This window comes from Pelagibacterium xiamenense (assembly GCF_021166475.1).
Taxonomy (GTDB): domain Bacteria; phylum Pseudomonadota; class Alphaproteobacteria; order Rhizobiales; family Devosiaceae; genus Pelagibacterium; species Pelagibacterium xiamenense.
This window is the reverse complement of sequence record NZ_JAJOYS010000003.1, coordinates 454,529-500,847: the sequence shown is the minus strand read 5'-3', so window position 1 is coordinate 500,847 and position 46,319 is coordinate 454,529. Positions and strand designations below refer to the sequence as shown.

Sequence of the window (46,319 nt, the reverse complement as noted above, 5' to 3'; positions counted from 1 at the left end):
CGAAGGACCAGCCGTTCCTGATGCCGGTTGAAGACGTGTTCTCGATCTCGGGCCGCGGTACGGTTGTGACCGGGCGCGTGGAGCGCGGGATCGTCAAGGTCGGCGACGAAGTCGAGATCGTCGGCATCAAGGCGACGCAGAAGACGACGGTGACCGGTGTGGAGATGTTCCGCAAGCTGCTCGACAGCGGCGAAGCGGGCGACAACATCGGCGCGCTGATCCGCGGTATCGACCGCACGCAGGTGGAACGCGGGCAGGTGCTGTGCAAGCCCGGCTCTGTGACGCCGCACACCAAGTTCGTTGCCGAAGCCTACATCCTGACCAAGGACGAAGGCGGTCGTCATACGCCGTTCTTCACCAACTACCGTCCGCAGTTCTACTTCCGGACGACGGACGTGACCGGTGTTGTGACGCTGAAGGAAGGCGTCGAGATGGTTATGCCGGGCGACAATGTGGAGATGAACGTGGAGCTGATCGTGCCGATCGCGATGGAAGAGAAGCTCCGCTTCGCCATCCGCGAAGGCGGCCGTACCGTCGGCGCAGGCGTCGTCTCTAAGATTGTCGAGTAAGTTCAAGCCAATAGCGAGTGCGGTGCGCCGCCAAAACAGCGCACCGCGCTCCTTTTTTCGGGATAGAACAAAATGAACGGTCAGAACATTCGCATTCGGCTCAAGGCGTTCGACCACCGGGTTCTGGACAACTCGACGCGTGAAATCGTCAACACGGCGAAGCGCACCGGTGCCCAGGTCCGTGGCCCGATCCCGCTGCCGACGCGAATTGACAAGTACACTGTCAACCGGTCGCCCCACGTCGACAAGAAGAGCCGCGAGCAGTTCGAAATCCGGACTCACAAGCGTCTTCTGGACATCGTGGATCCGACCCCCCAGACGGTGGACGCCCTGATGAAGCTCGATCTGGCGGCCGGTGTGGACGTCGAGATCAAGCTCTAAAGACCAAGAAGGTTTTCGCGTATTCCGCTTAATTCGGGTCCTCTTGGACAAAACAATGACCCGGGAATACGCCTAAGAGAAAAGGTAACAACCGATGCGTTCTGGAGTGATCGCACAGAAGCTGGGAATGACCCGCATCTTCACCGATGACGGCGCGCATGTCCCCGTCACGGTTCTGGCGCTGCAAGGCTGCCAGGTGGTGGGCCAGCGGACGCAGGAAAAAGACGGCTATGTCGCGCTGCAGCTTGGCGCCGGCTCGGTCAAGGTCAAGAATGTCAACAAGGCCCAGCGCGGCCAGTTCGCCTCTGCCAAGGTCGAGCCCAAGCGCAAGGTCGTCGAGTTCCGCGTGAGCGAGGACAACCTCATCGACGTTGGCGCCGAACTCCTGGCCGACCACTTCGCCGAAGGGCAGTTGGTCGATGTGACCGGCACCTCGATCGGCAAGGGCTTTGCCGGTGCGATGAAGCGCCACAATTTCGGTGGTCTGCGGGCTTCGCACGGTGTCTCGATTTCGCACCGCTCGCACGGTTCGACCGGTAACAGCCAGGACCCCGGCAAGGTGTTCAAGGGCAAGAAGATGGCCGGCCATATGGGTGACGCGCGCGTCACGACGCAGAACGTCAAGGTCGTCAAGACCGACGTCGAGCGCGGGCTGATCATGGTTCAGGGTTCGGTTCCGGGCGCCAAGGGCGGCTGGATCCAGATCCGCGACGCCGTCAAGAAGCCCGCACCGGAAGGCGTTGCTCGCCCCGGTTCGTTCAAGGTTGCTGCCGCCGCGAATGGGGAGAGTGCATAATGGAACTCCAGGTCACAACCCTCGAGGGTAAGTCGGCCGGCAAGGTGACGCTCGACGATGCCGTATTCGGCCTCGAGCCGCGCGCGGATCTCATCCAGCGCATGGTGCGTTACCAGCAGCTCAAGAAGATGGCCGGCACGCATGCGGTCAAGAACCGCGCCGACGTCTCGATGACGGGCAAGAAGTTCGTGCGTCAGAAGGGTTCGGGCGGCGCCCGTCACGGTTCGCGGCGCACCAACATCTTCCGTGGCGGCGGCAGGGCATTCGGCCCCACGCCGCGCAGCCACGCGATCGAGCTGCCCAAGAAGGTCCGCGCGCTTGCGCTCAAGCATGCGCTTTCGGCCAAGGCGAAGGCGGGCGAATTGATCATTCTCGACAAGGCCGTTGCCGATGCACCCAAGACCGGTGCGCTTCGCGAGGTCTTTGGCAAGCTCGGGCTTTCGAACGCGCTGATTATCGGCGGCGCCGAACTGGATACGAATTTCGCGCTCGCTGCGCGCAACATTCCCCAGATCGACGTGCTGCCGGCTCAGGGCATCAATGTTTACGACATTCTGCGCCGCAAAAAGCTGGTCCTGACCAAGGACGCGCTGGCTGCGCTGGAGGGCCGGTTCCAATGAGCGCTGTCAAGCATTACGACATTATCCGCAACCCGGTCGTTACTGAAAAGTCGACGCTGGCTTCGGAAAACGGCCAGGTCGTGTTCGACGTGGCGATCGATGCCACCAAGCCTGAAATCAAGGCAGCGGTCGAAGCGCTGTTCGAGGTGAAGGTCAAGGCGGTGAACACCATCGTGCGCAAAGGCAAGAGCAAGCGGTTCCGCGGGTTCGCCGGTAAGCGCAAAGACGTCAAGAAGGCCGTTGTGACCCTCGTTGACGGCCAGACCATCGATATTTCGACCGGTCTGTAAGCAAGGCGAAGGAAGAGAGAAATGGCTCTTAAGAACTACAATCCGACCTCGCCGGGCCGCCGTCAGCTTGTCGGTGTCAACCGCAGCGAGCTCTGGAATGGCGCTCCGGTCAAGAAGCTGACCGAAGGTCTGACGAAGTCGGGCGGCCGCAATAATAACGGCCGCGTGACCTCGTTCCACCGTGGCGGCGGGCACAAGCGGCGTTACCGCATGGTCGATTTCAAGCGCACCAAGTTCGACGTCGTCGGCACTGTGGAGCGGCTGGAATACGATCCGAACCGGACAGCGTTCATCGCGCTGGTCAACTACGAAGACGGTGAACAGGCCTATATCCTCGCCCCGCAGCGCCTTGCTGCCGGCGACAAGGTCGTGTCCTCGCTCTCGGCGGTTGACGTCAAGCCGGGCAACACCATGCCGCTCGAGCGCATGCCGGTTGGCACGATCGTTCATAATATCGAGCTGAAGCCCAAAAAGGGCGGTCAGATCGCGCGTTCGGCCGGTGCTTATGCACAGTATGTCGGCCGTGACGCGGGCTGGGCGATCCTCCGGCTCAACTCGGGTGAGCAGCGCCTGGTGCACGGTTCGTGCCTTGCGACCGTGGGCTCGGTTTCGAACCCCGATCACTCGAACACGAGCCTGGGCAAGGCCGGCCGCAGCCGCTGGCTGGGCAAGCGTCCGAACGTTCGCGGTGTCGCGATGAACCCGGTCGACCACCCGCACGGTGGTGGTGAAGGCCGCACCTCGGGCGGCCGTAACCCGGTCACCCCGTGGGGCAAGCCGACCAAGGGCAAGCGCACCCGCACCAATAAGGCGACGGACAAGTTCATCGTTCGCTCGCGCCACAATAGGAAGGGCAAGTAAGAGCCATGGCACGTTCCGTCTGGAAAGGGCCGTTTGTTGACGGTTACCTCTTGAAGAAGGCCGACAAGGTTCGCGAGTCCGGCCGCAACGAGGTCATCAAGATCTGGAGCCGGCGCTCCACGATCCTCCCGCAGTTCGTGGGGCTGACCTTCGGTGTCTATAACGGCCAGAAGCATGTTCCGGTGAACGTCACCGAAGACATGATCGGCCATAAGTTCGGTGAGTTTTCGCCCTCGCGCACCTATTACGGGCACGCGGCCGACAAGAAGGCGAAGAGGAAGTAACAATGGGCAAGCTAAAGCGTGAGCGCGTGCTCAAGGACAACGAGGCGAAAGCCGTCCTGCGCATGGTGCGGACCAGCCCCCAGAAGCTGAACCTCGTTGCCGCGATGATCCGCGGCAAGAAGGTCGAGAAGGCTCTTGCCGACCTGCAGTTTTCGCACAAGCGGATTGCCGGGCCGGTCAAGAAGACGCTCGAAAGCGCCATCGCCAATGCAGAGAACAATCATGGTCTCGACACCGACGCGCTCGTCGTCTCGGAAGCCTTCGTGGGCAAGGCGCTGGTGATGAAGCGGTTCCATGCCCGTGCACGTGGCCGGGGCGCGCGGATCCAGAAGCCGTTCTCGCACCTGACCATTGTCGTCCGTGAAGTCGAGGAGGCCGTCTGATGGGCCAGAAAGTCAATCCGATCGGGCTTCGGCTCGGTATCAACCGGACCTGGGATTCGCGCTGGTTCGCCAATAAGGGCGAGTATGGCTCGCTCCTTCAGGAAGACCTCAAGATCCGCGAAATGCTCGAAGCCGAGCTCAAGCAGGCTGCGGTTTCCAAGATCGTCATCGAGCGTCCGCACCGCAAGTGCCGGATTTCGATCCACTCGGCCCGTCCGGGGATCGTGATCGGCAAGAAGGGCGCGGATATCGAGAAGATCCGTAACAAGGTCAAGAAGTTCACCAATTCGGAAGTGCACATCAACATCGTTGAAGTGCGCAAGCCGGAAACCGATGCGACACTGGTCGCCCAGGGCATCGCCCAGCAGCTCGAACGCCGCGTGGCGTTCCGCCGGGCCATGAAGCGTGCGGTGCAGACCGCAATGCGCATGGGCGCCCAGGGTATCCGGGTCAATGTCGGTGGCCGCCTCGGCGGCGCGGACATCGCGCGTACCGAATGGTACCGCGAGGGCCGGGTTCCGCTTCACACGCTGCGTGCGGATGTCGACTATGGCGTTGCGGAAGCTGCCACGACCTACGGCATCATCGGGATCAAGGTGTGGATCTTCAAGGGCGAGATCATGGAGCATGATCCGATGGCCCATGAGCGCCGCGCAACCGAAGGTGGTGACGGCGGCGGGCAGGGCCGTCGCGCTCCGGCTGCTGATAGGACGTAAGAACAATGTTGCAACCGAAACGTACAAAGTTCCGCAAGGCCCACAAGGGCCGGATCCATGGCGTCGCCAAAGGCGGCACCAACCTCAATTTTGGCGAATATGGCTTGAAGGCTCAGGAACCTGAGCGTATAACCGCCCGCCAGATCGAGGCCGCGCGCCGTGCCATGACCCGCTATATGAAGCGTGCCGGCCGCGTATGGATCCGGGTTTTCCCGGATGTGCCTGTGTCGTCCAAGCCGACTGAAGTCCGTATGGGTAAGGGCAAGGGTTCGCCTGAATATTGGGCCGCCCGCGTCAAGCCCGGCCGGATCATGTTCGAGATCGACGGCGTAAGTGAAGAAGTTGCGCGTGAAGCGTTGCGTCTTGCGGCCATGAAGCTGCCGATCAAGACGCGGTTCGTTTCCCGTATTGCAGACTAAGGACGAGTGAAGCGATGAAGCCGAGCGACGTTAGGGCCAAAACGGTCGACGAACTCAACGACGAGCTCGTCAACCTCAAGAAAGAGCAGTTCAATCTGCGTTTCCAGCGCGCAACCCAGCAGCTGGAGAACACCGCGCAGGTGCGCAAGGTCCGCCGCGACATCGCGCGGGTTCAGACCGTGCTGCGCGAAAAGCGCGCGGAAGCGAAGTAAGGAGACACCAATGCCCAAGCGTATCCTGCAGGGGACCGTGGTCTCCGACAAGAACGAGAAGACGGTGGTGGTTAGCGTCGAGCGGCGCTTTACCCACCCGATTCTGAAAAAGACGGTGCGCCGTTCCAAGAAGTATCATGCCCATGACGAGGCCGGTTCGGCCAAGATCGGGGATGTGGTGCAGATCGAGGAATGCGCTCCGATCTCCAAGACCAAGCGCTGGACAGTCGTAGCGACCGCTTAGCGCCACGCACAATCAAGACGTCTGGGTCGAGCCGGCATGACGGCGGACCCTAAGATAAAAGAAGGCAACCAGTCATGATTCAGATGCAAACAAATCTCGACGTCGCCGATAATTCCGGCGCCCGTCGTGTTATGTGCATCAAGGTGCTGGGCGGTTCGCATCGCAAGTATGCGTCGGTTGGCGACATCATCGTGGTGTCGGTCAAGGACGCGATCCCGCGCGGCCGCGTCAAGAAGGGCCAGGTGATGAAGGCCGTGGTGGTTCGTACCGCGTCCGATATCCGCCGCCCCGACGGCACCGTGATCCGTTTCGACCGTAATGCGGCAGTGATCATCAACAACAACAAGGAACCTGTCGGGACCCGTATTTTCGGCCCGGTTCCGCGTGAGTTGCGTGCCAAGAACCACATGAAGATCATCTCGCTCGCCCCGGAGGTGCTGTAATGGCCGCCAAGATCAAAAAGGGTGACAAGGTCATCGTGCTGGCCGGCAAGGACAAAGGCAAGACCGGCGAAGTGCTGCAGGTCATCCCGTCCGAAACCCGCGCGGTCGTCCAGGGTATCAACCTCGTCAAGCGCCACCAGCGCCAGACGCAGACCCAGGATGCCGGGATCATCACCAAGGAAGCGCCGATCCATCTGAGCAATATCGCTCTTTTGGACGCCAAGGAAAACAAGCCGACCCGAGTTGGCTTCAAGATCGAAGACGGCGTCAAGAAGCGCGTCGCTAAGCGTTCTGGAGAAGTGATCGATGGCTGAGACTTACATTCCGCGCCTGCGCACGCATTATGAAGATGTGGTGCGCGCCGGTCTCACCGAGACCTTCAACTATACGAACCCCATGCAGGTGCCCAAGCTCGAGAAAGTGGTTCTCAACATGGGCGTCGGCGAGGCCGTCGGTGATAGCAAGAAGGTGAAGGCCGCGCTGGCCGATCTGGAAAAGATTGCCGGCCAGAAGCCCGTCATCACGTACGCCCGCAAGTCGATCGCCGGCTTCAAGGTGCGTGAAGGCATGCCGCTGGGCGTCAAGGTCACGCTGCGCCGTGCCCAGATGTACGAGTTCATCGACCGCCTTGTGAACGTGGCGCTGCCGCGTGTCCGCGACTTCCGCGGACTGAACCCCAAGAGCTTCGATGGCCGCGGCAACTACGCCATGGGCATCAAGGAACACATCGTGTTCCCCGAGATCAACTATGACCAGATCGAGCAGGTCTGGGGCATGGATGTGATCATCACGACCACGGCGAAGACCGACGACGAAGCGCGTGCGCTTCTCAGGGCTTTCAATTTCCCGTTCCGGCAGTAGTCCGGGGCAGGGAAGAGAGACGAAAGAGAGACTGAAATGGCTAAAGTAAGCGCCATCGAGAAGAACAAGCGCCGCGCCAAGCTCGCCAAGCAGTACGCCGGTAAGCGTGCCGCCCTCAAGGCGAAGGCGAAGGACGAGTCGCTGTCGTTCGAAGAGCGTTTTGCTGCGCAGCTCAAACTGGCCGAACTGCCGCGCAACGCGTCGCCTGTGCGCGTCCGCAACCGCTGCGAAGTGTCGGGCCGTCCGCGCGGATATTACCGCAAGCTCAAGCTGAGCCGTGTTGCGCTGCGCGAGCTGGGCAACATGGGTAAGATCCCCGGCCTGGTCAAGTCGAGCTGGTAAGGAAGAAAGAACATGACACTTATCGATCCGCTTGGCGATATGCTGACCCGCATCCGCAATGCGCAGATGCGCCGTCGCGACGTTGTGCGCACGCCGGCTTCCAAGCTCCGCGCCCACGTTCTGGACGTTCTCAAGTCCGAGGGCTTCATTCGCGGCTATACCGAACAGACCAGCGATAACGGTCTTCCCGAGTTCAGCATCGAGTTGAAGTATTCGGAAAACCAGCCGGTCATCCGTGAGCTGCAGAGGGTGTCCAAGCCTGGCCGCCGGGTTTACGCATCGGTCAAGAACATTCCCGTTGTCGGCAACGGTCTCGGTGTTTCGATCCTTTCCACCCCCAAGGGTGTTCTGGCCGATCACCAGGCGCGTGCTGAAAATGTTGGCGGTGAGGTGCTCTGCCGCGTCTTCTAAGACGGCAGGGCGGGCACCACACACCAAAGAGAAGACGAAAAGGCGAAGAAAATGTCGCGTATTGGCAAAAAGCCGGTTGCTCCGGTCGGCGGCGTGACGGTCTCGGTTGATGGCCAGACGGTCACCGCCAAGGGGCCGAAGGGCGAGCTGAGCGTCGAGCTCATCGATTGGGTGAAGCCCGAGATGACCGATGACGGCGTTGTGGTGACGCCCTATGACGATAGCCGCGAGGCCCGTTCGGCCTGGGGGATGTCGCGCTCGTTGGTCCAGAACATCGTGGACGGTGTGTCCAAGGGGTTCGAGCGCAAGCTCGTGATCAACGGCGTGGGCTACCGCGCGCAGATGCAGGGTTCTGACTTGAAGCTTTCGCTCGGGTTTTCCCATGAAGTGATCTTCAAGGCACCCGACGGCATCCAGCTTGCCGCACCGACGCAGACGGAAATCGTCGTGTCGGGCATCGACAAGCAGCAGGTGGGCCAGGTGGCGGCGAATATCCGCGAGTTCCGTCCGCCGGAGCCGTATAAGGGTAAGGGTGTTCGTTATGAGAACGAGCACATTTACCGCAAGGAAGGCAAGAAGAAGTAAGGATTGGTCACAATGGCTAAAGTTTCGGGTGTCGAGCGCCGTAAGGCTCGGGTCCGCAAGGCCATCAAGGCGCGTGCCAATGGCCGTCCGCGTCTTTCGGTCTTCCGGTCGGAGAAGAACATTTACGCACAGATCATCGACGATGCGAACGGGCGCACGCTGGCTGCGGCTTCTTCGCTCGAGAAGGATCTCAAGATCGATAACGGTGCCAATCAGGCCGCTGCCGCTACCGTCGGCAAGGCTCTGGCTGAGCGCGCGACCAAGGCCGGTGTTGGCGAAGTCGTCTTCGACCGCGGCGGTTACATTTTCCATGGCCGGGTGAAGGCCCTGGCCGATGCCGCCCGTGAGGGTGGGTTGCGCTTCTAAGCGAAGCCAACGTGAACACGAAAGATAAGAGCTGAGACGATGAGAGACATTCAAGAGCGCGACAGCGAGTTTGTAGATCGCCTGGTGCATATCAATCGCGTCGCCAAGGTGGTGAAGGGCGGCCGGCGGTTCGGCTTTGCCGCGCTCGTGGTCGTTGGCGATCAGAAGGGCCGCGTCGGTTTCGGTCACGGCAAGGCGCGCGAAGTGCCTGAAGCCATCCGCAAGGCAACCGAGCAGGCCAAGCGGCAGATGATCCGGGTTCCGCTTCGCGAAGCCCGCACGCTGCATCACGACGTTACCGGCCGTCACGGCGCGGGCAAGGTGATCCTGCGTGCGGCTCCGGCGGGCACCGGTATCATCGCGGGTGGTCCGATGCGTGCCGTGTTCGAAACGCTGGGCATCAACGACATCGTCGCCAAGTCGCAGGGTTCGCAGAACCCCTACAACATGGTGCGGGCGACCTTCGAGGCGCTCAAGAATGTCGACAGCCCGCGCTCGGTTGCTGCGCGCCGGGGTCTCAAGGTTTCCGAACTGCAGGCTCGCCGCGGCGAAGCTGCCGTCGAAGCCTGACGCTGACGGTGAAGACGGAGAAAAACAATGGCTAAGAAGACGCTCATCGTCGAGCAGATCGGCAGCCCGATCCGCCGCAAGGAAGATCAACGCGCGACGCTCGTGGGGCTTGGGCTCAACAAGATGCATCGCCGCCGGGAACTCGAAGACACCCCTTCGGTCCGTGGCATGATCGCGAAAGTTGCCCACCTCGTCCGCGTCGTGGACGAGCAGTAAGAGGGATTATTCGACATGAAACTCAACGAGATTGCCGATAAGCCCGGCGCCAACAAGGCGCGCGTCCGCGTCGGCCGTGGCATCGGTTCGGGCCTCGGCAAGACCGGCGGCCGCGGCGTCAAGGGCCAGAAGTCCCGTTCGGGCGTTGCGATCAACGGCTTCGAAGGCGGGCAGATGCCGCTCCATATGCGGATGCCCAAGCGCGGTTTCAACAATGCGTTTGCCAAGAAGTGGAATGCGGTGCGTCTTGACCGGATCCAGGCCTATATCGATAGCGGCAAGCTCGACGCCAAGGGCGTCGTGGATGCCGAAGCGCTCGTCAAGGCCGGCGTCATCCGCCGTGCGAAGGACGGCGTACGCCTGATCAACGGCAACACCGAATTCTCCGCCAAGAAGGTGACCTTCAAGGTTGCGCATGCATCGGCGGGCGCCATCGCCGCGATCGAAGCTGCCGGCGGCAAGGTCGAGGTGGTCGGCAAGGCCGCCCAGGGCGAATAATTCGAACCGACCAAGGAGCGCGCTCTCGGAGATTCCCGTTTCTATGGGATTGCACGAGGGCGCGCTCTGACTATATCAGAGCATTGTCTTTTTCTCTTAGGGCCGGTCATGGCCCTTTGATTTGCTCTTTTTTGGAGTAGGGGAGCCGTCATGGCGTCTGCAGCCGAGCAACTGGCCCGCAATATGAGCTTTTCGACGTTCTCGAAAGCCAAGGACCTTCAAAAGCGTATCCTTTTCACCCTGGGCGCCCTGCTCGTATATCGCCTCGGCACCTATATCCCGATCCCCGGCATCGACCCCGATGCTTTCGCCGCCACCTTCCAGCAGGCTCAGGGTGGCATTTTTGGCTTGTTCAATATGTTTGCAGGTGGCGCTGTCGAGCGCCTGGCAATCTTTGCACTGAACCTCATTCCCTACATTACGGCCTCGATCGTGGTGCAGGTGCTTTCCACAGCCTCGCCCCGGCTTGAGCAGCTCAAGAAAGAAGGCGAGAGCGGGCGGCGCAAGCTCAACCAGTACACGCGCTACCTGACGGTCGTCTTCTGCGCGGTTCAGGCCTATGGTATCGCCGTCGGGCTCGAAGCGAGCGAAGGCGTGGTTGCCGATCCGGGCTGGTTCTTCCGCATTTCGACGATCATCACGCTCGTCGGCGGCACCATGTTCCTGATGTGGCTCGGCGAACAGGTCACCGCCCGGGGCGTGGGCAACGGCATTTCGCTGATCATCTTTGCCGGCATCGTCGCGTCGCTGCCCACGACGATCGCACAGACGCTCGAACTGAGCCGCACCGGGGCGCTGCCGACCATCGCGGTCGTCGGTATTCTGGTCGCCGGTATCGCCATCATCGGCGTCATCGTCTTCTTCGAGCGCGCCCAGCGCCGGCTGCTGATCCAGTATCCGAAGCGCCAGGTGGGCAACAAGATGTATCAGGGCGACACCTCGCACCTGCCGTTGAAGCTCAACACCGCAGGCGTTATTCCGGTGATCTTCGCCTCGTCTCTTCTGCTACTGCCGGCGACGATCGCGACGTTCACGGCGCAGGGCGATGCGCCGCAGTGGCTGCAGGTGATCTCGGCGGTTCTCGGGCGCGGGCAACCGCTCTATCTGGCGTTCTTTGCCGCGATGATCATCTTCTTTTCGTTCTTTTATACCTCGATCGTCTTCAACCCGACCGAGACGGCGGATAACCTCAAGCGCTCGGGCGGGTTCATTCCCGGCATCCGGCCCGGCGAACGGACGGCGCAACATATCGACTATGTGCTGACCCGTATCACGGTGGTCGGTGCGATCTACCTCACTTTCGTTGCCCTTATTCCGGAAATCTTCCTGAGCCAGCTCAACATTTCCGCGTTCTTGGGGGGCACCTCGCTGCTCATCATGGTGACGGTGACGCTCGACACGGTCAGCCAGATCCAGAGCCATCTGATTGCGCAGCAGTATGAAGGCATGATCAAGAAATCTCGCTTGGGAGGACGTCGTAGATGAGGCTTGTACTGTTGGGGCCCCCGGGTGCGGGGAAGGGGACGCAGGCTCAGATCCTCGTCGAAACGTACAATATTCCGCAGCTTTCAACGGGCGACATGCTGCGGGCTGCCATCAAGGCGGGAACGCCGTTGGGACTGGAAGCAAAGGCGATCGTCGACCGTGGAGATCTCGTATCCGACGCTATCGTCTCGGGGATTATCTCCGAACGCATGGACGAGCCGGATTGCGCGAACGGGTTCATCCTCGACGGCTTTCCCCGCACGATCGCGCAAGCCGAAGCGCTTGACGATATGCTCGACGCAAAAGGACTCAAACTCGATGCCGTCGTCGAGATCAAGGCGGATCCGGATGTGCTGATCGAGCGCATCATCAACCGGGCGAAAGAAACCGGTGGTGCTCGGACGGACGACAATGAAGACGTGCTGCGCAAGCGGCTCGTCGTCTACAACGAGCAGACCGCTCCCCTGGTCAGCTTTTACGCCGGACAGGGCCTTCTGCGCTCGGTCGACGGTATGCAGCCGATCAATGAAGTGACAGCCTCGATCAAGGCAGCGATCGAATAGTTAAATTAGGGCTTGACGCGGAGTTGACTTTCTTCCGTCGAGCCCTTAGAACCGCGCCCAGTCTCAGGAATTTCTCGAGGGCTGGATTCGGTTCCTTCCACTGGTGAGGGGGATCGGATGCCGGTCCCTTGTTGTTGAACGAAGTGGGGCGAAAAGCCCTCAGGTTAGATTAGGAGATCCGGCGTGGCTCGTATTGCTGGCGTCAATATCCCGACGAACAAGCGTGTTGTCATCGCGCTTCAGTACATTCACGGGATTGGGCCGAAGATGGCCTCTGAAATCTGCGAGAAAGTCAGCATTCCGGCGGAACGCCGTGTCAATGATCTGACCGACGCTGAAGTGATCCAGATCCGCGAAACCATCGACCGCGACTATGTGGTCGAGGGCGATCTGCGGCGGAACACGGCCATGAACATCAAGCGTTTGATGGATCTTGGCAACTATCGCGGACTGCGGCACCGCCGTGGCCTGCCGGTGCGCGGACAGCGTACCCACACGAATGCCCGTACCCGCAAGGGTCCGGCAAAACCGATCGCCGGCAAGAAGAAATAAGTCTCCGGGTTTTCCGGAGTCTTCGGTGGAGCTGCCCGTACCTGTGGTTGGTCAGGGCAGCGTTGAGATCGAATTGAGGAAGTAAATGGCAAGAACTGACACCACCCGCGTTCGCCGTCGCGAGCGCAAGAATATCAGTGCTGGCGTTGCACATGTGAACGCCTCGTTCAACAACACGATGGTTACCATCACCGACGTCCAGGGCAATACGATTTCCTGGTCGTCCGCTGGCACGATGGGCTTCAAGGGGTCGCGCAAGTCGACCCCCTATGCCGCCCAGATGGCCGCTGAAGACGCCGCCCGCAAGGCGCAGGAACACGGTATGAAGACCCTCGAAGTCGAGGTTCGCGGGCCGGGTTCTGGGCGTGAGTCCGCCCTGCGCGCGCTTCAGGCCGCTGGTTTTACCGTCACTTCGATCCGGGACGTTACATCCATCCCTCACAACGGATGCCGGCCGCGCAAGCGGCGTCGCGTCTGATGTGACCGGGCCCTCGCTTATGAAGAAGCGAGGGTTCGTTTCGGTTTGCGGCATGGCGGCCGGGGCAGGGCCGCACTTTTGAAAGGATGTTCAACGTGATGATCCAGAAAAACTGGCAAGAATTGATCAAGCCGACCAAGCTGGACGTTGTTCCGGGCAGCGATGCCGCGCGCGTGGCCTCCGTGGTCGCCGAGCCGCTTGAGCGCGGCTATGGCCTGACCCTTGGCAACACGCTGCGCCGCGTTCTGCTGTCTTCGCTGCAGGGCGCTGCGATCACCGCGATTCAGATCGACGGTGTGCTGCACGAATTCTCGTCGATCCCGGGCGTGCGCGAGGACGTTACCGATCTCGTGCTCAACGTCAAGGAAATCGCGATCAAGATGGCCGAGGAAGGCCCCAAGCGCTTGACGCTTTCCAAGCAGGGTCCCGGTGCGGTGACCGCCGGAGATATCAAGACGACGGGCGATATCGAGGTTTTGAACCCGGACCTCGTGATCTGCCATCTCGATGACGGCGCCGAGATCAACATCGAGTTCACGGTCAATACCGGCAAGGGCTATGTTCCCGCCGACCGCAACCGTCCCGAAGACGCGCCGATCGGCTATATCGCCGTCGATGCGCTGTTCTCGCCGGTCAAGCGGGTTTCCTATAAGGTCGAGAAGACCCGTGAGGGCCAGAACCTCGACTTCGACAAGCTGACCGTGCAGATCGAAACGAACGGCTCGGTGACTCCGGAAGATGCGCTCGCGTTTGCGGCTCGCATCGTTCAGGACCAGCTTTCGGTCTTCGTCAACTTCGAAGAGCCGACCAAGGAAAAGGCCGAAGAAGCCACACCCGAGCTTGCATTCAACCCTGCGCTGCTCAAGAAGGTGGACGAGCTCGAACTCTCTGTGCGTTCGGCCAATTGCCTCAAGAACGACAACATTGTCTATATCGGCGATCTCATTCAGAAGACGGAAGCGGAAATGCTCCGCACGCCGAACTTCGGGCGCAAGTCGCTCAACGAGATCAAGGAAGTTCTGGCTCAGATGGGCCTCCATCTCGGGATGGATGTTGCCAACTGGCCGCCTGAAAATATCGAAGACCTCGCCAAGCGTTACGAAGATCATTACTGATCTTCCGCGGGCTGAAAGCTACTAGGAGAGTACCATGCGCCACGGTAAATCCGGCCGCAAACTGAACCGGACCTCTTCGCATCGCAAGGCGATGTTCAAGAACATGTCCGCGGCCCTTATCAAGCACGAACAGATCGTCACGACCCTTCCAAAGGCGAAGGATCTGCGGCCGATCGTCGAAAAGCTCATCACGCTGGGCAAGCGCGGCGACCTGCATGCGCGCCGCCAGGCGGTTGCACAGATCGGCGACGAAGCGATGGCAAAGAAGCTCTTTGAGGTTCTCGGTCCGCGTTACAAGGACCGCAACGGCGGCTACACCCGCGTCCTCAAGGCCGGCTTCCGGCACGGCGATAATGCGCCGATGGCTGTGATCGAGTTTGTCGACCGCGACGTTGAAGCGCGCGGCAAGGATTCGGGCCCAACCGCCGAACAGGGCGGCGAGGAGAGCGAAGCGGCGTAAGCCATTTCGGTCCATCCAGAATAAAAAGGCCCGGAGCGATCCGGGCCTTTTTCGTTTTAAGGATCAGACGAGGATATCGTCCACCCGGTAAAGATCGCGGCGGTCGAAGCCGTTGAATGGGGTGAGGGAAGCCTGGGTATAGGCCCCCATGAGGCCGAACTCGATGTAGTCGTCCTCAGTGATGGATTCTGGCAGCACGAACTTCTGGGGCATCATGTCCCAGCTATCGCAGGTGGGCCCGAAGATGGTGAAGGTCCAGCTTTCGCCCGTGAGGATCTTGTCCCCCCGCCAGACGCGCAGCGGGGGCATGAACTCGAGGATCATAGCCTCCATCAGCGAGCCGTAGACGCCGTCGTTGAGATAGACTGACTGCTCGCCGCGCTGGTGTTTGACGCGAAGGAGCAGGGAGGTGGATGCGGTGACGAGGCCGCGGCCCGGCTCGGCGATCAACTGAGGACTGCTTGAGCCGAAGGTGTCGGCAACGGCAGTCTTGATGGTTTCGAAATAGACTTCGAGCGGCGGTGCGGAACTCGAAGGGTACGTGGCGGGAAAGCCGCCACCGACGTTAAGGCGCTTGAGCTCGATGCCGGCCTGCTGGGCGATGCGGCCCGCGGCCGCGATGTGGCGTTCGTAGGCATAAGCTTCCTCACACTGGCTGCCGACGTGGAAGCACAGGGACGTTGAATAGCCCATCGCCTTGGCAAGGGTGCAGATGGCGACGGCGCCTTCTTCCATGACGCCGAACTTGGTGCCGAAATCATAGGACTTGAGCGCCTTGCCTGCCTTGAAGCGGACAGTCACTTCGACGTCTTCGGTCGGCGGAATAACGGCCGCGAGCTGGTCGAGCTGGGCCACGTGGTCGATCGTAAAGGACCGCACGCCGTGTTCTTCATAGGCGCGCTGGATTTCGCGGCGGGACTTGATGGGATTGTTGTAGTGCAGGGCAGCGCCGGGGGCGTATTCCTCGATCATCGCCATTTCGCGATTCGAAGCGACATCGAACGCCTTGAGGCCTTCGCGGTGCATGATCTCAAGAATATGGTGCGACGGGTTGGCCTTGACCGCATAGGTCAACAGGCCGTCAAAGTTGGACTGAAACGTCCGGATTGTGTCGACGAGAATACGCTCGGAGAACAGGAAACTGGGATAATCCGGTTCCTCAGTCGTAATCAGCTCGGCGGTGTTGGCGTAGGCGCGCTGCGCTGCAATGTCCATTCACGGGACCCTCATCAGAGAAGTTGAAAGCGCGGGCTTATAGGGCGCATTGCCTCCCTTCGCAATGGCCATTTTCTGACTAGAGAAGCTTGATGACGATTCTGTGCATCACCATGTCCCAATCCTGTCAAATCCAAGGTTCAGATGCAAAGGCGCTGCGGCGTTGCCGGCACTGAACGGGATTGAAATTCGTGATATTGAAACGTTCGAATCCGTGACAGGCAAGGCTCGCACAGACCGGCCGATGGTGTTGCAGCGGGCCACCCGTTCCTTCAAGAGTGACTGATGACTGATCTGTTTCCAGACGACATCCCGTCGTCCCGCCGTGAGGAGATCGACGGGGACCGTCCGCTTGCCGACAAGCTGCGGCCGAAATCGCTCGAAGATGTGATCGGGCAGGCCCACATCCTGGGCGACGACGCGACGCTGCGCCGGATGCTGGCGTCGGGGCGGCTGGGGTCGCTCATCCTGTGGGGACCGCCGGGTACCGGCAAGACGACGGTCGCACGGCTGCTGGCGGATGCCGCCGGGTACAGGTTCGAGCAGATATCGGCGATCTTTTCGGGCGTAGCCGACCTCAAGAAGGTCTTCGAAACCGCGCGGACTGCGCGGCGGGCCGGGCAGAGGACGCTGTTGTTCGTCGATGAAATTCACCGGTTCAACCGGGCGCAGCAGGACAGCTTTCTGCCGGTGATGGAGGACGGGACGGTCGTGCTCGTTGGTGCGACGACGGAGAACCCGAGTTTCGAACTCAATGCGGCCTTGATGTCGCGGGCGCAGGTCTTGCGTTTCGAGAGTCTCAATCGCGACGATCTTCTGGCGCTGATCGGCCGGGCCGAGGCAGAGATGGGCAGGGACCTGCCGGTCGACGAAACGGCGCGCGAGACGCTGATGTCTCTCGCCGACGGGGATGGGCGCGCCCTTTTGGGGCTGGTCGAGGAGATATACGCCGTTACGGGGGCGGACGATGTGCTCGATCATGAGGCGCTGACGAAGCTCGTACAGCGCAGGGCGCCGATTTATGACAAGTCGCAGGATGGGCACTACAACCTGATTTCGGCGCTGCACAAGACGGTGCGGGGGTCGGACCCGGACGCGGCGCTTTATTATTTCGCGCGCATGATCGATGCGGGCGAGGACCCGATGTATCTGGCGCGGCGGCTCATTCGCATCGCGGCCGAAGATGTCGGGATGGCCGATCCGCAGGCCCTGCCGCTGGCGGTTGCGGCGAAGGATGCCTATCACATGCTGGGCTCTCCTGAGGGCGAACTGGCGTTGGCGGAGGCCGTGGTTTATCTCGCGACAGCGCCGAAGTCGAATGCGATCGAGGTGGCGTACAATAATGCGCTGGCGCTTGCCAAGAAGACCGGATCGCCGACGCCGCCGATGACGATCCTGAACGCGCCGACAAAACTCATGAAATCCGAGGGGTATGGCGAGGGCTATATCTACGACCACGATACGCCGGAGGGGTTTTCGGGGCAGGAGTATTTTCCCGCGAAGATCGGGCGGCAGAACTTCTATCAGCCGGTCGAGCGCGGGTTCGAGCGGGAAATCCGGAAGCGGATGGACTATTTCGCAAAGCTTCGGGCCACCAAACGCGAAAGCGGGATGTGACGCGGGGCGCGTTTCGCGCTAGAAGGGCGCCAGCAAGCGGGGCTGGGCCCAAGAGGGTAGATTTATGAGCGGCGTACAATTGCGCGAAGTGGCGCGCGACGAAGACGGCATGCGGCTGGACCGGTGGTTTTCCGTCCATTTTTCGGGGCTGAGTTTTGGCCGGCTGCAGAAGCTGCTGCGCAGCGGACAGGTACGGGTCGATAGCGGGCGGGTGCAGACCAATACGCGGCTTTCGGCGGGGCAGGTGGTGCGCGTCCCTCCGTTGGGCGATCTCGATGCACCCAAAACCAGCGGGCCGAAGATCAACCCCAAGGACGCTGCGTTTCTGCGCGGCCTGATCCTTTATGAGGATGACGAGGTCTACGTCTTCAACAAGCCTCACGGGCTTGCCGTGCAGGGCGGGTCCGGGACCAAGCGGCATATCGACGGGATGCTGCAGAGCCTGCCCAACAAGAAGGGCGAGGCGCCGCGGCTGGTCCATCGGCTGGACCGGGATACGTCGGGGTGCCTTCTGGTTGCCAAGACGCGGGCAGCGGCGAGCCATTTCGGCTCCGTGTTCCGGTCGCGCTCGGCGCGCAAGATCTACTGGGCGGTCGTCGTGGGCGCGCCGACGCCACGGCAGGGGCGGATTTCGTGCTTTCTCGCCAAGCAGGCGACGCGGGACGGGGAGCAGATGATCGTCGTTGAGAACGGCACCGAGGGTGCGCAGCATTCGACGAGCTATTATTCGGTGACCGATAGCGCTGCGAACCGGTTTTCCTGGGTGACGCTCAAGCCTGTGACCGGGCGGACGCATCAGTTGCGGGTGCACATGATGGAGTTGGGGACACCGATCCTCGACGATCCGCGGTACTTCAACCTCGATAACTGGAACTGGGAGCGGCCCGAGGATCTGGGAGAGGGGCTGCATCTGCATGCCCGGCGGCTATCGCTGCCGTTGCGGAACGGCAAGCGGCTCGATGTAACGGCTTCGTTGCCCGAGCACATGAAAAAAACCTTTGATCTCTTAGGCTTCGATGCCGATCGGTACGATGCGCAGGGCGCCGATCCGGAGGATGCGTGATGTCCGATCCGCGGCTCATAATGTTCGATATGGATGGCACTTTGATCGATTCCGGGTCGATCATCGCCGAGCATATGGCATCGACGTTTCTCTCGCATGGGCTGGATGTGCCGACGCGGGAAATGAGTAATTCGGTCATAGGGTTATCGCTGGAAGTTGCGATGATGAATCTGGCCAAATGCGACCCCGAGACCGGTGCTGCGATGGCGGAGACGTATCGGGGGCACTATCGGGCGATGCTGGCTGAGGGCGGGCGGCATGAGCCGCTTTATGCGGGTGCGATGGAGGCTGTGCTGGCGCTCAAGGCGCAGGAGGCGTCGCTTCTGGGGATCGCAACAGGCAAGGGATTACAAGGGGTTAACCGGATCTTGGCGCTGCATGGGATGGCGGATCATTTCGTTACGCTTCAGACGCCGGACCATAATCCCTCAAAGCCGCACCCTGGAATGGTGCTGCGCGCGTGTGCGGAAACGGGGATTCATCCTGAGCGTACGGTGATGATTGGCGATACGACGTTCGATATGGAGCTCGGTCGCGCTGCGGGGGCGAAAACGATCGGCGTTACATGGGGTTATCACGCGCGGGTTGCACTCGAGGGCGCCGGGGCCGATATGATCGTCACGAATTACGATGACCTCAATGAAGCAATCGATGAGGTGCTTGCCTGATGCGGGAATTTCTCGAAGACGCGCTGTCGCATCGCGATGACGGGTACGGGCGCGCGCAAAAACATGTGCAGCGGGAATTACCCAAGCGGTTCTACAAAGATGTCGGCGTGGCTCCGGTCGAGGGTGGATATGTCGTTACGCTCGACGGGCGCCAGACGCGGACGCCAACCAAGGTTCCTGTCGTCGTACCTCATCTCGAGCTGGCCCAGCGGATGGCGAGTGAGTGGCACGGGCAGGGGGAATTCGTCGATCCCGACCTGATGCCGCATGTGCGGTTGATCAATTCGGGGATCGAGGGCGGCGCCGGGGCGCGGGATGCACTGGTGGCAGAGGTCGTCAAATTCTGCGGCAGCGATCTTCTGCTTTACCGCGCCGATAGTCCGCGCGAGCTCGTCGCGCGGCAGGAAGAAGTGTGGGACGACGCGCTGGTGCGGGTCGCTCGGCATTTTTCGGTGGCGTTCGAGCCGACGGTGGGGATCCTGCATAAAGAGCAGTCGGCGGAGACCCTCGAAAGGCTCGAAGCGGCGATCGCCGGGGTGGATCATCTGACGGCGACGGCGCTGGTTTCGGTGACGGGGATCATGGGATCCGGAGTGCTGGCGATTGCTCTTTATGCGGGGCTTGTGGACCCCGAGGAGGCGTGGACGGCGGCGCATGTGGACGAGGACTACCAGATTTCCAACTGGGGCGAGGACTACGAGGCGTCCGAGCGCCGGAAGAAGCGGCGGGTCGAGTTCGATGCGGCGGTCAATGTGATCGGGTGGCTCAAGGCCACCTGATTATCGCTTCCGCTCCACCAGCCATTGCGCCACGTCCGGAGCAATCTCGCGCACAGGGTCAAGAACGAAGCCACGTTCGTGGGCGTGAGGGTGGGGGATGGTGAGGGTCTCGGTTTCGAGTTCGAGGCGGTTGTAGGCGATCAGGTCGATGTCGATGAGACGGGGCCCCCATTTTTCGACGCGGATGCGCCCCAGCGATTCCTCGATGGTGAGGCACACCTCAAGAAGCGCTTCGGGAGAGAGGCTGGTTTCGATGGCGATAGCGGCGTTGTGGAAGTCGTTCTGGTCGGTCTTGCCCCAGGGCGGAGTGAGGATAACGGTCGACGCCTTGACGAGCTTGATGGCCGGGTTGGCGGCAATGGCGGCGATAGCCTGTTCGATCTGGTAGGCGGGGTCCCCGATATTAGCGCCCAGCGCCAGAATCGCCGTCGCCATCAGATATCTTCCTTTCGCCGGAGGATTTCGATGGCGGCTTCGCCGGCGACGATCGGCAGCGGGGCCTCGGGTTTGCGGACGCGCACGCGTACCCATTCGATCCGCTCGAAGGTCTCAAACAGCCGCGCGATCAGGTGATAGCCGAGAGCTTCAATGAGCTTGAAGCGCTTTTCGCTGAACGCTTTTTCGATGAGATTGTAGATATCTGCATACGATACAGTGGCCTCGACTTCGTCGGTGCGTCCCGCTTCGGTCATGTCGAAACCGATTTCGAGGTCGACGCGAAAGCGCTGACCGAGCTTGCTCTCCTCGGGCATAATCCCGTGATAGCCATAAAACGCCAGACCCGCGAGAACGATGCGGTCGCGATCGGCAAAAGAATCGCTCATTTCAGTCTAGTCCTCCGCCCCGGCTGGCGGACCATAGAGCGTTGCCTGTGCAACGCGCAAGCCGTCGCGGTTCTCCCTTATGTCGTGCACACGGAAAATGTGCCCGCCCTGCTGATAGGCGATGACGGAGGTCGCGACTGTCGCGGCGACGCGCTCCTTTGGTGGCACGTCGAGCAGCTTGCCGAGCATGGATTTGCGTGACGTGCCGATGAGGAGCGGGAAACCCAGCGCGTGCAATTCGTGAAGTCGATTCAGGAGGATGTAGTTTTCTTTGAATGTCTTGCCGAAACCAAAGCCGGGGTCGAGGACGATCTTGTTCGGCGCGACGCCGGCCCCCAGCGCGATCTCGATAGAGCGGGTGAACCAGCGGGTCATCTCGGAGATGATATCGGCTTCGCGATCGCGCCCGGTGTCCCAATGCATGGCGACGACAGGGACGCCGTACTGGGCAGCAACGTCGGCAATCTCGGGGTCGCGCTGGAGGCCCCAGACGTCGTTGACCATTGTCGCACCCGCCTGGATGGCCTGGTCGGCGACAAGAGCCTTATAGGTGTCGATGGAGACCGGCCGGTCGATGGATGCCGCCGCGAGGGCGTCGAGGACCGGCATGACGCGGTCGAGTTCTTCCTGGACCGAGACCTCCTCGGAGCCCGGGCGGGTGCTTTCACCGCCGATGTCGACGATATCGGCACCTTCGGCCACGAGATGCCGCGCGTGGCTCACTGCGGCCTCGATGTCGACGAAATCGCCCCCGTCGGAAAAGCTGTCGGGGGTGACGTTCAAGATGCCCATGACAAGAGGCGTGGGCCCCAGATGGAGCGTTTGCGCTCCCATAGGCACTTCGAACGGCCTGTGGATCATTGCACGGCGTCCGAGGGGACGGCGTAGAGGTCGTATTCGTCCGAGGCGACGACTTTGACCGAAACCATATCGCCGGGCTTGATGCCGGTGGCGTCGTCGACGATGACGTTGCCGTCGATTTCGGGCGCATCCCATTGGCTGCGGGCGATGGCGCGGTTGTCTTCAGGCTCGACGTCGTCGACAAGCACGTCGATGGTGCGCCCGACCTTTTCGGCGAGCCGTTCTGTCGAAACCTCCTGCAGGACTTCCATCAATCGGCCATAACGCTCGGCCTTGAGCTCGTCGGGGACGATATCGAGGCCGAGATCGTTGGCCCTGGCGCCGGTCACCGGCTCATAGGGGAAAGCGCCGGCGCGGTCGATTCTGGTCTCGCGGACCCAGTCGAGCAACATTTCGAAGTCTTCCTCGGTCTCGCCGGGGAAGCCGACGATGAAGGTCGAGCGGATGGCGAGATCGGGGCAGACCTCGCGCCACTTGCGGATGCGGTCGGCGGTCTTTTCCTGGTTCGCGGGGCGGCGCATGGTTTTCAGGACCTGCGGGCTTGCGTGCTGGAAGGGGATGTCGAGGTAGGGCAGTATCCTGCCCTCGGCCATCAGCGGGATGACGTTGTCGACGTGGGGATAGGGGTAGACATAGTGCATGCGCGTCCAGACGCCGAGATTGCCGAGCTCTTCGGCCAGGGTCTGGAAGCGCGCCTCGATCTGGCGGCCGCGATAGGGGGAGGTGGCGTATTTCAAATCGACGCCATAGGCGCTCGTATCCTGGGAAATGACCATGATCTCCTTGACCCCGGCCTTGACCAGGCGCTCGGCTTCGTAAAGCACCGAAGCAATGGGGCGCGAGGCGAGGTCGCCGCGGATCGAGGGGATGATGCAGAACGAGCAGCGGTTGTTACAGCCCTCGGAGATCTTGAGATAGGCGTAGTGGCGCGGGGTGAGGCGCAGGCCCTGTTCGGGGACGAGATCCACGAACGCGTTTGGGACGGGCGGCAGGTGTTCGTGCACCGCGCCGACGACAGCTTCGTACTGGTGCGGGCCTGAAACCGCGAGGACTCCCGGATGCGCCTGGCGGATCATCTCTTCTTCATTGCCAAGACAGCCGGTGACGATGACCTTGCCGTTCTCGGAAATCGCCTCGCCGATGGCGTCGAGGCTTTCGGCCTTGGCGCTGTCGAGGAAACCGCAGGTGTTGACGATGACGACATCCGCGCCCTCATAGGACGGCGAAAAGCTGTAGCCCTGTGCACGCAGGGTGGTGAGGATGCGTTCGGAATCGACCAGCGCCTTGGGGCAGCCGAGGCTGACAAGGCCGATCTTGGGGGCGTTTTGTTCGGTCGGCGCGCTCATGATCGCGTCTATGCAACCTTTTTCTGCAATGCGGCGCGCCGCCCGCATGGTGCGGGCCCGGCAGCGGCATTTTTTCGGAGTTGGAGCGGCGGTATCGGGGCCTTCGCGTCCCCGATCCACAACATTTGCCGCTTCAATAGCGCATTGCCTGCCAAGGTCAATGCCAACATGCGTGAAGCGGCTACGCGATCACTGCAACCCTATTGTGTCTTTCGCGTGGACGCGGGGGACGTGGACGCCGCGGTGCCGCGCTTTTTCGGCGTTGCGGCCTTTTTGGCACCGGTCGTTGAGGCCGCGCGCTTTGCCGGGGTCTTTTTCGCCGGGGCCGGCGCGGCAGCGGACGCAGTCGCCGCCGGCGTCCTGGATGCCGGTTCGGCAACAGTGGAGGCTTCCTGCTCTTCCTCGGCCAGTTCCTCGATGGCGCCACGGACGTCGTCGATCAGCGAGGTGGCGGCACGCGGCCGGGTCGCGCTGACGGCCTCGGCCTCATGAGCGCGGAAGAAAACGATCACGGCCTCGCAGACAATGCGGAGGATGACAAGCGCCAGAAGTCCGAATACGGCGATTTCGAGAAGGCCCCAAAGCCCGTTTCCGAAGCCGAAGCGGAAGGCATCAAAGAAGTGGTCGATGGCCCAAAGGACGATCCCGGCGAGCCCGAGAAGGTAGAGGATCGTGATCAGCCGCGGGGCGATGATCCGGTTGAGATTGAAAAGGACTGTGCCGGTGGCGAGTTTCCTGACGTCTTCGAACTGCATGGTTATCGTCCTTGCACCAGTTACCGTTGCGGGCGGAATCGTCAGGCGCCAGATTGCGTCTCAAAACGTCCCGAAACAAGCCCGGTGGGCCCAAAATGGTCTTCAAACCGGGCTCTTAGCGCAGAATCGACCTCCGCAAGGCTCACGATCTGCCCCAAATCCTCGAAGCTGGTGACGCCGCGATCGGAAATTCCGCACGGCACGATGCCATCGTAGTGGCCCAGATCGGGGGCGACATTGAGCGAGATGCCGTGAAAGCTGACCCAGCGGGATACCCGAACGCCGATGGCGGCGATCTTGTCTTCGGCCAGAGGGCCTTTTTCCGGGCGGCGGACCCAGACCCCGACGCGGCCCTCCCGGCGTTCGCCTCTGATGTTGAAATCGGCGAGGGTGTCGATGACCCATTGCTCGAGGCTGTTGACCAGAGCGCGGATATCGCGGCCGCGCTGTCTTAAGTCGAGCATGACGTAGGCCACGCGCTGGCCGGGGCCATGATAGGTGTATTGTCCCCCGCGCCCGGCCTCGAAAACCGGAAAGCGGTCGGGCGCGAGCAGGTCGTCGGGACGCGCCGAGGTGCCCGCGGTATAGAGCGGCGGGTGTTCGAGCAGCCAGACGGCTTCTTCAGCCCCGCCCTCGGCAATGGCCGCTGCGCGGGCGCGCATGGTTTCGAGCGCCATAGGGTAGGGCACGTAGCCTTCGGACACGGTCCATTCGGCGGGGCGCCCGTCGGCGCGGAGCATCTTCGACTGTGGGCGAGGGACTGCCGCGGTGATGGTCGTTAACGGTTCACTAACCATGATTATTCAATGCTCGTTGCGTGTGTCCGGGGCTCTGCCGATTCTCGTGCGCGCTTTCGTTTCCAAGGGCCGGGTATGAATACGCTCAACTCCATTGAAGTCGATGTTTCCGTCGAACTCGGCGCGACCATTTTGCCGATTCACCACCTGTTGCGGCTGGGACGCGGCGCGGTGATCGAGCTCGACGCGTTCGAGAACGACCCGATGCGCATTTACGCAAACAACACGCTGATCGCAAAGGGCGAGATCCAGGTGGACGACGGGCACCTCAATGTGGTGGTGACCGAGAAGGTGGTCAAGCCGGCCTGATTTCCGCAGCCTTTTCGAGGGGTTTGAAAAGAATATCCCCATAGGCGAAATTGGCCCTTGAGCCTTCATGTCGGTTTTGCTACATGCAGGCTCGCTTCGCCGGACGGCAAGCGTTTCCATGACAGTGCGGTCGTGGCGGAATTGGTAGACGCGCAGCGTTGAGGTCGCTGTGGGGTAACTCCCGTGGAAGTTCGAGTCTTCTCGACCGCACCATCATCCCTTCTGGATGACCCTCCCCGAACATCATCGATTTGGCGCAGCCCCGGACGATCGCGGTGCGTGGTCCGGTGGCCCACGTAATTGTGATCGCTAATTTCCGTGGGAAAGACGTTGAATTGCCGCCAGTGGGCGCCGATGGTGAGAAATCATTTAAGTTTTATGGTTAATGATTGCCCTCATTGTTGTTGATATCTGGCTTGGGTAGCATTCATGAGTCTTACGCGCCGCGGTTTTCTTATCGGCCTTCCCCTTCTCGTCGGGGCATGTACCTCCACTCGGAGCACGAACACTTACATCAATGCCTATGCGGCGGTGCCCGACGACCGGTTTCCGTTGCCGGCGATGAGTCTCAACCGGATCGATCCGGAATTGCGGCGCCAGGAAGTGCATTACGAGACCGATCATCCCAAGGGGACGATCGTCGTCGATACCGCAAACAAGTTCCTCTACTGGACGCTGGGCAACGACCGGGCGATCCGCTACGGCGTCGGCGTGGGCCGGCAGGGGCTGGCGTTCCGCGGCCGCGGCTATATCGGGCGCAAGGCCAAATGGCCGAGCTGGACGCCGACGGCGAACATGCTGCGGACCAATCCGGAGGCGAACATGCCGTATCGCAACGGGGTGCCCGGCGGGCCGAACAATCCGCTCGGCGCGCGGGCGCTCTACCTCTACCGGGGCGGCAGCGACACGATGTTCCGCATCCACGGCACCAATCAGCCCCGATCGATCGGACTGGCGATGTCGAGCGGGTGCATCCGCATGCTCAATCACGACGTGATCGATCTTTACGAGCGCGTGCCGACCGGGACGCGGGTCGTCGTCATCCAGGCCTAGGCGGCCGGCATATCCGGTCATTATTCGCGCCCCTCGGTTCCGCCGGGGGGCGTTTTCATTTCATCGGGCGGCTGAGAAAGCGCGAGCCTTTGAGGGCAAAGCGCCACGGGGTCTCGACGGCGCGGGTGATGCCGATGCGTGGGCCGGCCGCGATATCAGCGGCGTGCGGGGCGAGGGTCAGGCGGAAGGGCGCGGCATAGAGCGGCGTGCCGTTGTGGCTAATGTCGATGCCGAGGGCCTGGGTGAGGCGGCCGGGGCCGGAGCAGAGGCGCCTGGGGTCCGATACGCCGCGGCGGGCGGCCATCAGGTCGATGCCGTCGAGAGGCTCTAGCGCGCGGATGAGGACGGCGCTGCCGGGCCGGCAGACGGCATTGACGCACCAGTGGATGCCGTAGGAGCGGTAGACATACGCCATGCCGGGCGGTCCGAACATCACCGCATTGCGTTTTGTGGGGCCCGGATAGCTGTGCGAGGCGGGGTCGTCCCGGTCGTATGCCTCGGTTTCCACGATGATGCCGGCGGCGCCATTGATTTCGAGGCGGGCGCCGATGAGGCGTCGGGCGACCGAGACGGCGTCCGTGTCGAAGAGGTCGGGGGTGGCGGCGATGGGCGGAGCGGCGGCAGGGGTGGTCATTGCGCGGGTATAAGTTGCGTCTTATGCGCGGGCAAGGGGCCGGTTGCGGGGGCGTGGGCTGCGGCAGTTGTATCGGCTTTGCCTTATATTCGTATATGGTTAAGCGCTCTCCGGTCTGCTTTTGCGGCATGCCAGGCATTCGGGGCGCAAAGGTCTATGGCAAACCGGTGGGGATTAGGGTAGGGCACGGGCTACGAGCGAAAAAGAGTCGCGCATTGCGCGATCAAACGAACCGGGAAGGAGCATCGCATGAGCGAGAATGCCAATTTGACTCCTGAACCCGACGCAATCGCTCCCGAATTTGCGTTGCGCGACGAGGACGGCCGGCTCAATCCCGAGTGGATGGGCGAGTTGCAGGCTGCGCTTGAGGCCGACGATGCCGAGGGCGTCATAGGGCTGATGTCGCCGCTCCATGAGTCCGAAACCGGCGATGTGATCGAGTCGCTGCCCCATGACGAGCGCGTGAAGCTCGTGCAGATGATGGGGGAGACGTTCGACTATTCGGCGCTGACCGAGGTCGACGATTCGGTCCGTATCGATCTCATGGAAGCGCTGCCCAATTCGGAGATCGCCAAGGGCATGGCGGATCTCGACAGCGACGATGCGGTCTACATTCTCGAGGATATCGAGGAGGATGACCGCAACGAAATTCTGGCGCAGATGCCGGTTTTCGAGCGGCTTTCACTCAAGCGCAGCCTCGATTTTCCCGAAGAGTCCGCCGGGCGGCGGATGCAGACTGAGTTCATCGCCATCCCGCCGTTCTGGACCGTGGGGCAGACGATCGACTATTTGCGGACGAACGACGATCTGCCGGACGATTTCTACCAGATCTACGTGGTCGATCCGGCCTTCTCGCTGCTGGGGACGATCCCGCTCGATCGTATCCTGCGCGTGCAGCGCGCGACGCGGATTTCGGACATCATGAACGCCCAGGTGCGCGAGATCGACGCCAATGAGGACCAGGAAGAGGCCGCGCGCGTCTTCGAGCGGTACGACCAGGTGGAAGTGGCGGTCGTCGACGAAAGCAAGCGGCTCGTGGGCGTTCTGACCATCGACGACATGGTCGATGTCATCCACGAGGAGGCGGGCGAGGATATCCACCGCATGGTGGGTATTGGCGACGAGGATATCTCCGACAGTGTCTGGGATGCCGTCAAATCGCGCGTGACGTGGCTGGCGGTCAACCTCGCGACGGCGATCCTGGCCTCCGTTGTCATCGGGTTATTCGACGCGACGATCGAACAGATGGTGGCTCTCGCCGTGCTTATGCCGATCGTCGCTTCGATGGGCGGGAATGCCGGAACCCAGACCATGACGGTGACCGTGCGCGCGATTGCGATGCGGGAGCTCGACAGTTATCGCGTGCGGCGGCTTATCCTGCGCGAACTCCTGGTTGGCGTGGCAAACGGGGTAATCTTTGCGGCGCTGATCGGGGTGGTGACCTGGCTGTGGTTTGCCAATCCGCTGCTGGGCACGGTGATCGGTGTGGCCATGGTCATCAACATGATCGCAGCGGGGACGTCGGGCATCCTGATCCCGCTGGCGCTCGACAAAATGGGTGCCGATCCGGCGGTAGCGTCCTCGGCCTTCGTGACGACGGTGACCGACGTTGTGGGGTTTTTTGCCTTTCTAGGGCTTGCCGGGCTCTGGTTCGGGCTTTATTAGGGCGCCCGAACGGCGCTATTCGGGCCGCGCAAGAGAGGTATGCGTGAATATGGCAACATTGCGGTTGCATTCGCGCCAAGCGTTGGTTAACTAGCGCTTAATTGCGCGTCGGCAAAATCGGCGCGCGCGTAGCAACAGAACATAGGAGCTTGCATGCGCAGCCAATCCAAGGCCGTATGCTGGCGGGCCGCAAGCTGGACCTTTATCGGCTTGATCTCGCTCGGTTTCATTGTCTCTGTGATCGCAGGAGCGTAAGCGCAAGGGCGCTTTGGGGCTTTTGACGACAGCCAGAGCAGGTTAGACAAAGGGGTGACCGCCCATTGAGCGGCGCCCCTTTTTCATATCCGGAAGCCGGGATTTTCCATGCATATTATCAAGCTTTGTGTCGGTGTTTCAGCGGTGGACGAGTTGATCGCCTGGCGCGAACACATGCAGGCGCAAGGCCTTGGCCGTGCCGACCGACTGAATCGGCATCGCACACGCATGATGCCCAAGCGTGCCGAAGAGATCGCAGGGCAGGGCTCGCTCTACTGGGTGATCGCGGGCGCGGTGCGCTGCCGCCAAAAGATCGTCGCTCTCGAGGCTGCGGTCGATGAGGAGGGCCGGTCGTGCTGCGATATTCTGATGGACCCCGAGATCGTCCGCACGGTACCGCAGCCGCGCCGCCCGTTTCAGGGGTGGCGCTATCTCGACCCCAAGGACGCGCCCGCCGATCTTGCGGCCGGTGAGAACGAAGATCTGCCCCCCGAGGAGATGGCTGAAGAACTGGCGCGGTTCGGGCTCCTTTAGGCTTCGGTCGGGATGCGGCTGGGGATAACCAGTCCGCGTTTGCAAATCGCGGCGCCTCGCGCACAATGAGGCGGGCCGAATCATGTTCCCTTCATGATTGGGCGCTAAAGTCGATTTTTGTCTTTGGACGAGCGGAAACCGACCGCAAGCGATTGCCGGTACCGTTGGAGAGAGGGCTTTCGCCGCATGAGCGCGCATGTGATCGTGCTTGGCAATGAGAAGGGCGGCTCGGGCAAGTCCACGACCGCGTTTCATCTTGCCGTCTATCTGCTCAGCCAGGGGTTTCGCGTCGCAACCATCGACGCCGACAGCCGGCAGCAGACTTTTACAGCCTATGTCCGTAACCGGCGCGCCTGGGCCAAGGAAAAGGCGCTCGAGATTCTGCACCCGACGCATTTCCATCTGCCCCAATCGCGCGGAGATTCGGTCGCCGAGAACAAGGCGATGGAATTCGAGATGCTGCGCCAGGCGGTCACCGAGGTCGAGAACGATATCGATTTTCTCATCATCGATACGCCGGGCTTCGACACGCATCTGACACGGCTGGCGCATTCGCTCGCCGATACACTTATTACCCCGCTCAATGACAGCCTGATCGACCTCGACGTTATCGCGCGGCTCAATCCCGACACCGCGGACGTCATCGAACTGAGCCACTATACGCGTCTCGTGCAGCGGGCGCGCAAGGAGCGGCTGGCGATTGACGGGCGTTCCATCGACTGGGTTCTGGTGCGCAACCGGCTTTCGACGCTCAATTCGCGCAACATGCGGCTGGTGCAGGCGGGGGTCGAGAACATCTCGGCGCGGCTGGGGTGCCGGATCGCGGACGGCATTGCCGAGCGCGTGATCTTCCGCTCGCTGTTTCCCATCGGAATGACGGTCTTTGACTCGCTGGACGAGGACTGGCTCGGAGGCATTCCGACGATGAGCTTCGTCAGTGCCCGGCAGGAATACCGCCGGCTGGTGGATGCTTTGGCGCTGCCGAACAGTCTGGAGGGCGGCAGCGGCCGCCGGGCGTCACCGCGCGAGATCGAAGGACAGCGCGAACACCATCTGGCATAAGCCTCCGCCGGGCGGCGATCAGTCTTCTGGCGGAAGATGGAGTTGCACGGCGCGGCGGCCGCCCGGGGCAAACACGTCGACGTCGATTGCGACCCGAGGCATGACCATGCGGCGGGTCCGGGCCGAGAGTGCCAGAACCACACCGAGCAGGTCGGTGACCCGGCGGTGAACCGGCCGGGGCGTTTCGAGGCCCTTGAGCATTCCCCGCAGGGCCGATTCGCGTACGCTCGTGTCGTCCGAGGCAAGGGGCGAGGTGGCGTCGAATTGGGCCAGCTGCGTCAGCCGGGTTGTGTCGCTCATTGGGCTACTCCGTTACATTTGCACCAAGTCGGCGATTGCCGGGCGGTTATCCTTGCACAGCGAGACAGCTCAATTGCTGCCGGGTGAGCTGGTCGCAGGTTGCGCTGGCCTGATTGCGGTCGGCGAAACCGGCAAACCGGGCCCGATAGAAGGTCTGGCCGTTACGGTCGAAGGTCTCGACATAGCTGCGCAGGTCGGCGAGCTGGGCGTAATTGCGAGTCGCTTCGGAAATGAGCGCGTTGGCACCGTCTTCGCTGTTGGCCGCGCCGACCTGGACGATCCAACCGCCGGTCGGGACCGCGTTGGCAGAGTTGGTGATGACCGGATCGACCGTCAGCCCTTCGGGGCGCGCAACCGGCGCGGGGGCTTCGATCTGGCCGGTCTCATTTGTGGTGGGGCCGAGCTTGAGGGTTTCGGCGATCCAGGCGCCGATCGGGTCATTGGAGGGGTAGGACGGCTGTTCGGTGGGCGGTACGCCGGTCGCGACGTAGGTGGCCTGTTCGAGTGCGCTGTCGCCCGGACGGGCCGGGATATCCTCGGCGGAGACGACCTGGAAGGGGATATTCTGGGGTTCGGGTGGCGTGGGCGGTGCGGCGTGCTCGATCGAGGCCACCTGGATGGGGGCGCCGAGATCGATGGGCGTCGAGGGGACGAGGTGGGGCGGGCGTGCCGGCGGCAACCCGTCGAGCGGGGCCGCAGCCGCGGCGACGCGGACGCTCGAGCCGGTTCCCAGAAGCGTCGGGCGCGCAATCATGGCTTCGCGCCAATAGTCACCTGAACGGGCCTTGGGCATGTAGTTGCGCACGAGTTCGGCGACGTGGGCGTTGCGGGATGCGCCTGTGTTGAAACCCAGGCCGATCGCGACGATGTGCCGGTTATTGGCGCGGGCGGCGGTCATGAGGTTGTAGCCGGAGGCGTTGATATAGCCGGTCTTGATGCCGTCGACCCCGTTCTGACCCAACAACCGATTGTGGTTCCCGTAGGTGTTGCCGTTATAGGTGAAGCTGCGGGTCTGGAAATACTCGTAGTAGTTGGGAAAGTGCAGGTAGATAGCGCGGGCGAGCGTCGCCTGGTCGGCAGCCGTCGTCACCTGACCGCTGTCGGGCAGGCCCGAGGCGTTCTTGTAGGTCGTGCGGCTCATGCCGAGCGCACGGGCGGTCTGGGTCATGCGGACGGCGAATTCGCTTTCGGTGCCGGAGATGTTTTCCCCGATCACGCGGGCCACGTCGTTGGCCGAGAGGGTCACCAGTGCCTTGATGGCGTCCTCGACCTTGATGGTCGATCCGGCGCGCACATAGAGCTTGGTTGGAACCGCGGCGGCGGCGTGCGCGGAGACGCTCAGGCGCGAGTCGAGCGAAAGCCGACCGGCCTCGAGTTCCTGAAAGAGGATATAGAGCGTCATGACCTTGGTGAGCGATGCCGGATAACGCAGGTCGTTGGCATGGTCCTGATAGAGGACCTGGCCGGTCTTGGCGTCAACGACGATACCGGCATAGGCGCGCGGTACGTTGGCTGCCGCTGCGGGCGCGACAAACAGCGCCCATGCGGCCAAGGCAACGATCAGTGAGAGGACAAAGCGCGCAATAGGGCTACGCGCTGGAAAACGACGCTCTAGGGCCTGCACCCGCAACTCCAACTCTTTACTAATCGGCGCGATTACGCAGCGCCGTACTCAAACCCGGGCGGGCAGGGTCACCTTGTCCCCCAAATGACCTGTTGCCCGCAGATACCAGAAGGGAAATTAGTCCCTGCGCGGTTACAAATCGGTAAAGCGCATAAAATTTGTGCCAAATTCTCGCGTCATGCATTCACGTGCGATTGATGTGACGAGGCCCCTTAACATGAGCCAAGATTTCCCTACATAATGGAGCCCATCTAAACGCTAGTGGACGACTCGCCGTGACCACCTTCGCTTCGGTAGCCGCACCCAGAACCCCCGATCGCCTGGCCGCTTCGATGCTGCCTGTTAACGGGCCTGACCTGTATATGGGAGCGGACGGACATGAGGACGATGACGGCGAGGGGCAGACCGGGGTGGTCACGAAAACCCGGCCGAAAACCAAACGTCCGAGCCTTTATCGCGTGCTCCTTTTGAACGACGACTACACGCCGATGGAGTTCGTGATCCTTATTTTGATGGAAGTGTTCAACAAGTCGCAGGATGATGCGACGCAGATCATGTGGCACGTTCACAATCAGGGTGTGGGGGAATGCGGGGTCTTTCCGTACGAGGTGGCCGAGACCAAGGTCACCCGTGTGATGGACGCCGCGAGACGCAACCAGCATCCGCTGCAATGCGTGATGGAAAAGCAATAGGAAGCGATCACAAATGCCTTCATTCTCCCGCGGCCTTGAAAAGGCACTGCACCAGGCAATGAACCTCGCGCGCGAACGCGCCCACGAGTTCGCGACACTCGAGCACCTGTTGCTGGCCTTGACAGAAGACCGCGACACGATCGCCGTTCTGACGGGGTGCGATGTCGATATCGAGGCCCTGAGAGCCGATCTTGAAGAATTCATAGACGAGGAACTCGACAGCCTCGTCGTGCCCAACGGGCAGGATGCGCGGCCGACCGCCGCGTTCCAGCGCGTGATTCAGCGCGCCGTTATCCACGTGCAATCCTCCGGCCGCGAAGAGGTGACCGGGGCCAATGTGCTCGTGGCGATCTTCGCCGAGCGTGAGAGCCATGCGGCCTATTTCCTCGAACAGCAGGACATGAGCCGGCTCGACGCCGTCAATTTCATCTCGCACGGGATTGCCAAATCGGGCCGCAACGCGGACCGGCCCGTGCGCGGCGCCGAGGACGGTGGGCCGGGGTTCTCCGAGGACGCCGAACGCGGCGCCTCGGGCGGTGCGCAGCAAAGTTCGGCACTGGCCGATTTCTGCATCAACCTCAACGAGAAAGCCAAGAAGGGCAAGATCGATCCGCTTATCGGGCGGAGCGGCGAACTTGAGCGCACGATCCAGGTCTTGTGCCGGCGGTCCAAGAACAATCCGCTCTATGTGGGCGATCCCGGGGTGGGCAAGACGGCGATTGCCGAAGGGCTTGCGCGGCGAATCGTCGAGGGCGATGTGCCCGAGGTGCTCGAGGGTGCTACGATCTATGCGCTCGATATGGGCGCGCTGCTCGCGGGGACGCGGTATCGCGGCGATTTCGAGGAGCGTCTCAAGGCGATCATGAAGGAGCTCGAGAAGAAGGATAACGTCATCCTCTTCATCGACGAGATCCATACCGTGATCGGCGCCGGGGCGACCTCGGGCGGAGCGCTCGATGCGTCGAACCTTCTGAAGCCCGCGCTGGCTTCCGGGGCGATCCGGTGCATCGGGTCGACGACGTACAAGGAATACCGGCAGTTCTTCGAGAAGGACCGGGCGCTGGTGCGGCGGTTCCAGAAGATCGACGTCAACGAGCCGACGATCCCCGACGCCATCGAGATCATGAAAGGGCTGCGGCCTTACTTCGAGGATTATCACAAGCTCAAATATACCGATGACGCCTTGAAAGCGGCGGTGGAGCTTTCGGCGCGGTACATCAACGACCGCAAGCTGCCCGACAAGGCGATCGACGTTGTCGACGAGACCGGTGCGCGGCAGATGCTTGTGGTTGAGAACCAGCGCAAGAAGACGATCAACGTCGAGGATATCGAGGCGACGGTGGCGACGATTGCGCGGATTCCGCCCAAATCGGTGTCCAAGTCCGATACCGAGGTGCTGTCCAATCTCGAAGCCAATCTCAAGCGGGTGGTGTTCGGACAGGATAAGGCCATCGAGGCGCTCTCGTCGGCGATCAAGCTGGCGCGGGCAGGCCTGCGGGAGCCGGAAAAGCCCATCGGGTCGTATATGTTCACGGGCCCGACGGGTGTCGGCAAGACCGAGGTGGCGCGGCAGCTCGCCGATACACTCGGGGTCGAGCTTTTGCGGTTCGACATGTCCGAATATATGGAGCGCCACACCGTCTCGCGGCTGATCGGCGCGCCTCCGGGCTATGTCGGGTTCGACCAGGGCGGGCTGATGACCGATGGGGTCGACCAGCATCCGCACTGCGTGCTGCTGCTCGACGAGATCGAGAAAGCGCATCCGGATCTTTTCAATATCCTGTTGCAGGTGATGGATCACGGCAAGCTGACCGATCATTCGGGCAAGCAGGTCGATTTCCGGAACGTCATCCTGATCATGACCTCGAATGTCGGCGCGACGGAATTGGCCAAGGAGCCGATCGGGTTCGGCCGCGTGCGTCAGCAGGGCGACGACGAGGAAGCGATCAACCGGATGTTCACACCGGAGTTCCGCAACCGGCTCGATGCGATCATCTCGTTCGCGCCGCTGCCGCCGGCGACGGTGCAGCGGGTTGTCGAGAAGTTCGTCCTGCAACTCGAAGGCCAGCTTGCCGAGCGCGGCATCACCATCGAGCTGACGCCGGAAGCTGCGGATTGGCTCGCCACGCGCGGCTACGACGAACGCATGGGCGCGCGGCCGCTTGGACGCGTGATCCAGGAATACGTCAAGAAGCCGCTGGCTGAGGAGGTGCTGTTCGGGCTGTTGCAGAAGGGCGGCTCGGTCAAGGTCACCGTCGTGGGCGAGGGCAGCGAGGCACGCCTCGAGCTCGTCTCGGTGCCGCCGCGTCCGGCCCGGCCCAAGGCGATCACCGGCCCCAAGGGCGGCAAGAAGCCCGCGAGCGGGCGCTCCAAGCCGGCGGCCTCCAAGACTGCGAAGTCGGGCGGCTCCAGCCGTTCGAAAAAGACCAAGGGCGCCGAGCAGGACACCTGATCGGGATCCTGATAGACGCAATGCAAAAAGGCCGGCAGAAATGCCGGCCTTTTTACGTCCTTTGGGTGCCCTATAGCGCCGCGCGGATCATTTCGGCGAGGGCCGTCAACTCGCCGGTATCGGCCATGTCGCCGCTGTGGGGGCGGAGAGAGACGCCCTCATAGACCGGAATGACATGAAAATGCAGGTGGAAGACGGTCTGGCCGGCGGCGGGTTCGTTGAACTGGATGATGCGCAGGCCGTCGGCTTCCATGGCGGTGGCGACCGCCTTGGCGACGATCTGGGTTTTCTTGACAAGGTCGGCGAGGATCTCCGGGTCGGCGTCGAGAAGATTGCGCGAGCCGGTTTTGGGGATCACCAGGGTGTGCCCCTTGGATTGGGGCATGACGTCCATGAAGGCGAGGGTCGTTTCGTCTTCGAAGACCTTGATGGACGGGACCTCGCCCTTGAGGATTTTGGCAAAGATGTTGTCCGGATCATACGCGCTCATGGGGCCCTCGCTCTTTTGACGTTCCGTGGTCAGCTATAGCGCAACGCGTGGCCGGCTCAAACCGTTCGGTCAGGCCCTGCGGAATGGCGTGTGCTCGGAGAGCACGATGTTCTGATGGTCGATGGCGCGGCGTTCGTCGACGAGGTAGTCGGCCACGGCACGGCGAAGCCCGGGGTGGACGATATGGTGGATCGAACGGGTGACGACGGGCGCGTAGCCGCGGGAGAGCTTGTGCTCGCCCTGGGCGCCGGCTTCGACGCGCTTGAGGCCGTGGGCAATGGCGAAATCAATGGCCTGGTAGTAGCAGAGCTCGAAATGGAGGAACGGCACGTCGCGCAGGCAGCCCCAATTGCGGCCAAAGAGCGTGTCCGAGCCAATGAAATTGAGGGCCCCCGCGATGTAATCGGCGCCGTCTCGGGCGAGGATCAGGACGATGCGGTCGGCCATGGCCTCGGAAATTCGCGAGAAGAATTCGCGGTTGAGGTAGGGGCGGCCCCATTTGCGGCCACCGGTGTCCATATAGAACGCGTAAAAGGCGTCCCAATGGGCTTCCGTCAGGTCGCTGCCGGTGACCCAGTCGACATCGAGCCCGTCGATCAGCGCTTCGCGACGCTCGCGGCGGAGGGCCTTGCGCTTGCGCGACTGCAGCGTTTCGAGGAAATCGTCGAACGTTGCAAAGCCATGGTTGGTCCAGTGGAACTGGGTATCGTGGCGAATGAGCCAGTCGGCCTCGCGGGCAATGGTCTCCTCCTCGGCGGGAACGAACGTCGCGTGGACGGAGGAGGCGCCGAGACGGTCGGCGAGGGTTTCGGCGGCACCCAGGAGGGTGGTGCGGGTTTCGAGGCTGCAATCGCGCGTCAGCAGCTTGGGCGCGGTGGCGGGTGTGAAGGGGACCGAGCTTTGCAGCTTGGGGTAGTAATGCCCCCCGGCGCGTTCGATGGCATCGGCCCAGGCGTGGTCGAAAACGTATTCGCCCATCGAGTGGGATTTCAGAAAGAGCGGCATCAGGCCGACGGGTGTGCCGCCGCGGGACAGGAGGATGTGCTGGGGCTGCCAGCCGGTTTGTGCCGTGGCGCAACCGGACTCCTCAAGCGCCAGGAAGAAATCATGCTCTAAAAACGGATTATCGGGTTTTGTTCGACCATTGGATGCAAGAGCGTTCCATTGGTCCTTCGGTATCGAAGCTGTCGATGGGTGAACCGCGATAGTCAGTTCGTTAGGAGCAGTCACGGACCGGGGTCGAACCCTTCAAAGACGATTTGATCGGCTTGGCGCAGCACCGCGGGCACGTGCGCTTTGTCCCTGATCGTCCAGCTCATGACCTTCGTACCAAGGGCACGGCAGAGCCGGATCGCGGGGAGCGCGAGTGCGGTGCGTTCGCACGAGACAAATGTGAAGCGCGATACGGGCCAGTGCAAGAGGTGGCGGAGCACAAATCTTTGCAGGGGGGAAATCTCGCCGTCCCATTCGGGCTTGCGGTAGGCATAGGTCACGATGCCGAGCGGGCCGGTGTAGCCGGCGTCGCGCACGGCTTTGAGCGTGTGCGGATCGAAGGACTTGAAGGCCAGCGGGCCGGTATAGGCCTTTGCGAGGGCGACCGCGCGCTTTGCGAGGGCGTCTCGCGCGGAAGCGTTGGGCTGGTGCTTGATTTCGACGACGAGCGGGGTGCGCCCTGCGATCTGGGCGAGGAAGGCCTCGAAGGTTTGCGGGCAATCGCCGGATTTGCTCAGTAGCAGGGGCGTTTTTGCGATCTCGCCGGCCGTCACCGCGTGGATGGGGCCTGAGCGGCCGGTGAGGCGTTCGAGGTCGTGGTCGTGGAAGACGACGGCCTCGCCGTCGCTCGTGAGCTGCAGGTCGCACTCGATGGCGAAGCCGCGGGCAATCGCGGCTTCAAAGGCGGAGGCGGAATTCTCGATGACCCCCTCTTCCCGGTTGTGCAGGCCGCGATGGGCAATGGGCTGGTCGAAGGGGGAAGAGTGCATCTAGGAGTCCATTTCGATCACGGCGTCGATTTCGACCGCGGCGCCAAGGGGTAGGGAGGCCACGCCGAACGCGGCGCGCGCGTGCTTACCGGCGTCGCCTAACAGTTTGATGAACAGGTCCGAGGCGCCGTTGGCGACGAGGTGCTGCTCATGGAAATCGGGGGTGGAGGCGACGAGAACGGTGAGCTTCACGACTGATTTAATATTGGCCAGCGCGGTATTGGCGTTGACCTGGGCGAGGATGTTGATGGCGCAGCGTTCGGCGGCCTTCTGGCCGGCGGCCGTATCCATATCACTGCCGAGAAGGCCCTTGATCACGCTGCCGTCCTGTTCGGTCGAGATCTGGCCCGACACGTAGAGCAGATTGCCCGAACGCCGGACCGGCGCGTAGCTCGCCGCGGGGGCAGACGGTTTGGGTAGTGTGTGGCCGAAATCGTTGAGGCGCTGGTCAATCGTCACTGCCGGACTCCTTGGTTTTGTCGTTTTCCTCGGGCTTACGATAAAGCCTTCCGCTCACGAGGGCATCCCTGCCGAAGCGCGTTCGGACCTTGTCCACAGCCCGCTCGGCGGCAGCCTTGCGGGCAATATGCGGTTCGATCAGGTCGACAGGGTCAACGCCGCTCGCCGGCTCGAGACCGGTGACGGCGATGCCGAGCAGGCGGAAGGCGGTGCCGTCGATCTCGCGCGCGAGCAGCCTTGCGCCCGTTTCGTAAAGCGTATGGGCCAATTGTGTCGGTATCATCAAATGCTGCGCGCGGGTGCGGGACTTGAAGCCGGCGGTCTTGAGCTTGAGGGTCACGGTGTCGCCGACATAGTTCTGTTTCTTGAGGCGCTCGGAGAGGCGTTCGCACAGCGAAAAGAGCGTCTTCGAGAGCGTCTGGAAGTCGGTATGGTCGGTGTTGAACGTGGTTTCCGTGCTGATCGACTTGGTCTCGCGCATGGTCGAGACCACCCGGGCGTCGTCGCCGCGCGAGAGTCGGGCGAGGCGGGCGCCGATTTCCCCATAGCGGCGCATCAGATCCTCGGGCGGGCGGTTCTGAAGCTGGCCGATCGTCGTGAGGCCGTCCTTGCGCAGGGTTTCGGCCATGGCGTTGCCGACGCCGTAAATCATGGTGATGGGTTTTGAGGCCAGGAATTCGACGGTTTCGGCTTTGCCGATCACCGCGAAGCCGCGTGGCTTGTCGAGGTCGGACGCCATCTTGGCGAGGAATTTGTTGTGACTCAGGCCAATCGAAACAGTAACGCCGATCTCGTCTTCGATGCGTCTGGCGAAGCGGGCGAGAACGACCGCGGGAGCGGCCTTGTGGACACGCAGGGTGCCCGTGAGGTCTATGAAGGCTTCATCGATGGAGATGGGCTGGACGAGCGGGCTCAGGCTGTCCATCGCGGCGCGGATTTCTCGGCTCACGGCGACGTATTTGGCCATATCGGGCTTGATCACGATCGCCTCGGGGCACAGGCGCCTTGCCTTGAACATGGGCATGGCCGAGCGTACGCCGCTCATGCGGGCGATATAACAGGCGGTGGAGACCACGCCGCGCACGCCGCCGCCGATGATGACAGGCTTGTCGATCAGCGTCGGATCGTCGCGCTTTTCGACCGATGCGTAGAAGGCATCGCAATCGATGTGGGCGATCGACAGGCTCATGAGTTCGTCGTGGCCGATCAACCGCGGCGAGCCGCATTGCGGGCAGCGCGCAGGAAGCGTGGCGGCTGCACCGTCCTTGAAACAGTCGCGGCAGAGATACGGCGCGGGGGCCATCGTAGCGCTCAGCTTTGCGGATTGAGGCGGTGCCAGGCGCGCATGACGCGCTCGACCGGCATGTTGGCGTTGGCGCACATGGCGAGGAGCAAGGGTTCGTTACGGGCAAAATAGTCTACAAGACCATGTTCGAGCCCGACCGTTCCAACCGCGTCGCGCAGGGATTGCGGCGAGTAGCCCGCGAGCGACATGAAGCGCTCGAGCTCGGTGACGTCGGCGGCGAGCCAGGTAAGGCACGCGTCGGCGATTTCGCTGATCTCGGTTGCCTGCTCGCGCATTGAGGAAGACTCGCCTATTTCTTGTTTCGTAACGGTTTGATGGTACCGGAACAATCTGGCAACACCAAGTTTTCGGTGTGAACCCGAGTGCAGCGAGGCCCCATGCCCAAGACGGTAATGATCGTGGAAGACAACGAGCTCAATATGAAGCTATTCCACGATCTGCTCGAATCGCGCGGATACGGTACGATCCAGACCCGTAACGGCATGGAAGCGCTCGAGCTTGCGCGCGAGCACAAGCCCGACCTGATCTTGATGGATATCCAGCTTCCGGAGGTGTCCGGGCTTGTCGTTACCAAATGGCTCAAGGAAGACGAAGAGCTTGCGCCCATCCCGGTTATCGCCGTTACCGCTTTTGCGATGAAGGGCGATGAGGAACGCATTCGGCAAGGCGGGTGCGAGGGCTACATCTCCAAGCCGATTTCCGTACCTCACTTTTTGGAAACGATTGAAAGCTACATTGGGAAGGCGGATTGACGCCCGCCCATATGATTTATCCTGTAGCTGCGAGGACTGCTCGGTGACGGCTCGTGTCCTGATCGTTGACGACATCCCCACCAACGTCAAACTGCTCGAGGCGCGGCTGCTGGCCGAGTATTTCGACGTGGTCGTTGCCTATTCGGGCAAGGATGCCATCGAGATCTGCCGGACCCAGGAGATCGACATCATCCTGCTCGACGTGATGATGCCTGAAATGGACGGGTTCGAGTGCTGCCGGATTCTCAAGGCCGATCCCCGGACCTCGCATATTCCCGTTGTCATGATAACGGCGCTCGACCAGCCTTCGGACCGGGTGGCGGGGCTCAATGCGGGGGCGGACGATTTTCTCACCAAGCCGGTGGACGACGTGCAGCTCATGGCGCGGGTCAAAAGCCTCGTGCGGCTCAAGGTGCTGACCGACGAATTGCGGGCGCGCGCGATCACGAGCCAGGAATTGGCGCTCGAGGATGCGGCGCGGACGATCAACGGAATCAGGACCGATAGCGGGCGTATCATCGTCATCGACACCGAGACGGCGCGGGCCGAGAGGCTGCGCGACTACCTTTCCAATTCCCATGCGGTGAGCCTTCTGGCGAACCCCGCTGACGCCGTGTTCCAGACGTCGGGGGGCGACTATGAGCTGGCGATCGTGAGCATGGGGTTCGAAGGATTCGATCCGCTGCGGGTGTGCTCGCAATTGCGGACGGTCGAGCAAACCCGATCGCTGCCGATTATCCTCGTTGCGGATGAGCACGACCGGCCGCAGGTGATCCGGGCCCTCGATCTGGGGGTCAACGATTTCATAATGCGCCCGGTCGAGCGCAACGAACTTGCCGCGCGGGTGCGGACGCAGATCCGGCGTCAGCGTTATACCGCGGAGCTGCGCGAGAGCCTCAACAATACCATGGCGATGGCGGTCATCGACGAACTCACCGGGCTTTACAACCGCCGGTATTTCGAACGCCACATGACGATGCTTTTGGGCAAGTCGCAGGAACAGGACCGCGACATGGCGGTGATGCTGCTGGACATCGACTTCTTCAAGGCGGTCAACGATACGCACGGGCATGACGTTGGCGACAAGATCCTCAAGGAATTCGCGTTGCGGCTGCAGCGCAACATCCGCGGCGTGGATCTTGCGTGCCGGTTCGGCGGGGAGGAGTTCGTGGTGGTGATGCCCGATACCGACGCGCTGCAGGCGGAGAACGTCGCAGAGCGCGTACGGGTGGCAACGGCGGACGAGGCGTTTCGCGCCGGGCTCGATTTGCCGCTGAGCATCACGGTGAGCGCGGGGCTGGCGTTCAACCATTTCGCCAACGATACCCCTGAATCCATTATCAAACGCGCTGATATCGCGCTTTACCGCGCCAAGCGGGAAGGCAGGAACCGCGTGATTTCGGACGCCGCATAGCCCGGGTTTTAGATTACCTAAAACTTTAGCGGTTAGGGTTAACCTTTCATTATTAATATCGAATCAGGGATCTGGAAGCCCCGGAATGCTTGGCGTTTTCCGGGGTGGGGACTATGTTGAAATTGCTGCAGCGGCAACGCCACTGGCGCCCGCTACAGCAATCGTCCCTACGGCTTTCAGGTCCGCCGCAACTCCTGGTACCGTAGGGCGGCTGGTCCGGTGGCGGCAAGAGTGGCCTCTTCGACAACCGTGCCGGGCCAGCCACTTTAATTCCCCCGAATCCTTAGGGGTTCCAGACGCGCGCCGCTTTCATTTTCATAAAATGCGGGCGAAACGTTAGGCCTTGGCGCGGGCCGATGCCTTTTTCTTCGTCCGGTTGTGGGCGATCGCGGCGCGGACGAGGTCCTTGAGGGCGCTTTCGTCGATCGTGTCGCCTTCGTGTATATCGATGGCGCGCCAGACCTTGCCATTGAAGCCGGCATTAAAGAGGCCGTCGGGGTCGGGGAGGCTGGCGCCCTGGGCAAAAGTAAGCTTCACCTTATCCTTGTGAGCGTTGCCGACGACGATATTGCCGTTGTGGCACCAGACGGGGCTGCCCATCCATTTCCACTCCTCGGTGATCTCGGGATCGGCGGCAAGGATGGCCTTGCGGACGTTCGCGAGGGTGGTGCCGCGCCAGTCGGGGATAGCCTCGATGTACTGATCGATGCGTTCGGCCGGGTTCATGGGGTACTCCTTTCAGAGGCGCTCGCCAGGGAGCTGGCTGGCCTGCTTGACCCAGTCCGAGAACTGGGCTTCGTCGATCTCTTCGCCCTCGTGGACGTGGAAGTAGCGGACTTGCGGGTATTTCGAGGTGACCGGCGGGACCGGGTCGAGGGACGCGCCGTCGAAGAAGGTCACCTTGATGTACCTGTCGAAGCAGTGGAAGCTGAGGAACCAGACCGGACGCTCGACGCCGTAAAAGGGCGAGTTCCATTTTATCGCCTTGTCCACGCCGGGGATGGCGCGCTCGACGATTTCGTCGATACGGCGGCCGACGGCCTGCTTCCAGCCGGGCATGGCGGCGATGTATTCCTTTACGGGACCATCGCCGTAGCCCTTGGCAATCTGCGGATTACCGCCCGAAAGAAGCACGGGTTTGTTTCCGGTTTTCGCCATCGGTTGGCTCCTATGCGTTGGTGCGCTTTGCGCCACGCCACTTTATCGCATAGGGCAGCAGGTACATGTAAAGCCCGCTGAGCATGAGCATGGCAAGGGGCGCCAGCGGCAGATAGTAGGCCCACATCGGCGGCTCGCTGCCAACGCCGAGCGTGATGAAGATGCCGGCGACGACGACGGTGAATATAACGGCCATCCAGCGGTGAAATTGCCGAATCCAGACACTCCAATACATGGTGTCCTCCTTTCGATTGAGGCGGGATGATCGCCCGGCTCTGGTGTGCCGGGCGACGGTGAGGGGTCAGTCCAGCTGCTCGAGCAGGTGTCCGAGCTTGCCGAAGAACTCCTTCCACCCCGCATGGGCGCCGCCGAAGGCCTGTTTCTGCTCGGGGCGGAAGCCGGATTGCTCGACGCGCAGCTGCGTGCCGTTCGCGGTCGGGGTGAGGGTGAAAACGACGACGCTCTTGAGGCTGTAGGCCGGGTCGTCGTGCTCGAAATTCCAGGTGTAGGAAAGCGTCTTGTGCGGCTCGACGGCAAGAACCTCGCAATCGAGGACGCCGCCCCAGTCTCCGGTCAGGCGGAACTTGTGTCCGACATCAGGCTTGAAGTCGTTCTTCATCAGCCAGTCCTCGATCAGATGCGGTTGCGTGAGCGCGCGCCAGAGCTTTTCGGGCGGGTGCGGGAACTCGCGTTCAACGACGGCGGTGCGGGTTTCGGTGGCGGCTTCGTTCATTGGTCCATCCTTTTGAGCAGGTCTTCGAGGTCGTCGAACCGGCTTTGCCAGAACCCCGCCATCTGCCGTGTCCAGTCGACGAGAGGGAAAAGGGCGTCGAGTTGCGCACTGTAGTGGGTGTGCCGGCCTTCGTGACGGTCACGCACCAGACCGGCCTGCTTGAGGACGCCCAGATGTTTGGAAACGACAGGCTGGGAAACCCCGGCCTGTTCGGTCAGAGCGCCGACGGTCTTTTCGCCCTCGCGGCACAGGCGTTCGAAGATCGCCCGGCGGGTGGGATCGGCAAGGGTTTTGAAAAGGACGTCAGGGGCGTTTGGCATCTTCAATACATACCTGTATGGCTATATGTAATGTATAGCTTATGAGGTATGGATCGTCAAGGCGTTAAAGATGCGGATTGCTCATCAAGCCTGCGCCCACGCTTTTTCATAGCGGCATAGCTATGAATAAAGGTGGGCGGCCATGCGCCGGTTCGGAATTCGGGCAATAAAAAACCCCGCCGAGGCGGGGTTCATGGTTCCATCGGAAGGGCCGATCTTACTTGATCTTGGCTTCCTTGAACTCGACGTGCTTGCGCGCGACCGGATCGTACTTGCGGAACGACAGCTTTTCGGTGGCCGTGCGGGTATTCTTCTTGGTCACATAGTAGAAACCGGTGTCCGCGGTCGAAACCAGCTTCACTTTGATGGTGTTGGACTTTGCCATTGCGGTCGCCTTTGAAAAAATCGGCCGCGCGGCGGTTTGGCGCGCGGCGGGAAATCAGGTTTGGCGCAAACTATGCATTTTGCGCCGGAAGTCAAGTGCTCAGCGTGGTTCGCCCAATTGGTCCCGGGTGCCGTGGGAATCGAAGCCGTGCATGCGCTTGGCCCATTGCAGGCCGACGACCGCACCTTTGACGCGGGGGAGCATCCAGAGACAAAGAAGCGTCGCGAGCGGCAGCATGGTCCAGAGGTAGAAGGTCGGGTTCACCCTGTGAACCATTTCAATGTGGAGCATGAGCCCAACGATGATGTGCCCGACGATGAAGATGACGAGGTAGGGCGGGGCGTCGTCGGCGCGTTGATGGAAAAGCTCCTCGCCGCAATCGGGGCAGGCGTCGGCGACTTTGAGATACGCGCGGAACATGCTGCCGTTGCCGCAGGCGGGGCACTTGCAGGCGAGGCCGCGCATCATCGCGCGTCCGATATCCCGGTGTGCGGGTTCGATTGGAAGGCTGTCGGTGGTATCGATGACGGGCATCGGCTCTATCTCCTGGCGCGTCGCCCGCGCGGGGCCGGCTTGGCGCGACGCTGGGGGCGGCCGCGTCCGGGCGGCCTGATACGCTCCCCTTCAGATAGAATTTCGAAGCGCAAAGCGCCAGCCATCGGGGCTGCTTCAAGCAGTCGCACGTCGACGCGGTCGCCGATACGGAAGCGCTCGCCGGTGCGCTCGCCCACCAGCGCCTGCTGGTCTTCCATATAACGGAAGTAATCCGTGCCGAGGGTGGACGCCGGGACGAAGCCGTCCGCGCCGGTTTCATCGAGCCGCACAAAGAGGCCCGCCTTGGTGACGCCGGCGATCTTGCCCGTGAAGCGCGCGCCGATTTTCCCTGCCAGAAAATGCGCGAGCAGCCGGTCGGCTGTTTCGCGTTCGGCGGCCATGGCGCGGCGTTCGGTTGCAGAGATGTGCTGGCCGATCTGATCGAGCCGGGCTTCCTCGGCTTCCGTCAATCCGTCATCGCCCAGATCGAGGGCGCGAATGAGCGCGCGATGGACGATTAGATCCGCATAGCGGCGGATGGGCGAGGTGAAATGGGCGTAGCGGTCGAGATTGAGGCCGTAATGGCCGTAATTGCCCGGCGCGTATTCAGCCTGGGCCTGGCTGCGCAGGACCATCTCGTTGACCTGCTCGGTCTTGCCCGCTTTTTCCGCGCGATAGAGGATCTGATTGAAATCGCTCGGGCGCATCGCCTTGGAGCGCGGGGTTGGCAGTTCGAGGGATTTGAGGAATTCGCCCAGTGCAATGACCTTCTCCTCGCTCGGGGCGTCGTGGACGCGATAGAGCAGGGAGAGCTTGTGCTTTTCGAGCGTCTCGGCGGCACACACATTGGAGAGAATCATCATCTCTTCGATCAACCGGTGCGCTTCGAGGCGTTCTGGGACGTAGATGTCGGCGACCATGCCGTTCTCGTCGAGCTTGATGCGGCGCTCGGGCAGATCGAGCGCGAGCGGGCCGCGCTTGTCGCGGGCTTTGGAGAGCGCACCATAGGCAGCCCATAGGGGCTTCAAAACAGGTTCGAGCAGCGGGCCGGCCGCGTCGTCGGGGTTGCCGTCGATGGCGGCCTGGGCCTGGCTGTAGCTCAGCTTGGCGGCGGAGCGCAGCATGACGCGGTGGAAGCTGTGGCGCTTCTTGTTGCCGTTGGCGTCAATGACGATGCGCAAGGCCATGGAGGCGCGGTTCTCACCCTCGCGCAGTGAGCAGAGGTTATTGGAAATGCGCTCGGGCAGCATGGGGACGACGCGGTCGGGGAAATAGACGGAATTGCCCCGGAGGAACGCCTCGTGGTCCATATCGGAACCGGCGCGCACGTAGTAGGAGACGTCGGCGATGCCGACATGGATGATGAAACCGCCGGGATTGCCGGGATCGGTGTCGGGTTCGGCGTGGACGGCGTCGTCGTGGTCCTTGGCGTCGGCGGGGTCGATGGTAACGAAGGGAATTTCGCGCCAGTCCTCGCGGCCCTTCAAATCAGCCTCCTTGGCCGCAAGGGCTTCCTTTTCGACGGAGGCGGGGAAGCGGTAGGGGATTTCGAGCGCGTGCA

The 46,319-nt window shown here is 61.9% G+C and carries 65 protein-coding genes and 1 tRNA gene (1 of these 66 cut by a window edge); 42 read left to right on the top strand and 24 right to left on the bottom strand.

Annotated features, from left to right (window positions below; genetic code table 11):
* The 28 genes from LSG43_RS15140 to rplQ all read left to right on the top strand — a co-directional run.
* Nucleotides 1-569, top strand: a 569-nt coding sequence (locus tag LSG43_RS15140) for an EF-Tu C-terminal domain-related protein (protein WP_255714513.1), incomplete at its 5' end; no start/stop codon positions are given.
* Between the two features lie 72 nt (nt 570-641).
* Entirely contained in the window at nt 642-950 is a 309-nt protein-coding gene (rpsJ, locus tag LSG43_RS15135) for a 30S ribosomal protein S10 (RefSeq protein ID WP_014130837.1), read from the top strand.
* 94 nt (nt 951-1,044) lie between these two features.
* Entirely contained in the window at nt 1,045-1,746 is a 702-nt protein-coding gene (rplC, locus tag LSG43_RS15130) for a 50S ribosomal protein L3 (protein ID WP_231805652.1), read from the top strand.
* Nucleotides 1,746-2,366, top strand: a complete 621-nt coding sequence (gene rplD, locus LSG43_RS15125) for a 50S ribosomal protein L4 (protein ID WP_231805650.1) — start codon at nt 1,746-1,748, stop codon at nt 2,364-2,366. The genes rplC and rplD overlap by 1 nt, the downstream gene beginning before the upstream one ends.
* On the top strand, nt 2,363-2,656 hold the full coding sequence (locus LSG43_RS15120) for a 50S ribosomal protein L23 (protein WP_231805648.1): 294 nt from the start codon (nt 2,363-2,365) through the stop codon (nt 2,654-2,656). The genes rplD and LSG43_RS15120 overlap by 4 nt, the downstream gene beginning before the upstream one ends.
* A gap of 21 nt (nt 2,657-2,677) precedes the next feature.
* Nucleotides 2,678-3,517, top strand: coding sequence for a 50S ribosomal protein L2 (gene rplB / locus LSG43_RS15115; protein WP_231805646.1), 840 nt, complete (start codon nt 2,678-2,680; stop codon nt 3,515-3,517).
* Between the two features lie 5 nt (nt 3,518-3,522).
* Nucleotides 3,523-3,801, top strand: coding sequence for a 30S ribosomal protein S19 (gene rpsS, locus LSG43_RS15110; RefSeq protein WP_231805644.1), 279 nt, complete (start codon nt 3,523-3,525; stop codon nt 3,799-3,801).
* A gap of 2 nt (nt 3,802-3,803) precedes the next feature.
* Nucleotides 3,804-4,184 carry a 50S ribosomal protein L22 gene (gene rplV, locus LSG43_RS15105; RefSeq protein ID WP_231805642.1) on the top strand — a complete coding sequence of 127 codons (381 nt, stop codon included), beginning with the start codon at nt 3,804-3,806 and terminating at the stop codon, nt 4,182-4,184.
* Nucleotides 4,184-4,900: a 30S ribosomal protein S3 gene (rpsC, locus tag LSG43_RS15100; protein WP_231805640.1), complete on the top strand. Its 717-nt coding sequence runs from the start codon at nt 4,184-4,186 to the stop codon at nt 4,898-4,900. Before rplV ends, rpsC begins: the two co-directional genes overlap by 1 nt.
* A 5-nt stretch (nt 4,901-4,905) precedes the next feature.
* Nucleotides 4,906-5,319, top strand: coding sequence for a 50S ribosomal protein L16 (rplP, locus tag LSG43_RS15095; protein ID WP_231805638.1), 414 nt, complete (start codon nt 4,906-4,908; stop codon nt 5,317-5,319).
* Nucleotides 5,320-5,333: 14 nt separating this feature from the next.
* Complete coding sequence (rpmC, locus tag LSG43_RS15090) at nt 5,334-5,531, top strand: 50S ribosomal protein L29 (RefSeq protein WP_231805636.1); 198 nt, start codon at nt 5,334-5,336, stop codon at nt 5,529-5,531.
* Between the two features lie 10 nt (nt 5,532-5,541).
* Nucleotides 5,542-5,775 carry a 30S ribosomal protein S17 gene (gene rpsQ, locus LSG43_RS15085; protein ID WP_231805634.1) on the top strand — a complete coding sequence of 78 codons (234 nt, stop codon included), beginning with the start codon at nt 5,542-5,544 and terminating at the stop codon, nt 5,773-5,775.
* Nucleotides 5,776-5,849: 74 nt separating this feature from the next.
* On the top strand, nt 5,850-6,218 hold the full coding sequence (rplN, locus tag LSG43_RS15080; RefSeq protein ID WP_127143352.1) for a 50S ribosomal protein L14: 369 nt from the start codon (nt 5,850-5,852) through the stop codon (nt 6,216-6,218).
* On the top strand, nt 6,218-6,532 hold the full coding sequence (rplX, locus tag LSG43_RS15075) for a 50S ribosomal protein L24 (protein ID WP_231805632.1): 315 nt from the start codon (nt 6,218-6,220) through the stop codon (nt 6,530-6,532). The genes rplN and rplX overlap by 1 nt, the downstream gene beginning before the upstream one ends.
* A complete protein-coding gene (gene rplE / locus LSG43_RS15070) occupies nt 6,525-7,079 on the top strand; it encodes a 50S ribosomal protein L5 (RefSeq protein WP_231805630.1) in 555 nt (184 codons plus the stop codon). Before rplX ends, rplE begins: the two co-directional genes overlap by 8 nt.
* Before the next feature lie 36 nt (nt 7,080-7,115).
* Nucleotides 7,116-7,421 (top strand): 30S ribosomal protein S14, encoded by a 306-nt coding sequence (gene rpsN / locus LSG43_RS15065; RefSeq protein WP_231805628.1) that lies wholly within the window; start codon nt 7,116-7,118, stop codon nt 7,419-7,421.
* A gap of 12 nt (nt 7,422-7,433) precedes the next feature.
* Nucleotides 7,434-7,832, top strand: coding sequence for a 30S ribosomal protein S8 (gene rpsH, locus LSG43_RS15060; protein WP_231805626.1), 399 nt, complete (start codon nt 7,434-7,436; stop codon nt 7,830-7,832).
* 51 nt (nt 7,833-7,883) lie between these two features.
* Nucleotides 7,884-8,417: a 50S ribosomal protein L6 gene (gene rplF, locus LSG43_RS15055; protein ID WP_231805624.1), complete on the top strand. Its 534-nt coding sequence runs from the start codon at nt 7,884-7,886 to the stop codon at nt 8,415-8,417.
* Nucleotides 8,418-8,429: 12 nt separating this feature from the next.
* Nucleotides 8,430-8,783, top strand: coding sequence for a 50S ribosomal protein L18 (rplR, locus tag LSG43_RS15050; protein ID WP_304622656.1), 354 nt, complete (start codon nt 8,430-8,432; stop codon nt 8,781-8,783).
* A 39-nt stretch (nt 8,784-8,822) separates the two neighbouring features.
* The gene (gene rpsE / locus LSG43_RS15045; RefSeq protein ID WP_231805620.1) at nt 8,823-9,353 is read left to right on the top strand and encodes a 30S ribosomal protein S5; all 531 of its coding nucleotides are present in this window, start codon (nt 8,823-8,825) and stop codon (nt 9,351-9,353) included.
* A 27-nt stretch (nt 9,354-9,380) separates the two neighbouring features.
* Nucleotides 9,381-9,569, top strand: coding sequence for a 50S ribosomal protein L30 (gene rpmD, locus LSG43_RS15040; protein ID WP_231805618.1), 189 nt, complete (start codon nt 9,381-9,383; stop codon nt 9,567-9,569).
* 15 nt (nt 9,570-9,584) lie between these two features.
* Nucleotides 9,585-10,067 carry a 50S ribosomal protein L15 gene (rplO, locus tag LSG43_RS15035; protein WP_231805616.1) on the top strand — a complete coding sequence of 161 codons (483 nt, stop codon included), beginning with the start codon at nt 9,585-9,587 and terminating at the stop codon, nt 10,065-10,067.
* A 150-nt stretch (nt 10,068-10,217) separates the two neighbouring features.
* Nucleotides 10,218-11,552 carry a preprotein translocase subunit SecY gene (secY, locus tag LSG43_RS15030; protein ID WP_231805614.1) on the top strand — a complete coding sequence of 445 codons (1,335 nt, stop codon included), beginning with the start codon at nt 10,218-10,220 and terminating at the stop codon, nt 11,550-11,552.
* On the top strand, nt 11,549-12,115 hold the full coding sequence (locus tag LSG43_RS15025) for an adenylate kinase (RefSeq protein WP_231805612.1): 567 nt from the start codon (nt 11,549-11,551) through the stop codon (nt 12,113-12,115). Before secY ends, LSG43_RS15025 begins: the two co-directional genes overlap by 4 nt.
* Nucleotides 12,116-12,298: 183 nt before the next feature.
* On the top strand, nt 12,299-12,667 hold the full coding sequence (rpsM, locus tag LSG43_RS15020) for a 30S ribosomal protein S13 (RefSeq protein WP_231805610.1): 369 nt from the start codon (nt 12,299-12,301) through the stop codon (nt 12,665-12,667).
* 85 nt (nt 12,668-12,752) lie between these two features.
* On the top strand, nt 12,753-13,145 hold the full coding sequence (gene rpsK / locus LSG43_RS15015; RefSeq protein ID WP_231805608.1) for a 30S ribosomal protein S11: 393 nt from the start codon (nt 12,753-12,755) through the stop codon (nt 13,143-13,145).
* Nucleotides 13,146-13,231: 86 nt separating this feature from the next.
* Nucleotides 13,232-14,260, top strand: coding sequence for a DNA-directed RNA polymerase subunit alpha (locus LSG43_RS15010; protein ID WP_231805606.1), 1,029 nt, complete (start codon nt 13,232-13,234; stop codon nt 14,258-14,260).
* Nucleotides 14,261-14,294: 34 nt separating this feature from the next.
* The gene (rplQ, locus tag LSG43_RS15005) at nt 14,295-14,720 is read left to right on the top strand and encodes a 50S ribosomal protein L17 (RefSeq protein ID WP_231805604.1); all 426 of its coding nucleotides are present in this window, start codon (nt 14,295-14,297) and stop codon (nt 14,718-14,720) included.
* Nucleotides 14,721-14,783: 63 nt separating this feature from the next.
* On the opposite strand, the gene LSG43_RS15000 is transcribed toward rplQ, so the two are convergent.
* Nucleotides 14,784-15,935: a type III PLP-dependent enzyme domain-containing protein gene (locus tag LSG43_RS15000; protein ID WP_231805603.1), complete on the bottom strand. Its 1,152-nt coding sequence runs from the start codon at nt 15,933-15,935 to the stop codon at nt 14,784-14,786.
* Between the two features lie 282 nt (nt 15,936-16,217).
* On the opposite strand from LSG43_RS15000, the gene LSG43_RS14995 reads away from it, so the two are divergent.
* The 4 genes from LSG43_RS14995 (at nt 16,218) to LSG43_RS14980 (ending at nt 20,062) form a co-directional block, all read left to right on the top strand.
* Nucleotides 16,218-17,552 carry a replication-associated recombination protein A gene (locus LSG43_RS14995; RefSeq protein WP_439652048.1) on the top strand — a complete coding sequence of 445 codons (1,335 nt, stop codon included), beginning with the start codon at nt 16,218-16,220 and terminating at the stop codon, nt 17,550-17,552.
* Nucleotides 17,553-17,616: 64 nt separating this feature from the next.
* Entirely contained in the window at nt 17,617-18,615 is a 999-nt protein-coding gene (locus LSG43_RS14990; protein WP_231805601.1) for an RluA family pseudouridine synthase, read from the top strand.
* Nucleotides 18,615-19,283: an HAD-IA family hydrolase gene (locus LSG43_RS14985; RefSeq protein WP_231805600.1), complete on the top strand. Its 669-nt coding sequence runs from the start codon at nt 18,615-18,617 to the stop codon at nt 19,281-19,283. The genes LSG43_RS14990 and LSG43_RS14985 overlap by 1 nt, the downstream gene beginning before the upstream one ends.
* The gene (locus tag LSG43_RS14980) at nt 19,283-20,062 is read left to right on the top strand and encodes an ATP12 family chaperone protein (RefSeq protein ID WP_231805599.1); all 780 of its coding nucleotides are present in this window, start codon (nt 19,283-19,285) and stop codon (nt 20,060-20,062) included. The genes LSG43_RS14985 and LSG43_RS14980 overlap by 1 nt, the downstream gene beginning before the upstream one ends.
* On the opposite strand, the gene folK is transcribed toward LSG43_RS14980, so the two are convergent.
* From folK to lipB, 6 genes are all read right to left on the bottom strand, one after another.
* Nucleotides 20,063-20,497, bottom strand: a complete 435-nt coding sequence (folK, locus tag LSG43_RS14975) for a 2-amino-4-hydroxy-6-hydroxymethyldihydropteridine diphosphokinase (RefSeq protein ID WP_231805598.1) — start codon at nt 20,495-20,497, stop codon at nt 20,063-20,065.
* Nucleotides 20,497-20,886: a dihydroneopterin aldolase gene (folB, locus tag LSG43_RS14970; protein ID WP_231805597.1), complete on the bottom strand. Its 390-nt coding sequence runs from the start codon at nt 20,884-20,886 to the stop codon at nt 20,497-20,499. Before folB ends, folK begins: the two co-directional genes overlap by 1 nt.
* A 6-nt stretch (nt 20,887-20,892) precedes the next feature.
* A complete protein-coding gene (gene folP / locus LSG43_RS14965; protein ID WP_231805596.1) occupies nt 20,893-21,747 on the bottom strand; it encodes a dihydropteroate synthase in 855 nt (284 codons plus the stop codon).
* A complete protein-coding gene (gene rimO, locus LSG43_RS14960; RefSeq protein ID WP_231805595.1) occupies nt 21,744-23,093 on the bottom strand; it encodes a 30S ribosomal protein S12 methylthiotransferase RimO in 1,350 nt (449 codons plus the stop codon). Before rimO ends, folP begins: the two co-directional genes overlap by 4 nt.
* Before the next feature lie 200 nt (nt 23,094-23,293).
* Nucleotides 23,294-23,848, bottom strand: coding sequence for a DUF4282 domain-containing protein (locus LSG43_RS14955; protein ID WP_231805594.1), 555 nt, complete (start codon nt 23,846-23,848; stop codon nt 23,294-23,296).
* A 41-nt stretch (nt 23,849-23,889) separates the two neighbouring features.
* On the bottom strand, nt 23,890-24,645 hold the full coding sequence (gene lipB / locus LSG43_RS14950) for a lipoyl(octanoyl) transferase LipB (RefSeq protein ID WP_439652041.1): 756 nt from the start codon (nt 24,643-24,645) through the stop codon (nt 23,890-23,892).
* A gap of 75 nt (nt 24,646-24,720) precedes the next feature.
* Here lipB and LSG43_RS14945 point away from each other — a divergent pair, with 75 nt between their 5' ends.
* From LSG43_RS14945 to LSG43_RS14935, 3 genes are all read left to right on the top strand, one after another.
* On the top strand, nt 24,721-24,954 hold the full coding sequence (locus tag LSG43_RS14945; RefSeq protein WP_231805593.1) for a FliM/FliN family flagellar motor switch protein: 234 nt from the start codon (nt 24,721-24,723) through the stop codon (nt 24,952-24,954).
* 126 nt (nt 24,955-25,080) lie between these two features.
* Nucleotides 25,081-25,167: transfer RNA gene (locus LSG43_RS14940), tRNA-Leu, on the top strand.
* Between the two features lie 216 nt (nt 25,168-25,383).
* Nucleotides 25,384-26,007, top strand: a complete 624-nt coding sequence (locus LSG43_RS14935) for a L,D-transpeptidase (protein ID WP_231805592.1) — start codon at nt 25,384-25,386, stop codon at nt 26,005-26,007.
* Between the two features lie 55 nt (nt 26,008-26,062).
* On the opposite strand, the gene LSG43_RS14930 is transcribed toward LSG43_RS14935, so the two are convergent.
* Entirely contained in the window at nt 26,063-26,641 is a 579-nt protein-coding gene (locus tag LSG43_RS14930; RefSeq protein WP_231805591.1) for a DNA-3-methyladenine glycosylase, read from the bottom strand.
* Nucleotides 26,642-26,890: 249 nt separating this feature from the next.
* Between LSG43_RS14930 and mgtE the strand changes: the two genes are divergently transcribed.
* From mgtE to LSG43_RS14915, 3 genes are all read left to right on the top strand, one after another.
* Nucleotides 26,891-28,306, top strand: a complete 1,416-nt coding sequence (gene mgtE / locus LSG43_RS14925; protein WP_231805589.1) for a magnesium transporter — start codon at nt 26,891-26,893, stop codon at nt 28,304-28,306.
* A 363-nt stretch (nt 28,307-28,669) separates the two neighbouring features.
* Nucleotides 28,670-29,095: a DUF1489 family protein gene (locus LSG43_RS14920; protein ID WP_231805587.1), complete on the top strand. Its 426-nt coding sequence runs from the start codon at nt 28,670-28,672 to the stop codon at nt 29,093-29,095.
* Between the two features lie 186 nt (nt 29,096-29,281).
* On the top strand, nt 29,282-30,157 hold the full coding sequence (locus LSG43_RS14915) for a division plane positioning ATPase MipZ (RefSeq protein ID WP_231805585.1): 876 nt from the start codon (nt 29,282-29,284) through the stop codon (nt 30,155-30,157).
* Nucleotides 30,158-30,175: 18 nt separating this feature from the next.
* Here the strand turns inward: LSG43_RS14915 and LSG43_RS14910 are convergent, their stop codons facing one another.
* Both LSG43_RS14910 and LSG43_RS14905 read right to left on the bottom strand, forming a co-directional pair.
* Nucleotides 30,176-30,457, bottom strand: a complete 282-nt coding sequence (locus LSG43_RS14910) for a hypothetical protein (RefSeq protein ID WP_231805583.1) — start codon at nt 30,455-30,457, stop codon at nt 30,176-30,178.
* Nucleotides 30,458-30,503: 46 nt separating this feature from the next.
* Nucleotides 30,504-32,009 carry an SPOR domain-containing protein gene (locus LSG43_RS14905; RefSeq protein ID WP_231805582.1) on the bottom strand — a complete coding sequence of 502 codons (1,506 nt, stop codon included), beginning with the start codon at nt 32,007-32,009 and terminating at the stop codon, nt 30,504-30,506.
* A gap of 434 nt (nt 32,010-32,443) precedes the next feature.
* Here LSG43_RS14905 and clpS point away from each other — a divergent pair, with 434 nt between their 5' ends.
* Complete coding sequence (clpS, locus tag LSG43_RS14900) at nt 32,444-32,773, top strand: ATP-dependent Clp protease adapter ClpS (protein ID WP_231805708.1); 330 nt, start codon at nt 32,444-32,446, stop codon at nt 32,771-32,773.
* Nucleotides 32,774-32,786: 13 nt separating this feature from the next.
* The gene (gene clpA, locus LSG43_RS14895; RefSeq protein WP_231805580.1) at nt 32,787-35,225 is read left to right on the top strand and encodes an ATP-dependent Clp protease ATP-binding subunit ClpA; all 2,439 of its coding nucleotides are present in this window, start codon (nt 32,787-32,789) and stop codon (nt 35,223-35,225) included.
* A 70-nt stretch (nt 35,226-35,295) separates the two neighbouring features.
* On the opposite strand, the gene LSG43_RS14890 is transcribed toward clpA, so the two are convergent.
* The 6 genes from LSG43_RS14890 to LSG43_RS14865 form a co-directional block, all read right to left on the bottom strand.
* Nucleotides 35,296-35,715 carry an HIT family protein gene (locus LSG43_RS14890; RefSeq protein ID WP_231805578.1) on the bottom strand — a complete coding sequence of 140 codons (420 nt, stop codon included), beginning with the start codon at nt 35,713-35,715 and terminating at the stop codon, nt 35,296-35,298.
* Nucleotides 35,716-35,784: 69 nt separating this feature from the next.
* A complete protein-coding gene (locus tag LSG43_RS14885) occupies nt 35,785-36,945 on the bottom strand; it encodes a GNAT family N-acetyltransferase (protein WP_439652040.1) in 1,161 nt (386 codons plus the stop codon).
* A complete protein-coding gene (locus LSG43_RS14880; RefSeq protein WP_231805576.1) occupies nt 36,942-37,697 on the bottom strand; it encodes a glycerophosphodiester phosphodiesterase family protein in 756 nt (251 codons plus the stop codon). Before LSG43_RS14880 ends, LSG43_RS14885 begins: the two co-directional genes overlap by 4 nt.
* Nucleotides 37,698-38,156, bottom strand: coding sequence for a RidA family protein (locus tag LSG43_RS14875; protein WP_231805574.1), 459 nt, complete (start codon nt 38,154-38,156; stop codon nt 37,698-37,700). It abuts the gene before it with no gap.
* Nucleotides 38,146-39,459, bottom strand: coding sequence for a DNA polymerase IV (locus LSG43_RS14870; RefSeq protein ID WP_231805572.1), 1,314 nt, complete (start codon nt 39,457-39,459; stop codon nt 38,146-38,148). Before LSG43_RS14870 ends, LSG43_RS14875 begins: the two co-directional genes overlap by 11 nt.
* Before the next feature lie 8 nt (nt 39,460-39,467).
* Nucleotides 39,468-39,737 carry a DUF3572 family protein gene (locus tag LSG43_RS14865; protein WP_231805570.1) on the bottom strand — a complete coding sequence of 90 codons (270 nt, stop codon included), beginning with the start codon at nt 39,735-39,737 and terminating at the stop codon, nt 39,468-39,470.
* A 102-nt stretch (nt 39,738-39,839) separates the two neighbouring features.
* On the opposite strand from LSG43_RS14865, the gene LSG43_RS14860 reads away from it, so the two are divergent.
* Both LSG43_RS14860 and LSG43_RS14855 read left to right on the top strand, forming a co-directional pair.
* A complete protein-coding gene (locus tag LSG43_RS14860) occupies nt 39,840-40,214 on the top strand; it encodes a response regulator (protein ID WP_231805568.1) in 375 nt (124 codons plus the stop codon).
* Between the two features lie 43 nt (nt 40,215-40,257).
* Nucleotides 40,258-41,628, top strand: coding sequence for a PleD family two-component system response regulator (locus LSG43_RS14855; RefSeq protein ID WP_231805566.1), 1,371 nt, complete (start codon nt 40,258-40,260; stop codon nt 41,626-41,628).
* A 336-nt stretch (nt 41,629-41,964) separates the two neighbouring features.
* On the opposite strand, the gene LSG43_RS14850 is transcribed toward LSG43_RS14855, so the two are convergent.
* From LSG43_RS14850 to rnr, 8 genes are all read right to left on the bottom strand, one after another.
* Entirely contained in the window at nt 41,965-42,354 is a 390-nt protein-coding gene (locus LSG43_RS14850; RefSeq protein ID WP_231805565.1) for a DUF1801 domain-containing protein, read from the bottom strand.
* A 12-nt stretch (nt 42,355-42,366) separates the two neighbouring features.
* Complete coding sequence (locus tag LSG43_RS14845) at nt 42,367-42,786, bottom strand: DUF1801 domain-containing protein (protein WP_231805563.1); 420 nt, start codon at nt 42,784-42,786, stop codon at nt 42,367-42,369.
* Nucleotides 42,787-42,796: 10 nt separating this feature from the next.
* Nucleotides 42,797-43,021 (bottom strand): hypothetical protein, encoded by a 225-nt coding sequence (locus LSG43_RS14840; protein WP_231805562.1) that lies wholly within the window; start codon nt 43,019-43,021, stop codon nt 42,797-42,799.
* A 66-nt stretch (nt 43,022-43,087) separates the two neighbouring features.
* Entirely contained in the window at nt 43,088-43,519 is a 432-nt protein-coding gene (locus tag LSG43_RS14835; protein ID WP_231805560.1) for an SRPBCC family protein, read from the bottom strand.
* The gene (locus LSG43_RS14830; protein WP_231805558.1) at nt 43,516-43,839 is read right to left on the bottom strand and encodes an ArsR/SmtB family transcription factor; all 324 of its coding nucleotides are present in this window, start codon (nt 43,837-43,839) and stop codon (nt 43,516-43,518) included. The genes LSG43_RS14835 and LSG43_RS14830 overlap by 4 nt, the downstream gene beginning before the upstream one ends.
* Before the next feature lie 217 nt (nt 43,840-44,056).
* Entirely contained in the window at nt 44,057-44,224 is a 168-nt protein-coding gene (gene rpmG / locus LSG43_RS14825) for a 50S ribosomal protein L33 (RefSeq protein WP_231805556.1), read from the bottom strand.
* Nucleotides 44,225-44,323: 99 nt separating this feature from the next.
* Nucleotides 44,324-44,758 carry a DUF983 domain-containing protein gene (locus LSG43_RS14820; protein ID WP_231805554.1) on the bottom strand — a complete coding sequence of 145 codons (435 nt, stop codon included), beginning with the start codon at nt 44,756-44,758 and terminating at the stop codon, nt 44,324-44,326.
* 5 nt (nt 44,759-44,763) lie between these two features.
* On the bottom strand, nt 44,764-46,319 hold the 3' portion of the coding sequence (gene rnr / locus LSG43_RS14815; protein WP_231805552.1) for a ribonuclease R. The gene runs 712 nt beyond the window's last position; only the last 1,556 of its 2,268 coding nucleotides appear in the window; its start codon lies beyond the right edge, outside the window — the gene reads right to left on this strand; the stop codon is at nt 44,764-44,766.

Excerpts from the sequence above, each read along its gene's own strand:
- rplB (WP_231805646.1), top strand. The coding sequence starts at position 2,678 with ATGGCTCTTAAGAACTACAATCCGACCTCGCCGGGCCGCCGTCAGCTT.
- rplC (WP_231805652.1), top strand. The coding sequence starts at position 1,045 with ATGCGTTCTGGAGTGATCGCACAGAAGCTGGGAATGACCCGCATCTTC.
- rplD (WP_231805650.1), top strand. The coding sequence starts at position 1,746 with ATGGAACTCCAGGTCACAACCCTCGAGGGTAAGTCGGCCGGCAAGGTG.
- LSG43_RS15120 (WP_231805648.1), top strand. The coding sequence starts at position 2,363 with ATGAGCGCTGTCAAGCATTACGACATTATCCGCAACCCGGTCGTTACT.
- LSG43_RS14850 (WP_231805565.1), bottom strand. The coding sequence starts at position 42,354 with ATGAACCCGGCCGAACGCATCGATCAGTACATCGAGGCTATCCCCGAC.
- rpsK (WP_231805608.1), top strand. The coding sequence starts at position 12,753 with ATGGCAAGAACTGACACCACCCGCGTTCGCCGTCGCGAGCGCAAGAAT.
- rplP (WP_231805638.1), top strand. The coding sequence starts at position 4,906 with ATGTTGCAACCGAAACGTACAAAGTTCCGCAAGGCCCACAAGGGCCGG.
- LSG43_RS15025 (WP_231805612.1), top strand. The coding sequence starts at position 11,549 with ATGAGGCTTGTACTGTTGGGGCCCCCGGGTGCGGGGAAGGGGACGCAG.
- LSG43_RS14955 (WP_231805594.1), bottom strand. The coding sequence starts at position 23,848 with ATGCAGTTCGAAGACGTCAGGAAACTCGCCACCGGCACAGTCCTTTTC.
- LSG43_RS14860 (WP_231805568.1), top strand. The coding sequence starts at position 39,840 with ATGCCCAAGACGGTAATGATCGTGGAAGACAACGAGCTCAATATGAAG.
- mgtE (WP_231805589.1), top strand. The coding sequence starts at position 26,891 with ATGAGCGAGAATGCCAATTTGACTCCTGAACCCGACGCAATCGCTCCC.
- LSG43_RS15010 (WP_231805606.1), top strand. The coding sequence starts at position 13,232 with ATGTTCAACGTGATGATCCAGAAAAACTGGCAAGAATTGATCAAGCCG.
- LSG43_RS14980 (WP_231805599.1), top strand. The coding sequence starts at position 19,283 with ATGCGGGAATTTCTCGAAGACGCGCTGTCGCATCGCGATGACGGGTAC.
- folB (WP_231805597.1), bottom strand. The coding sequence starts at position 20,886 with ATGAGCGATTCTTTTGCCGATCGCGACCGCATCGTTCTCGCGGGTCTG.
- rpsN (WP_231805628.1), top strand. The coding sequence starts at position 7,116 with ATGGCTAAAGTAAGCGCCATCGAGAAGAACAAGCGCCGCGCCAAGCTC.
- LSG43_RS14930 (WP_231805591.1), bottom strand. The coding sequence starts at position 26,641 with ATGACCACCCCTGCCGCCGCTCCGCCCATCGCCGCCACCCCCGACCTC.
- rplX (WP_231805632.1), top strand. The coding sequence starts at position 6,218 with ATGGCCGCCAAGATCAAAAAGGGTGACAAGGTCATCGTGCTGGCCGGC.
- LSG43_RS14945 (WP_231805593.1), top strand. The coding sequence starts at position 24,721 with ATGAATACGCTCAACTCCATTGAAGTCGATGTTTCCGTCGAACTCGGC.
- rpsC (WP_231805640.1), top strand. The coding sequence starts at position 4,184 with ATGGGCCAGAAAGTCAATCCGATCGGGCTTCGGCTCGGTATCAACCGG.
- rpmC (WP_231805636.1), top strand. The coding sequence starts at position 5,334 with ATGAAGCCGAGCGACGTTAGGGCCAAAACGGTCGACGAACTCAACGAC.
- LSG43_RS14845 (WP_231805563.1), bottom strand. The coding sequence starts at position 42,786 with ATGGCGAAAACCGGAAACAAACCCGTGCTTCTTTCGGGCGGTAATCCG.
- LSG43_RS14835 (WP_231805560.1), bottom strand. The coding sequence starts at position 43,519 with ATGAACGAAGCCGCCACCGAAACCCGCACCGCCGTCGTTGAACGCGAG.
- LSG43_RS15000 (WP_231805603.1), bottom strand. The coding sequence starts at position 15,935 with ATGGACATTGCAGCGCAGCGCGCCTACGCCAACACCGCCGAGCTGATT.
- LSG43_RS14915 (WP_231805585.1), top strand. The coding sequence starts at position 29,282 with ATGAGCGCGCATGTGATCGTGCTTGGCAATGAGAAGGGCGGCTCGGGC.
- folK (WP_231805598.1), bottom strand. The coding sequence starts at position 20,497 with ATGGCGACGGCGATTCTGGCGCTGGGCGCTAATATCGGGGACCCCGCC.
- LSG43_RS14820 (WP_231805554.1), bottom strand. The coding sequence starts at position 44,758 with ATGCCCGTCATCGATACCACCGACAGCCTTCCAATCGAACCCGCACAC.
- LSG43_RS14890 (WP_231805578.1), bottom strand. The coding sequence starts at position 35,715 with ATGAGCGCGTATGATCCGGACAACATCTTTGCCAAAATCCTCAAGGGC.
- rplV (WP_231805642.1), top strand. The coding sequence starts at position 3,804 with ATGGGCAAGCTAAAGCGTGAGCGCGTGCTCAAGGACAACGAGGCGAAA.
- rpsH (WP_231805626.1), top strand. The coding sequence starts at position 7,434 with ATGACACTTATCGATCCGCTTGGCGATATGCTGACCCGCATCCGCAAT.
- LSG43_RS14880 (WP_231805576.1), bottom strand. The coding sequence starts at position 37,697 with ATGCACTCTTCCCCCTTCGACCAGCCCATTGCCCATCGCGGCCTGCAC.
- LSG43_RS14920 (WP_231805587.1), top strand. The coding sequence starts at position 28,670 with ATGCATATTATCAAGCTTTGTGTCGGTGTTTCAGCGGTGGACGAGTTG.
- rplE (WP_231805630.1), top strand. The coding sequence starts at position 6,525 with ATGGCTGAGACTTACATTCCGCGCCTGCGCACGCATTATGAAGATGTG.
- rpsJ (WP_014130837.1), top strand. The coding sequence starts at position 642 with ATGAACGGTCAGAACATTCGCATTCGGCTCAAGGCGTTCGACCACCGG.
- LSG43_RS14865 (WP_231805570.1), bottom strand. The coding sequence starts at position 39,737 with ATGCGCGAGCAGGCAACCGAGATCAGCGAAATCGCCGACGCGTGCCTT.
- rplO (WP_231805616.1), top strand. The coding sequence starts at position 9,585 with ATGAAACTCAACGAGATTGCCGATAAGCCCGGCGCCAACAAGGCGCGC.
- rpsS (WP_231805644.1), top strand. The coding sequence starts at position 3,523 with ATGGCACGTTCCGTCTGGAAAGGGCCGTTTGTTGACGGTTACCTCTTG.
- rpsE (WP_231805620.1), top strand. The coding sequence starts at position 8,823 with ATGAGAGACATTCAAGAGCGCGACAGCGAGTTTGTAGATCGCCTGGTG.
- folP (WP_231805596.1), bottom strand. The coding sequence starts at position 21,747 with ATGATCCACAGGCCGTTCGAAGTGCCTATGGGAGCGCAAACGCTCCAT.
- LSG43_RS14935 (WP_231805592.1), top strand. The coding sequence starts at position 25,384 with ATGAGTCTTACGCGCCGCGGTTTTCTTATCGGCCTTCCCCTTCTCGTC.
- clpS (WP_231805708.1), top strand. The coding sequence starts at position 32,444 with ATGGGAGCGGACGGACATGAGGACGATGACGGCGAGGGGCAGACCGGG.
- LSG43_RS14990 (WP_231805601.1), top strand. The coding sequence starts at position 17,617 with ATGAGCGGCGTACAATTGCGCGAAGTGGCGCGCGACGAAGACGGCATG.
- rplR (WP_304622656.1), top strand. The coding sequence starts at position 8,430 with ATGGCTAAAGTTTCGGGTGTCGAGCGCCGTAAGGCTCGGGTCCGCAAG.
- lipB (WP_439652041.1), bottom strand. The coding sequence starts at position 24,645 with ATGGTTAGTGAACCGTTAACGACCATCACCGCGGCAGTCCCTCGCCCA.
- rplF (WP_231805624.1), top strand. The coding sequence starts at position 7,884 with ATGTCGCGTATTGGCAAAAAGCCGGTTGCTCCGGTCGGCGGCGTGACG.
- rpmG (WP_231805556.1), bottom strand. The coding sequence starts at position 44,224 with ATGGCAAAGTCCAACACCATCAAAGTGAAGCTGGTTTCGACCGCGGAC.
- LSG43_RS14830 (WP_231805558.1), bottom strand. The coding sequence starts at position 43,839 with ATGCCAAACGCCCCTGACGTCCTTTTCAAAACCCTTGCCGATCCCACC.
- LSG43_RS14840 (WP_231805562.1), bottom strand. The coding sequence starts at position 43,021 with ATGTATTGGAGTGTCTGGATTCGGCAATTTCACCGCTGGATGGCCGTT.
- rimO (WP_231805595.1), bottom strand. The coding sequence starts at position 23,093 with ATGAGCGCGCCGACCGAACAAAACGCCCCCAAGATCGGCCTTGTCAGC.
- rpmD (WP_231805618.1), top strand. The coding sequence starts at position 9,381 with ATGGCTAAGAAGACGCTCATCGTCGAGCAGATCGGCAGCCCGATCCGC.
- rplN (WP_127143352.1), top strand. The coding sequence starts at position 5,850 with ATGATTCAGATGCAAACAAATCTCGACGTCGCCGATAATTCCGGCGCC.
- LSG43_RS14985 (WP_231805600.1), top strand. The coding sequence starts at position 18,615 with ATGTCCGATCCGCGGCTCATAATGTTCGATATGGATGGCACTTTGATC.
- LSG43_RS14910 (WP_231805583.1), bottom strand. The coding sequence starts at position 30,457 with ATGAGCGACACAACCCGGCTGACGCAGCTGGCCCAATTCGACGCCACC.
- rplQ (WP_231805604.1), top strand. The coding sequence starts at position 14,295 with ATGCGCCACGGTAAATCCGGCCGCAAACTGAACCGGACCTCTTCGCAT.
- LSG43_RS14870 (WP_231805572.1), bottom strand. The coding sequence starts at position 39,459 with ATGGCCCCCGCGCCGTATCTCTGCCGCGACTGTTTCAAGGACGGTGCA.
- secY (WP_231805614.1), top strand. The coding sequence starts at position 10,218 with ATGGCGTCTGCAGCCGAGCAACTGGCCCGCAATATGAGCTTTTCGACG.
- clpA (WP_231805580.1), top strand. The coding sequence starts at position 32,787 with ATGCCTTCATTCTCCCGCGGCCTTGAAAAGGCACTGCACCAGGCAATG.
- rpsQ (WP_231805634.1), top strand. The coding sequence starts at position 5,542 with ATGCCCAAGCGTATCCTGCAGGGGACCGTGGTCTCCGACAAGAACGAG.